50 protein-coding genes, 1 tRNA gene and 2 pseudogenes (1 of these 53 only partly in view) are annotated in these 57,671 nt (G+C 63.8%); 17 read left to right on the top strand and 36 right to left on the bottom strand.

The features are described from left to right. A protein-coding gene (locus ABD742_RS06730) for an AI-2E family transporter (protein ID WP_234748624.1) crosses the window boundary here: on the top strand, nucleotides 1-131 show its 3' end. 1,060 nt of this gene lie to the left of the window's left edge; the window shows 131 of its 1,191 coding nt (coding positions 1,061-1,191); the start codon falls outside the window, past its left edge; it ends in the stop codon at nucleotides 129-131. Between the two features lie 10 nt (nucleotides 132-141). On the opposite strand, the gene ABD742_RS06725 is transcribed toward ABD742_RS06730, so the two are convergent. Both ABD742_RS06725 and ABD742_RS06720 read right to left on the bottom strand, forming a co-directional pair. Then, a complete protein-coding gene (locus tag ABD742_RS06725; RefSeq protein ID WP_234747838.1) occupies nucleotides 142-936 on the bottom strand; it encodes an alpha/beta hydrolase in 795 nt (264 codons plus the stop codon). A 157-nt stretch (nucleotides 937-1,093) separates the two neighbouring features. Then, nucleotides 1,094-1,426, bottom strand: coding sequence for an ATP/GTP-binding protein (locus tag ABD742_RS06720; protein WP_234747840.1), 333 nt, complete (start codon nucleotides 1,424-1,426; stop codon nucleotides 1,094-1,096). Between the two features lie 69 nt (nucleotides 1,427-1,495). Here ABD742_RS06720 and nucS point away from each other — a divergent pair, with 69 nt between their 5' ends. From nucS to ABD742_RS06705, 3 genes are all read left to right on the top strand, one after another. Further along, nucleotides 1,496-2,191: an endonuclease NucS gene (nucS, locus tag ABD742_RS06715; protein ID WP_234747843.1), complete on the top strand. Its 696-nt coding sequence runs from the start codon at nucleotides 1,496-1,498 to the stop codon at nucleotides 2,189-2,191. Nucleotides 2,192-2,264: 73 nt separating this feature from the next. Next, nucleotides 2,265-3,512 carry an N-acetylglucosamine-6-phosphate deacetylase gene (nagA, locus tag ABD742_RS06710; RefSeq protein ID WP_234747846.1) on the top strand — a complete coding sequence of 416 codons (1,248 nt, stop codon included), beginning with the start codon at nucleotides 2,265-2,267 and terminating at the stop codon, nucleotides 3,510-3,512. A gap of 320 nt (nucleotides 3,513-3,832) precedes the next feature. Beyond that, entirely contained in the window at nucleotides 3,833-4,036 is a 204-nt protein-coding gene (locus tag ABD742_RS06705; RefSeq protein ID WP_028264741.1) for a cold-shock protein, read from the top strand. Nucleotides 4,037-4,108: 72 nt separating this feature from the next. Here ABD742_RS06705 and ABD742_RS06700 read toward each other — a convergent pair whose 3' ends face one another. The 14 genes and pseudogenes from ABD742_RS06700 to ABD742_RS06635 all read right to left on the bottom strand — a co-directional run bounded on the left by ABD742_RS06700 (nucleotide 4,109) and on the right by ABD742_RS06635 (nucleotide 17,595). Next, complete coding sequence (locus tag ABD742_RS06700) at nucleotides 4,109-6,601, bottom strand: bifunctional lysylphosphatidylglycerol flippase/synthetase MprF (RefSeq protein ID WP_234748625.1); 2,493 nt, start codon at nucleotides 6,599-6,601, stop codon at nucleotides 4,109-4,111. Nucleotides 6,602-6,669: 68 nt separating this feature from the next. Then, the gene (locus tag ABD742_RS06695; protein WP_234747849.1) at nucleotides 6,670-7,941 is read right to left on the bottom strand and encodes an alpha/beta hydrolase; all 1,272 of its coding nucleotides are present in this window, start codon (nucleotides 7,939-7,941) and stop codon (nucleotides 6,670-6,672) included. A 5-nt stretch (nucleotides 7,942-7,946) separates the two neighbouring features. Next, complete coding sequence (locus tag ABD742_RS06690) at nucleotides 7,947-8,378, bottom strand: DUF2550 domain-containing protein (RefSeq protein ID WP_234747851.1); 432 nt, start codon at nucleotides 8,376-8,378, stop codon at nucleotides 7,947-7,949. 10 nt (nucleotides 8,379-8,388) lie between these two features. Then, nucleotides 8,389-8,673, bottom strand: coding sequence for a F0F1 ATP synthase subunit epsilon (locus ABD742_RS06685; RefSeq protein WP_059387616.1), 285 nt, complete (start codon nucleotides 8,671-8,673; stop codon nucleotides 8,389-8,391). A gap of 1 nt (nucleotide 8,674) precedes the next feature. Next, nucleotides 8,675-10,129, bottom strand: coding sequence for a F0F1 ATP synthase subunit beta (gene atpD, locus ABD742_RS06680; protein ID WP_234747854.1), 1,455 nt, complete (start codon nucleotides 10,127-10,129; stop codon nucleotides 8,675-8,677). Nucleotides 10,130-10,215: 86 nt separating this feature from the next. Further along, nucleotides 10,216-11,103, bottom strand: coding sequence for a F0F1 ATP synthase subunit gamma (locus ABD742_RS06675; protein WP_234747857.1), 888 nt, complete (start codon nucleotides 11,101-11,103; stop codon nucleotides 10,216-10,218). A 94-nt stretch (nucleotides 11,104-11,197) separates the two neighbouring features. Beyond that, nucleotides 11,198-12,835: a F0F1 ATP synthase subunit alpha gene (gene atpA, locus ABD742_RS06670; protein ID WP_234748626.1), complete on the bottom strand. Its 1,638-nt coding sequence runs from the start codon at nucleotides 12,833-12,835 to the stop codon at nucleotides 11,198-11,200. Nucleotides 12,836-12,918: 83 nt separating this feature from the next. Continuing rightward, nucleotides 12,919-13,746, bottom strand: a complete 828-nt coding sequence (locus ABD742_RS06665) for a F0F1 ATP synthase subunit delta (RefSeq protein ID WP_234747860.1) — start codon at nucleotides 13,744-13,746, stop codon at nucleotides 12,919-12,921. Continuing rightward, complete coding sequence (locus ABD742_RS06660; protein ID WP_234747862.1) at nucleotides 13,746-14,306, bottom strand: F0F1 ATP synthase subunit B; 561 nt, start codon at nucleotides 14,304-14,306, stop codon at nucleotides 13,746-13,748. Before ABD742_RS06660 ends, ABD742_RS06665 begins: the two co-directional genes overlap by 1 nt. 54 nt (nucleotides 14,307-14,360) lie before the next feature. Beyond that, the gene (gene atpE / locus ABD742_RS06655) at nucleotides 14,361-14,579 is read right to left on the bottom strand and encodes an ATP synthase F0 subunit C (protein ID WP_028264751.1); all 219 of its coding nucleotides are present in this window, start codon (nucleotides 14,577-14,579) and stop codon (nucleotides 14,361-14,363) included. 82 nt (nucleotides 14,580-14,661) lie between these two features. Continuing rightward, nucleotides 14,662-15,462, bottom strand: a complete 801-nt coding sequence (gene atpB, locus ABD742_RS06650) for a F0F1 ATP synthase subunit A (protein ID WP_234747864.1) — start codon at nucleotides 15,460-15,462, stop codon at nucleotides 14,662-14,664. Nucleotides 15,463-15,543: 81 nt separating this feature from the next. Next, nucleotides 15,544-15,804 (bottom strand): annotated as a pseudogene (locus tag ABD742_RS06645) (hypothetical protein); the annotation flags it as partial. 64 nt (nucleotides 15,805-15,868) lie between these two features. Continuing rightward, on the bottom strand, nucleotides 15,869-16,357 hold the full coding sequence (locus ABD742_RS06640; RefSeq protein ID WP_234747866.1) for a Cg1360 family ATP-synthase-associated protein: 489 nt from the start codon (nucleotides 16,355-16,357) through the stop codon (nucleotides 15,869-15,871). Between the two features lie 128 nt (nucleotides 16,358-16,485). Beyond that, on the bottom strand, nucleotides 16,486-17,595 hold the full coding sequence (locus ABD742_RS06635) for an MraY family glycosyltransferase (RefSeq protein WP_234747868.1): 1,110 nt from the start codon (nucleotides 17,593-17,595) through the stop codon (nucleotides 16,486-16,488). A gap of 213 nt (nucleotides 17,596-17,808) precedes the next feature. Here ABD742_RS06635 and ABD742_RS06630 point away from each other — a divergent pair, with 213 nt between their 5' ends. Beyond that, nucleotides 17,809-18,705 (top strand): glycosyltransferase, encoded by an 897-nt coding sequence (locus ABD742_RS06630; protein WP_234747870.1) that lies wholly within the window; start codon nucleotides 17,809-17,811, stop codon nucleotides 18,703-18,705. Between the two features lie 4 nt (nucleotides 18,706-18,709). On the opposite strand, the gene ABD742_RS06625 is transcribed toward ABD742_RS06630, so the two are convergent. The 10 genes from ABD742_RS06625 to argS all read right to left on the bottom strand — a co-directional run bounded on the left by ABD742_RS06625 (nucleotide 18,710) and on the right by argS (nucleotide 31,428). Next, on the bottom strand, nucleotides 18,710-19,513 hold the full coding sequence (locus tag ABD742_RS06625) for a WecB/TagA/CpsF family glycosyltransferase (RefSeq protein WP_234747873.1): 804 nt from the start codon (nucleotides 19,511-19,513) through the stop codon (nucleotides 18,710-18,712). After that, a complete protein-coding gene (locus tag ABD742_RS06620; RefSeq protein WP_234747879.1) occupies nucleotides 19,510-20,322 on the bottom strand; it encodes an L-threonylcarbamoyladenylate synthase in 813 nt (270 codons plus the stop codon). The genes ABD742_RS06625 and ABD742_RS06620 overlap by 4 nt, the downstream gene beginning before the upstream one ends. A 12-nt stretch (nucleotides 20,323-20,334) precedes the next feature. Next, complete coding sequence (gene prmC / locus ABD742_RS06615; RefSeq protein ID WP_234747881.1) at nucleotides 20,335-21,207, bottom strand: peptide chain release factor N(5)-glutamine methyltransferase; 873 nt, start codon at nucleotides 21,205-21,207, stop codon at nucleotides 20,335-20,337. Between the two features lie 18 nt (nucleotides 21,208-21,225). Continuing rightward, on the bottom strand, nucleotides 21,226-22,299 hold the full coding sequence (gene prfA, locus ABD742_RS06610) for a peptide chain release factor 1 (RefSeq protein WP_234747883.1): 1,074 nt from the start codon (nucleotides 22,297-22,299) through the stop codon (nucleotides 21,226-21,228). 177 nt (nucleotides 22,300-22,476) lie between these two features. Beyond that, entirely contained in the window at nucleotides 22,477-24,600 is a 2,124-nt protein-coding gene (gene rho / locus ABD742_RS06605) for a transcription termination factor Rho (RefSeq protein ID WP_234747885.1), read from the bottom strand. Between the two features lie 301 nt (nucleotides 24,601-24,901). Then, entirely contained in the window at nucleotides 24,902-25,876 is a 975-nt protein-coding gene (gene thrB, locus ABD742_RS06600; protein WP_234747887.1) for a homoserine kinase, read from the bottom strand. A 2-nt stretch (nucleotides 25,877-25,878) separates the two neighbouring features. Then, nucleotides 25,879-26,985 carry a threonine synthase gene (gene thrC / locus ABD742_RS06595; RefSeq protein WP_234747889.1) on the bottom strand — a complete coding sequence of 369 codons (1,107 nt, stop codon included), beginning with the start codon at nucleotides 26,983-26,985 and terminating at the stop codon, nucleotides 25,879-25,881. Then, a complete protein-coding gene (locus ABD742_RS06590) occupies nucleotides 26,986-28,302 on the bottom strand; it encodes a homoserine dehydrogenase (protein WP_234747891.1) in 1,317 nt (438 codons plus the stop codon). Then, nucleotides 28,295-29,773, bottom strand: a complete 1,479-nt coding sequence (lysA, locus tag ABD742_RS06585) for a diaminopimelate decarboxylase (protein ID WP_234747893.1) — start codon at nucleotides 29,771-29,773, stop codon at nucleotides 28,295-28,297. The genes ABD742_RS06590 and lysA overlap by 8 nt, the downstream gene beginning before the upstream one ends. Nucleotides 29,774-29,778: 5 nt before the next feature. Next, nucleotides 29,779-31,428: an arginine--tRNA ligase gene (gene argS, locus ABD742_RS06580; protein WP_234747894.1), complete on the bottom strand. Its 1,650-nt coding sequence runs from the start codon at nucleotides 31,426-31,428 to the stop codon at nucleotides 29,779-29,781. A gap of 220 nt (nucleotides 31,429-31,648) precedes the next feature. Here argS and ABD742_RS06575 point away from each other — a divergent pair, with 220 nt between their 5' ends. The 6 genes and pseudogenes from ABD742_RS06575 to ABD742_RS06550 all read left to right on the top strand — a co-directional run bounded on the left by ABD742_RS06575 (nucleotide 31,649) and on the right by ABD742_RS06550 (nucleotide 36,304). Continuing rightward, on the top strand, nucleotides 31,649-32,068 hold the full coding sequence (locus ABD742_RS06575; protein ID WP_234747896.1) for an FMN-binding protein: 420 nt from the start codon (nucleotides 31,649-31,651) through the stop codon (nucleotides 32,066-32,068). Between the two features lie 4 nt (nucleotides 32,069-32,072). Further along, nucleotides 32,073-32,945, top strand: a complete 873-nt coding sequence (locus tag ABD742_RS06570) for an FAD:protein FMN transferase (RefSeq protein ID WP_234747898.1) — start codon at nucleotides 32,073-32,075, stop codon at nucleotides 32,943-32,945. Further along, a pseudogene (locus ABD742_RS06565) lies at nucleotides 32,942-34,464 on the top strand (FAD-dependent oxidoreductase). The gene ABD742_RS06570 and the pseudogene ABD742_RS06565 overlap by 4 nt, the downstream one beginning before the upstream one ends. A gap of 87 nt (nucleotides 34,465-34,551) precedes the next feature. Continuing rightward, a tRNA-Arg gene (locus ABD742_RS06560) sits at nucleotides 34,552-34,624 on the top strand. Between the two features lie 306 nt (nucleotides 34,625-34,930). Next, nucleotides 34,931-35,947: a M4 family metallopeptidase gene (locus tag ABD742_RS06555; protein WP_234747900.1), complete on the top strand. Its 1,017-nt coding sequence runs from the start codon at nucleotides 34,931-34,933 to the stop codon at nucleotides 35,945-35,947. A gap of 33 nt (nucleotides 35,948-35,980) precedes the next feature. Beyond that, on the top strand, nucleotides 35,981-36,304 hold the full coding sequence (locus ABD742_RS06550) for a protealysin inhibitor emfourin (protein ID WP_234747902.1): 324 nt from the start codon (nucleotides 35,981-35,983) through the stop codon (nucleotides 36,302-36,304). Here the strand turns inward: ABD742_RS06550 and ABD742_RS06545 are convergent. Further along, nucleotides 36,301-37,269: a GlxA family transcriptional regulator gene (locus tag ABD742_RS06545; protein ID WP_234747904.1), complete on the bottom strand. Its 969-nt coding sequence runs from the start codon at nucleotides 37,267-37,269 to the stop codon at nucleotides 36,301-36,303. The two genes, ABD742_RS06550 and ABD742_RS06545, sit on opposite strands and share 4 nt — an antisense overlap. 81 nt (nucleotides 37,270-37,350) lie before the next feature. Between ABD742_RS06545 and ABD742_RS06540 the strand changes: the two genes are divergently transcribed. The 3 genes from ABD742_RS06540 (at nucleotide 37,351) to hrpA (ending at nucleotide 42,569) form a co-directional block, all read left to right on the top strand. After that, the gene (locus ABD742_RS06540; RefSeq protein WP_234747906.1) at nucleotides 37,351-37,518 is read left to right on the top strand and encodes a hypothetical protein; all 168 of its coding nucleotides are present in this window, start codon (nucleotides 37,351-37,353) and stop codon (nucleotides 37,516-37,518) included. 61 nt (nucleotides 37,519-37,579) lie between these two features. After that, complete coding sequence (locus tag ABD742_RS06535; RefSeq protein WP_234747908.1) at nucleotides 37,580-38,566, top strand: helix-turn-helix transcriptional regulator; 987 nt, start codon at nucleotides 37,580-37,582, stop codon at nucleotides 38,564-38,566. Nucleotides 38,567-38,579: 13 nt separating this feature from the next. Next, a complete protein-coding gene (hrpA, locus tag ABD742_RS06530; RefSeq protein WP_234747910.1) occupies nucleotides 38,580-42,569 on the top strand; it encodes an ATP-dependent RNA helicase HrpA in 3,990 nt (1,329 codons plus the stop codon). Between the two features lie 108 nt (nucleotides 42,570-42,677). Here hrpA and ABD742_RS06525 read toward each other — a convergent pair whose 3' ends face one another. The 3 genes from ABD742_RS06525 to ABD742_RS06515 form a co-directional block, all read right to left on the bottom strand. Next, entirely contained in the window at nucleotides 42,678-43,106 is a 429-nt protein-coding gene (locus ABD742_RS06525; RefSeq protein ID WP_234747911.1) for an HIT family protein, read from the bottom strand. Then, a complete protein-coding gene (locus tag ABD742_RS06520) occupies nucleotides 43,103-44,302 on the bottom strand; it encodes an NAD(P)-dependent alcohol dehydrogenase (RefSeq protein WP_234747912.1) in 1,200 nt (399 codons plus the stop codon). The genes ABD742_RS06525 and ABD742_RS06520 overlap by 4 nt, the downstream gene beginning before the upstream one ends. A 77-nt stretch (nucleotides 44,303-44,379) precedes the next feature. Then, entirely contained in the window at nucleotides 44,380-45,234 is an 855-nt protein-coding gene (locus tag ABD742_RS06515; protein ID WP_234747913.1) for a sulfurtransferase, read from the bottom strand. A gap of 115 nt (nucleotides 45,235-45,349) precedes the next feature. Between ABD742_RS06515 and cds1 the strand changes: the two genes are divergently transcribed. Further along, nucleotides 45,350-46,438: an L-cysteine desulfhydrase Cds1 gene (gene cds1, locus ABD742_RS06510; RefSeq protein WP_234747914.1), complete on the top strand. Its 1,089-nt coding sequence runs from the start codon at nucleotides 45,350-45,352 to the stop codon at nucleotides 46,436-46,438. Nucleotides 46,439-46,456: 18 nt separating this feature from the next. Here the strand turns inward: cds1 and ABD742_RS06505 are convergent, their stop codons facing one another. Continuing rightward, nucleotides 46,457-47,113, bottom strand: coding sequence for an MBL fold metallo-hydrolase (locus ABD742_RS06505; protein ID WP_234747916.1), 657 nt, complete (start codon nucleotides 47,111-47,113; stop codon nucleotides 46,457-46,459). Nucleotides 47,114-47,222: 109 nt separating this feature from the next. Between ABD742_RS06505 and ABD742_RS06500 the strand changes: the two genes are divergently transcribed. After that, a complete protein-coding gene (locus ABD742_RS06500; protein WP_234747918.1) occupies nucleotides 47,223-47,705 on the top strand; it encodes a Fur family transcriptional regulator in 483 nt (160 codons plus the stop codon). Here the strand turns inward: ABD742_RS06500 and ABD742_RS06495 are convergent. The 5 genes from ABD742_RS06495 to ABD742_RS06475 form a co-directional block, all read right to left on the bottom strand. Next, a complete protein-coding gene (locus ABD742_RS06495) occupies nucleotides 47,702-48,616 on the bottom strand; it encodes a metal ABC transporter permease (protein ID WP_234747919.1) in 915 nt (304 codons plus the stop codon). The genes ABD742_RS06500 and ABD742_RS06495 overlap by 4 nt on opposite strands. Continuing rightward, entirely contained in the window at nucleotides 48,617-49,450 is an 834-nt protein-coding gene (locus tag ABD742_RS06490; protein ID WP_372460871.1) for a metal ABC transporter ATP-binding protein, read from the bottom strand. Between the two features lie 118 nt (nucleotides 49,451-49,568). Continuing rightward, nucleotides 49,569-50,531, bottom strand: coding sequence for a metal ABC transporter solute-binding protein, Zn/Mn family (locus tag ABD742_RS06485; protein WP_234747925.1), 963 nt, complete (start codon nucleotides 50,529-50,531; stop codon nucleotides 49,569-49,571). Nucleotides 50,532-50,654: 123 nt separating this feature from the next. Further along, nucleotides 50,655-51,725, bottom strand: coding sequence for a hemolysin family protein (locus ABD742_RS06480; RefSeq protein WP_234747927.1), 1,071 nt, complete (start codon nucleotides 51,723-51,725; stop codon nucleotides 50,655-50,657). After that, nucleotides 51,722-53,188, bottom strand: a complete 1,467-nt coding sequence (locus ABD742_RS06475; protein ID WP_234747929.1) for a hemolysin family protein — start codon at nucleotides 53,186-53,188, stop codon at nucleotides 51,722-51,724. Before ABD742_RS06475 ends, ABD742_RS06480 begins: the two co-directional genes overlap by 4 nt. Nucleotides 53,189-53,730: 542 nt before the next feature. Between ABD742_RS06475 and ABD742_RS06470 the strand changes: the two genes are divergently transcribed. After that, entirely contained in the window at nucleotides 53,731-57,543 is a 3,813-nt protein-coding gene (locus tag ABD742_RS06470) for a multifunctional oxoglutarate decarboxylase/oxoglutarate dehydrogenase thiamine pyrophosphate-binding subunit/dihydrolipoyllysine-residue succinyltransferase subunit (protein WP_234747931.1), read from the top strand. The last annotated feature ends 128 nt before the right edge of the window (nucleotides 57,544-57,671 follow it).

Genomic DNA, 57,671 nt, shown 5'->3' with positions numbered 1-57,671 from the left:
TTGCCGTGATCTCGGTGATCGCGGGCGGCAGCCTACTGGGCGTGCTCGGCGCCTTGATCGCCATCCCGACGGCGGCAGCCATCATGCTGCTGATCAAGGAAGTCTTCATCGTCCGCCAGGACCGCCACTAGGCCGCGACCGTTAGGCCGTCGCCACTGGGCCTGTCCAGTGGCGCGGCAGGCCATCCGGTCCTGCACCGGTTTCCGTCACGTCGTCCACGATCTCGTCCAAGACCCGGGCCGCGTACTTCTCGCCGACCCACAGGTGCTTGGCTCCGTCGATCCCCAAGACCCGGGCCTGAGGCACCAAGCTGAATCGTTGGGCGGCCTCGGCGGGCTGAAGATAGTCGTCGTGTTCCGGAACCAGGACTGTCAGCGGCTTTCCCGAAGCTGCCCATTCCTTCAAGTGCACGTCCGTGGCACGGTGCAGCGGCGGAGACAGCAGGACGGCACCCTCCACTTGGGAAGCCACCGGCTCAACGGCACCGTACATCAAGGCCAGTTCTGTGCCGAACGACCAGCCCACCAGCCAGCGGTTCGGAAGCCCGCGTTCCACCGCGAAGCGAACAGCAGCCTCAACGTCGTACCGCTCACCGATTCCTTCGTCGAACTGCCCCTGGCTGGTACCCCTGGGCGAATGCGTTCCCCGCGTGTTGAAGCGCAGAACCGCGACGCCGGCGAGTGCCGGAAGCCGATAGGACGCCTTCCGGTAGACGTGCGAATCCATGAAGCCGCCGTGCGTCGGCAAGGGATGCAGGGTAATAAGCGTCGCCGAGATCTCGCCGGATTCCGGCAGCGCCAGCTCACCCACAAGCACCTTGCCGTCTTCGGTGAGGAACTCCACGTTTTCGCGGTGGGCCGGCAATACCGTGGATGCCCTGATGTCCGTGGCAGACTCCGGCTGGCTGAAAACGAGGGAAGCGGGATCGAAACTCATGTTTCCAAGCTTAAGTGCTTAGCGGTGGCGTCGTCGTCGTGGTTTCCCCGCTTTTGGCCGCTACCGCAGTCCGGAATTCCCGCCTTTACAGGTATTCAGGGCGGCACTCCGGCCAAAGGTGGGGAGATTCAGCGGGCCAGCCGTATTGCTTAAGTGCTCAGCGGTACCTGTAGGTTCGGCCTGTCCAGCAGTTGTTGTGCCAATGGCGGCGTTCCGCCAATCCCGCGGCATCGCCGAAGAGGTGCGTCTCGGACCACACCACCAGGTGGGCGATTCCGGGCACGATGGCCATCGAACAACCGGGACATATGTAGGTCTTCTCGGCCTTCCGTGCGGTCATGGTCCGGACCATCCAGTCGCCGTCGGGGGCGCTTTCCCTGCGGGCAATGCCCGAACGGGCACGTTCCAGATCCAGTTCCGGCGACTCGCCTGTCCGTTTCCAGCTTGCCTTGGCTGATCCGGTGCGTCGGGGGCGGTTGGAGCGGGGCATGACTCCATTCTGCCCCAGTCGCTAGTTGCGCGCGGCAGGCGTAGTGGCAGAGGAAGTAAAGTGGAGCGGGTGCGACTCGTCATAGCCCGTTGTTCCGTAGATTACGTTGGCCGCCTCAAGGCCCACCTCCCGCTTGCCACCCGGCTTTTGCTCGTCAAATCCGATGGTTCCGTGCTGGTCCACTCCGACGGCGGCTCCTACAAGCCGCTGAACTGGATGAGCCCGCCCGCTACCCTGCGGGTGACGACGCCGGAGGAGACCGAGGTCGAAGAAGGCGTGATGGAGCAGTGGACCGTGCAGTCGGCCAAGACCGATGACCGGCTCATCATCAACATCTACGAGCAACTCCATGACACGTCCCACGACCTCGGAACGGACCCCGGGCTCATCAAGGACGGCGTCGAAGCCGATCTGCAGCGACTGCTCGCCGAGCAGATCGAAACCCTTGGTGCCGGCTATTCGCTCATCCGGCGCGAGTACTTCACTGCCATCGGTCCCGTGGACATCCTCGCCCGGGACGGCGACGGCAGGACAGTCGCCGTCGAACTCAAGCGGCGCGGCGACATCGACGGCGTCGAGCAGCTCACGCGCTACCTTGAGCTGCTCAACCGCGATCCGCTGCTGGCCCCGGTGCGGGGCATTTTCGCCGCCCAGCAGATCAAGCCGCAGGCGAAAGTCCTTGCCAACGACCGCGGAATCGACTGCATCACCCTGGACTATGACGCGATGCGCGGCGTAGACGACAGCGAGTCGCGCTTGTTCTAGGTGTCCTGGCCGTCATCCCGGGTAAACCGGGTAAATCGGGTCAGGCGCGGGCCCCGGCAACTAGAATCAAAGCATGACTGTCCCAGACCGGCCTGTATCTTCGTCTGCGCCTGTGCGCCACCTAATTACCGGAACCATCGTCAGCGACGGTGTGGTGATCGAAGACGGCCTGGTGGCGGTGGAGGACGACCGCATCGCCTTCGCCGGGCCGGCCGCCGAATTCCACGAAGCAGCCTTCGAAGGGTTCGAGGAAACTCCCCGGACCGATTTCCCTGCTGAGCGGTACATCGTTCCCGGGTTCGTGGATGTGCACTGCCATGGCGGCAACGGAGGCGACTTTCCCGGAGCCGATGAATCCTCGGCACGCAAAGCCATCGATTTCCTGCACCGCTCCGGGACCACCACGCTCCTCGCCAGCATGGTCACAGCGCCCCGGGAGGACCTGCTCCGCGGCATCGAGCTTTTCGTTCGCTTGGCCGATGAAGGACTCGTAGCGGGAATCCACCTGGAGGGGCCTTTCCTCTCCCGTGCCCGCTGCGGTGCGCAGAACCCCGCCTATCTGCTGGAGCCGGACCTGGACCTCATGACCGAGCTGGTTGAAGCCGCTGCCGGCAAGCTCGCCACCATGACCTACGCCCCCGAGCTTCCCGGCGCCGCGGCGCTCGTGGACCTGATGACGTTCCACGGAGTGACGCCGTCTCTCGGCCACACGGATTGCGACGACGCGACGGCGGCCGCCTCCCTGACTGCGGCGCGCGAGGGCTTGGAATCCGCTGGTTTCGACGGCGTCAGCTCCTTGCCGACTGTCACGCACTTGTTCAATGGCATGCCTCCCATGCACCACCGCTCCCCCGGCCCCGTCGCTGCCTCCCTGCGCACGGCCCAGGAGGGCAAGGCCGTGGTGGAACTGATAGCGGACGGCACCCACCTTGACCCGAGCACCGTCGCAACCGTTTTTCAGCTGGTAGGCGCCGCAAACGTTGTCCTCGTGACCGATTCAATGGCGGCGGCGGGACTCTCCGACGGAAACTACATGCTGGGCCCCTCTCCGGTAACCGTGACGGACGGCGTCGCTACCTTGGATGCCACCGGGTCCATCGCCGGTGGCACTGCCACCATGCTCGACGTCGTCAGGCGCACCGTTGCGGCCGGCGTCGGGCTCGCCGACGCGGTTGCCTCGGCGACTGCGGTTCCCGCCGCGGTCCTGGGGCTCTCCGATGAACTCGGCGGCCTTCGCCGGGGCCTGCGGGCCGATCTCGTCGTCGTGGACAGGGAGCTTCAACTCGCGGGTGTATTGCGCAATGGTGATTGGCTGGCTTAGGGGGATTGGCTCATCCAGGCCGAATTTGCAGGCTCCCAATGGCGCATCCAGTGACGGGCGCGCTTTCTTCCGTTACCTTCTTTTTACTTAAAATTTGTCCGAATTCCCCAGCAGACCGTTGACCTCCAGTATTCGCCATGAAAGTGTTGTAGCAGTCTTTGTGTAGGTGTGATTCATGCTCGCAAGACGTGTTGCGAGCGTGAAGCTCCTGCGAAGCCAACCAAGCCTTGCTTGGACGGAAAACCAGGTCTTCTCGCGGAGTAACCAAGGCCGGCACGCGGTGTGCCGGACTTAAAAGTTCCACAATGAGGAGAAACAAAATGGCACTGGGCACCGTCAAGTGGTTCAACGCTGAAAAGGGCTTCGGCTTCATTACCCCGGACGACGCAGAAGGCGACGTCTTTGTCCACTACTCCGAGATCCAGACCGGCGGATTCCGCACCCTCGACGAGAACCAGCGTGTTCAGTTCGAGATCGGTCAGGGCGCAAAGGGCCCGCAGGCCACCGGCGTCACCGCCGTCTAGTTTGACTGCTTGAATTCTGCCTGGCAGGTTCAGGGAAGGGGTTCCGCACAGGACGCGGGACCCCTTTCCCTTTCAGGTAACGAGGGTGCGGAGAAGCCTGGCAGTTTGCCGGACGGACAGCCCCGGCAAATATGCCCGGCTTAGCGCAGCGCCGATCGCGGGAATCTCCAGGCTGTCTTGGTAGTACATATACAAAGTCCTGTACTCCGGCTGGAACTTCGATTTGAAGCGGGCCAAAGAACGGAATCCGTAAACAGGCTCCAAGGTCCTGCCAACGAGGTCGAGAATGCCCGCCAAGCCGGCTTCCCCGCTGGAGAATTCCTCGGTCTCCCCGGCCAAAGGCGAGCCCGAGAGAGAAATGACTTCCACTCCCTGTCGCAACTGGTGGACTGCCGAGGCAATCATGAATTCCATGAGCCCAGGGAAGGCGTCGCTGCGCCGGCGCATGAAGTCCAATGTCCAGCTAATCACTTGGCCGTCACGAAACACCGGAAGCCAACTGGTGACACCATAGACAAACCCTTTGCCGTCGACCGCTATGCAGCAAAGCACTTCATGGTCCATCAGCTCGTCGAGGGAACCCAAGGTAAAGCCCATTTCAGGCATCTTTTTCCTGGCGGCCCACTCTTCCGACACTTCGCCGAGCTGGGAACGTATGTGTTGCGGGAACTCCGAATAGCGCCCCCACCGGGCTTCGACCCCGGCCTTCAGAGCACGGTTCCTGGCCGTGCGGACGTTTTGCCACGCTTTGCCCGTGAACTCAAGGTCGCGGATGGAGAGCCGGGTTTCCTGGGCCACCGCAATTCGGCGAAATCCCGTGGATTGCAGCATCGGCCACAATTCCTCAGTGCAGGAATAGAGGCACGGCACCAATGCATGGTGGGCACAGTAGTCCAGGAATCCCTCGGTCGTGGCAGTGGCCTGTGCGGGATCACCGAACGGACCGGCCAAGGTCAGTGCGACGTTTCCGTGCTGCTGGTAGGCAATTCCGGCGTCCATTCCGGGAGTGAACCAGAACTTGTTCGGCTCCCAGAGCGCCATCCACGACAGGGACTCCCCGCCGCGCTTGACCAGATTCCTGGCCGCCAAGCGGGCCGGATCCTCACCGCCGGGGCCGTGCTGCCGTTTGAGAAGCAGGGTCCACACCGCGGCCATGGCCACAAGCCAGAAAATGATCCCCGACCACGCGAACAATATCGACTCGGCGGCGCTTCGCTCTGCGAACACGCGGCCGAAAGCCGTGGGTATGGGCAAGGGAAGATACTGTCGGGCGAGTTCCGCAATGAGGCCCAGGATGCCGCCGTCGTGCGCCAAACCGCCCGAGCCGAGCCACGCCCCGGTGTAGCCACTCGCCAATATGAGCCACGTACCGCCAACCAGCCACGCCATCTTCCGGCGGAGCGGCGCCCTCGAGCCCACCACAAAGTTGCCCCTGAACACGAAAAGGAGAACCGCCAGGATCAGCGGAACCAGGGCGAGGGTCAGAATGTGGAACACCGCGGAGCCCATGACGACGGTACGGCCCCGTCCTGGAAAATGCGGAATGCTGGCAAACAGCACCAGGTAGGCAAAGGACAGCGCCACCACGCCAAGTTGCACGCTGATGGCGATTTTCAGGGCCAAGCGCCTTCCTTGGCGCATGCCCACCGCACAGATCAGGAGAAGCAACGCGGGTACCACCGCGAGGGCGACGCCGGCGGGCCCGGGATAGCCCTGGCGTCCAAGTTGAAGGCAGCTGATGTCCACGGTTCCACCGCAGTTTGCCTGCAATTGGTTAAGCGTCGGAACAGGGTTCAGGACCATTTCGCGGATCAACGCCAGCGGCCCCGCGGGGCTCCTCACCGCGCCCGCCACTAGTGGCCCGACGCCGAAAATCGCCACCATGAGGGACAGCAGGTTTCGCGTTTCACGCCTGGTCGCCCGGTGGCTCGGTTGAATGCCGTGGTCGAGCTGAAGCCACAGACCGGTCCCCAGTCCGAGCACGGCACCGGTCAAGGCCATGACAGCCGAGGGGTCGCCAACGTACAGGACCAGGAGAAGCGCCAGGGACACAACCGTCGCCCTGAGGCGCCGACGCCACAAAGTCGGGAGAAGGCCACTGGCCGCCATCGCGACGAAGAGGGTTGCCGGGAGGGGCCCGGAGGTCCTGGCATCCATCATCCGTCCCAGCCAGCCGTCGTCGGCGTAGGCTGCCAACTGGACCACCAACAAAAAGGCGGTGACCGTGGCAAACTGCCCGCCAAAGAAGCCCGCCGCTGTGCGGAACCACCCCAGCTTGCGCTCTGAAGAGCCCAGCAGCACGACGAACAACAACGAGGTCATCACATAGTCGAAGGGGTTGGCGGCAAAAAACATCGAAGTCCAGATGGACCACCAGTCCCCCGACTTCAACCCTCCACCGCTCACGCTCGAAAGATGCCGCAACACGTCAGGGCCGTACCCGAGATCGGAGTCGAAGATCGCCGGAGTGAGCAGGTACAGCGCGAGCACAATCACGGTGAAGGGGATCGCGCCGATATGGGCAGCCACGTTGCCCAGGACGGCCCGGGCAAGGGTCGCCGCCATCTTCCGGGCGGGCCTGGCATCTTCGGGGGCATCCGCCTGGTCCTTGGACAATTGGGCTTCCTGGGTACTCATTGGACGAGTCCCCACCGAGGGGCCAGGAATTCCATCGCGGAAGGAAGCTCTTGCACGGCCACGGCCCACGAATGGCCGGCTCCGGAAACCGAAGCGTGCCTGATATCGAACCCGGAAGTGCGGGCGGTTGCCGCCAGCTCGCTGGCGTAACGGACGAATTCGCCGTCTGCGGCCCCGACGGCGAAGAAGCCTGCATGGCCATCATAGTTTCGCTGTCTCATCAGGTTCAACGGCGTGAGGGCGTCGAAAGCGGCAGAGTCCCCGCCAAATGCGGTCTGGATGGTCCGCTGGCGATCGGGGCCAAGCGAAGGCTCCCGCTCTCCCGAGAAGGCGATAAAGGAAGGGTAGATTTCGGGGTGCAGCGTCGTCATCTGCACGGCACAGGTTGCACCGAAGGAGAACCCGCCGACCGCCCACTTCCTTGGGTCGGCGGAAACCTCGAGCGTCGAGTTGATCCAGCGCGGAACATCGATCGCGAGGTAGGTGTCGGCACGTGCGATCCGGCTATCCATGCACATGGTGTTTGCGGTATCGGACCCGTTTGGATCGACCACCACAACGACGGGCGCCATGCCTCCGTGCCGGGCGGCGAAGGTGTTCATGGCCGGTTCAAGGCGGCCGCCGGTCAGCCAATCGGCGGGACGTCCGGGCTGGCCGGCAAACAGGACCAGCACGGGTAGTTGGCTGCGATCAGCGGCTTGATAGGCCGGCGGCAGGTAAACGAAAGCGTCCTGGGCCTTGAAGCCGGATTCGATTCCGGGAATCGATGCCCTGCGGACGAATCCCCCGTCAGGCAGTGACACCGGCAGGGTCCGTGAAAAACCCCTTTTGAACCCTTCCTCAAGCTGGGGGATCCGTCCCACGTTGTGGCCGAAGAGATCAGCCGCCGTGTGGTTGAGCCCGAAGTAGCTGTTGATCTGAAGAGCGGAGAGGAGCAGCACGGCGACGAACGAGACCCCTGCGGCGCTCCTGCCGCGCCACGAGGATCCGGGGAGCCGAAAAGAGAAGAGGGCCAAAGCGAAGAAGGCAAGCGTCGACCAAACAAGGACATCGAAGGGGAGATCCTCCGGGAACACGGTAAGGACGTTGACAAGCAGCCAATGGATGAACGAGACAACTCCACTTGCGACGACAAGCGACAAAACTATGGAAAGCAGCCAGCGCCTGTCTCGTCGCAGGAGGAGGAATGCGCTCCCGGCAATTCCAGCGCCAAGGATGGTCCAATAGAACGGACCATCAACAAGGCTCAGGTTGTACAGGAATTCCACTGTCCTCAGCGCCAGGTGCCGACGCCCACCACAGGGCCGGCTTCCAACCAGGACGACAACCCGGCGTAGGCATCAAATCTCATTGCCAGCATGAACGACTGGCCTTCATGCAGGAGTTCCACTACCACGACGTCGGGCTGAAGCCTCGTCAGTTCTTCCTCCGTTGGCTTCCGTCGACCCAGGAGCTCCAAGGAGCTGCGGCGGAAGCTGTGTTTCGGACGGAAGCTGAGGGAGAGCAGGCGGAACCACTCAAGCTCCGAGTCCTGATAACGACAAACCCCCATCCGCCAGCTGTTTCCAGCCGTGCAAATGGAGGCGTCGACTGTGCCCAGGGCGCGCCGCAAATTGAAGCGGCGCACCCCGACGAGGCACAGTGTAAAAATCAGCAACGCAAACGCCGCTGCCAAGGCGATGAACGGAATAGCAGAATCGTCCATCAAGGTCTTGCTATCGGATCCCCGCAGTAGCTGAATCGCCCAGCTGGGCGTTGTCAGCGACGATCACCACGCGGTTGTTGTCGACGGAGAAGAACCCGCCGTCCACAACTACTGCAAGGCGGTCTCCGGTAACCGGCTCGATGGCCAACTCGCCCGCGGCCAGAATGGCGAGGAGCGGCGAGTGGCCCGGCAGGATCCCGATTTCACCATCGCTGGTGCGGGCCTTGACCATCTTGGCCGCACCGGACCACACGAAGTGGTCCGCTGCGACAATCTCAACCTCGAGCTCAGCCATACTACTTGGTCTGTTCCTGGATCTTGGCCCACTGGCGCTCGACGTCATCCAGGCCGCCGACGTTGAAGAACGCCTGCTCTGCGATGTGGTCCAGCTCGCCGTCGCAAATCGCCGTGAAGCCTTCCACGGTGTCCTTGATGGACACGGTGGAGCCCTCGACGCCGGTGAACTGCTTGGCGGTGTAGGTGTTCTGGGACAGGAACTGCTGGATGCGGCGTGCACGCGACACGACGATCTTGTCCTCTTCGGACAGTTCGTCAACGCCGAGGATGGCGATGATGTCCTGGAGTTCCTTGTTCTTCTGCAGGATCTGCTTCACGCGGACAGCCGTGTTGTAGTGGTCCTTGCCGATGTACTGCGGGTCCAGGATGCGGGACGTCGACGTCAGCGGGTCAACGGCCGGGTACAGACCACGGGAGGCGATTTCACGGGAAAGTTCCGTGGTCGCGTCGAGGTGTGCGAAGGTCGTTGCCGGAGCCGGGTCGGTGTAGTCATCAGCAGGCACGTAGATAGCCTGCATCGACGTGATCGAGTGGCCCTTGGTCGAGGTGATGCGCTCCTGCAGGAGGCCCATCTCGTCGGCGAGGTTCGGCTGGTAACCAACTGCGGACGGCATGCGGCCGAGCAGCGTGGAGACCTCGGAACCGGCCTGGGTGAAGCGGAAGATGTTGTCGATGAAGAGCAGCACGTCCTGGTTCTGCACATCGCGGAAGTACTCCGCCATAGTCAGGGCGGACAGTGCCACGCGCAGACGCGTTCCCGGCGGTTCATCCATCTGGCCGAACACTAGGGCGGTGTCCTTCAGGACGCCGGCCTCTTCCATTTCAACCCAGAGGTCGTTGCCTTCACGGGTACGCTCGCCAACACCGGCGAATACCGAAGTACCACCGAAGTTACGGGCAACACGGGTGATCATTTCCTGGATCAGAACGGTCTTGCCAACACCGGCGCCACCGAACAAGCCGATCTTTCCACCCTTGATGTAGGGGGTGAGAAGGTCGATGACCTTGATACCGGTCTCGAGCATCTCCGTAGAGCCCTCAAGGGACGCGAAGGCCGGAGCCTTGCGGTGGATCGGCCAGTAAGCGTCAGCGTGGATCTCGGACTCGTCAACGTCCAGCGGCTTGCCGAGAACGTTGAAGATGTGGCCCTTCACACCGTCGCCGACAGGCACGGAGATCGGGGCACCGGTGTCCTGCACCGACGTGCCGCGGACGAGTCCGTCGGTGGCCTGCAGGGCGATGGCGCGGACGAGGTTGTCACCCAGGTGCTGGGAGGTCTCGAACGTGATGGTCTTGGTCTCACCGTTGAGAGTGATCTCAGTGGTAAGCGCATGGTAGATCGACGGGATTGCGTCAGCCGGGAATTCGACGTCGACAACCGGGCCAATGACACGGGCAATGCGGCCGGTGGCGCCGGCCGTTGCAGCTACGTGCTCGGTAGCGGTGGCAGTCATCTCTCTCACTTCACTCAGTAGATGGCGTGGGGTTAAGTTTATCTATTTGGTGCAGGTGCAGCTTGCGCCGAACCAGACACCGGCGGCTACGCGCTCAGGGCGTCGGCGCCGGCCACGATTTCGGAAAGCTCCTGCGTGATCTCAGCCTGGCGGGCCGTGTTGCGCAGACGCGTGTACTTCTTGATCAGATCGGTCGCGTTGTCGCCTGCCGACTTCATGGCACGCTGGCGGGCGGCGAGCTCGGAAGCTGCTGCCTGCAGCATTGCTGCGAAGATGCGGGACTCGATGTAACGCGGCAACAGTGCGTCAAGCACCTGTTCCGATTCAGGTTCAAACTCGTACAGCGGCAGAAGCTCGGACTCACTGACTGTCTGCTCTTCAACTTCGAGCGGCAGCAGACGAACAACTGTGGGCTCCTGCGTCACCATCGACTTGAAGCGGGTGTAAACGACGTGGATTTCGTCCACGCCACCCTCAGCGAAGTCGTTGGCGAACTCTTCGAGAAGAGCGGCGCCGATTTCCCTTGCAGTCTTGAATTCCGGTGCGTCCGTTCCGCCGGTCCATACGCGGGAGTACGGACGGCTGCGGAAGTCGAAGTATGCCTGGGCCTTACGGCCAAGCAAGTAGGTCTTGACTTCCTTGCCCTCTGCCCGGAGAAGTTCGTTGAGTCCTTCGGCCTGCTTGAGCACGCTCGCCGAGTAAGAACCAGCCAGGCCACGGTCCGAGGTGATAACCAGGACGGCGGCACGGCGGATCTGCTCCGGCTCGGTGACGAGCGGGTGATCGATTTCGCTCTGGCTTGCGACAGCAGAAACGGCACGGGTGATCGCGTTTGCGTAGGGCAGTGAAGCTGCCAAGCGGGCGCGGGCCTTACCGATGCGCGAGGTAGCGATCAGTTCCATCGCCTTGAAGATCTTGCGCATCGACGTCGTCGAGCTGATCTTCTGGCGGTAGACCCGGATCTGGGCTCCCATACATTTCCTTTCCTAAGATCCCGATGGATCAGCGGCTAAGGCTTTGGCGAAGGCCCCGGGCCTGCGTGCGTCCGCAGGCCCGGGAACCAATGCTCTAGCGCTTCTGCTTGACGATCTTTTCCTGGTCGACTTCGCCGCCGGAGATCGCTTCGTGCTCTTCGTGTCCGGCACCAACCAAGCGGTTGTCGCCTTCGCCGAAGAAGCCCTTCTTGAAGTCGATGATCGAGGACTTCAGCGCTTCAGCGGTGTCGTCGTCCAGAACGTTGGTCTGCGCCAGCGTGGTCAGGATGGAGGACTTGTGCTTGAGGTGCTCAAGGAACTCGGACTCGAAACGGCTGACATCTTCAACCGGGACATCGTCCAGGTAGCCCTTTGTACCGGCCCAGATGGACACAACCTGGTCCTCGACCGGGAACGGCGAGTACTGGCCCTGCTTGAGCAGTTCCATCAGGCGGGCGCCACGGGTCAGCTGCTGGCGTGAAGCAGCGTCAAGGTCGGACGCGAACATCGCGAACGCCTGCATGTCGCGGTACTGTGCCAGGTCCAGCTTCAAGGTACCGGAGACCTTCTTCATGGACTTCACCTGTGCCGCACCACCAACACGGGACACGGACACACCGACGTCAACAGCGGGGCGCTGGTTGGCGTTGAAGAGGTCCGACTGCAGGAAGATCTGGCCATCGGTGATGGAGATGACGTTGGTCGGGATGTAGGCCGAGACGTCGTTCGCCTTGGTTTCGACGATCGGAAGACCGGTCATCGAGCCTGCGCCCAGCTCGTCGGAGAGCTTGGCACAACGCTCCAGCAGACGGGAGTGCAAGTAGAAAACGTCACCCGGGTACGCTTCGCGTCCCGGCGGGCGGCGGAGCAGCAGTGACACTGCACGGTACGCTTCGGCCTGCTTCGACAGGTCATCGAAGATCACCAGTACGTGCTTGCCGCCGTACATCCAGTGCTGGCCGATGGCCGAGCCGGCGTACGGAGCCAAGTACTTGAAGCCGGCGGGGTCGGATGCCGGGGAAGCCACGATGGTGGTGTACTCCAGCGCGCCGTGGTCTTCCAGGGTCTGGCGGACAGCGGCAATGGTGGAAGCCTTCTGGCCGACACCGACGTAAACGCAGCGCACCTGCTTGGTGACATCGCCCGAAGCCCAGTTGGCCTTCTGGTTGATGATGGTGTCCACGGCGATAGCGGTCTTGCCGGTCTGGCGGTCACCGATGATCAGCTGGCGCTGGCCACGGCCGATCGGAATCATGGCGTCGATAGCCTTGAGACCGGTCTGCATGGGCTCGTGCACCGACTTACGCTGGGTCACGCCCGGAGCCTGGAGTTCCAGTGCACGGGTGGTCTCGGCCTTGATCTCGCCGAGGTCATCGATCGGCATGCCCAGCGGGTCAACTACGCGGCCCAGGAAGGCGTCGCCTACCGGGACGGACAGGATTTCACCGGTGCGGTGGACTTCCTGGCCCTCTTCGATACCGGTGAAGTCACCGAGGATGATGACGCCGATTTCGCGGACGTCGAGGTTCTGGGCCAAGCCCAGGGTGCCGTCTTCGAAGCGAAGCAGCTCGTTCGCCATGACCGAGGGAAGGCCCTCAACACGGGCGATGCCGTCACTTGCGGCGGTCACGCGGCCGACCTCTACGCGCTCTGCGTTTCCGGGTTCGTAGGACGCCGCGAACTCGTTCAACGCATTACGGACGTCGTCGGCGTTGATGGTCAATTCGGCCATCTGCAGTCCCTGCTCTCCTGTTTTCGTGATCATCGTTGCTCACGATGACCGGTGTTTGTATCAGTTAAGTTGTGCTTGTCTGGCTAGCCAGCGAGTTGCCGGCGGAGCTCGGACAGACGGGCTACGACGGAAGCGTCAAGCACTTCGTCTCCCACCTGGACCCGGATTCCACCGATCAAAGTCGGATCAACGCTGATGTTGACCTTCAGCTCGCGGCCGTAGAGGGCATCAAGCCCGGCCTGCAGACGGCTGGCCTGCGCATCCGTCAACGGACGGGTAACGCGGACAGTTGCGATCCAACGCTGCTGGCGCTTGGCTGCAAGCTTGGCGAAATTGTCGATGAGCTTGCTCGGCTTGACGCCGCGCGGCTGCGACACGGCCTGGCCAATGAGGAGCTGGGCTTCCGGGCTTGCACCAGGAAGCAGCTTCTCCGCCAGGCTGATCTTGGCCGCAGCACTTGCCTGCGACTCTCCCAGAGCACGTTGTACCTCGTGGCTGGAAGCAACGGTCTGGTTGAAAGCAAACAGATCGTTTTCCAGCTCTTCCAGCCCCGTGATTCCGGAGGCAGAAACGGCCGACTTGTTTTCAGCCACGGCAATGACAACCGTGGCGGCAAGAGTCTCGAGTGCATCGCCGATATCGCGTGCCGATGCCCAGCGCAAGCTGGCCAATCCACTCGCGATTTCCGCAGCATCAGCGGAGACTTTCCCGCCAACCAGCTGCTTGACCAGCGCCGACTTTTCTTCTCCGCTGCGGGAGGGGTCAGTCAGGGCGCGGCGCAAGCCAGCCGAGCTGTCCACCGTTCCCAGGATTCCGAAGAGGTCCTTAGCCAACTGCAGCGAGGCCGTCGGAAGCGTGGCTTCCAACTGCTCCAGCGCCTTGGTCAGCGATTCGCTCGATACACCTGCCATTACTTAGCTGCACCTGCGCTCTGGGTCTCCAGATCTGCGAGGAAGCGGTCCACCACGCGGGCGGCACGCTCGTCATCGCTGAGCGATTCGCCAACGATGCGCTCCGCCAAAGTCGTGGCCAGGGTGCCCACCTCGGAACGCAGGGAGACAACAGCTGCCTGGCGCTCCGATTCGATCTGGGCGTACGCCTGCTCGGTGATGCGTGCCGACTCCGCTGCTGCCTTGGTCTTCAGCTCCGCGAGGATCTGGGCACCTTCGGCTCGAGCTTCTTCGCGGATGCGGTTGGCCTCGGCGCGGGCATCGTGGAGCTGCTGCTTGTACTCTTCGAGAGCTGCAGAAGCTTCAGCCTGGGCCTTTTCAGCCTTGGCAATGCCGCCCTCAATCGCCTCTGCGCGCTCGGCAAAAGTCTTCTCGAACATCGGGACAACAAACTTGACCACGATGTAATAGAGGACCCCGAAGCCGACGAGCACGACGCCCATTTCCCAGAAGTTGGGAACGAGCGGATTAGCCGACTCGGCGGCGCCTTGAGCGGCGGCTGAGATGATCTGCTGATTCATGTTTCACCCGTCCTTATCTACTCGGTTCTGAATGTTCGCTTGGTTCTTAGCGGTTTACTTGAGAACGAAAGCGAAGACCAGGCCGAGGATGGCGAGGGCTTCCGTCAGAGCCAGACCAAGGAACGCGATCGGCTGGAGCACGCGCTGGGCTTCCGGCTGACGTGCAACACCGTTGATGTAAGCAGCAAATACGAGACCCACACCGATACCACCGCCGATTGCGGAGAGACCGTAGCCAATGAGGTTAAGGGAGCCGTTGATATCGCCGTTCATTGTTTTCCTTTCAAGATGCCGCAGTCGCGGCAGGTTGTTTGGTTTGCTTCAACCCCCGAAGGGGAAGATTGAGGGGTTGTGCCTAGTGGCTGTCGGCGTGGAGCGCGCCTTCGATGTAGATCGCAGTCAGAAGGGTGAAGACATAAGCCTGCAGCACCATGATCAGGGCTTCGAGCATGTACATGGCGACGGCGCCAACGAGTACCAGAGCGGATGCGCCCTTGAGAAGGACGTTTTCCTGCATGACGAGGAACTCAATGCCTGAGCCTGCGATCATCACGATGAGGTGCCCCGCCATCATGGTGGCGAAAAGACGGAGGCTGTGGGTGACCGGGCGGACCAAGAAGTTGGAGATGATCTCGATCGGTACGACGATAATCAGGATGGGCCACGGAATACCTGAGGGAACGGTGGCGAGTTTGAAGTACTTCAAACCGTTCTTCTTGATGCCGATGCCGATCCAGGTGACGTACACAACGACTGCGAGCACATAGGCTCCGCCGACGTGCGAGAAGCTCGGAAGCTGGATCACGGGAATGGCGCCGTAGATGTTGTTCACCAGGATGAAGAAGAACAGCGAGAACAAGAGAGGCACGAACTTCATGAAGTCGCGTCCGCCGATGATGTCCTTGGCGATGCTGTTGCGGACGAAGCCGTAGGCCATCTCGCCTGCGAACTGCAGCTTGCCGGGAACCAGCTGCTGCTTGCGTGCAGCGCGAATAAAGAATGTAGCGATAAGGACCACCGACAGGATCACCAGCAACATCTGCTTGGAGAAGCCATCGCTCGCACCCCATGGCAGGATAGCCGGCAGGTGCATTTGGTCGATTCCGGGAGGAGTAAAGGTCCCTGAATCCTGGGCCGGGAGCGCAAGCGCGATCAACGCGTTTCCTCTCTGCAGTGTCCATCATTGGGCGTTGTTGAGGATCCGGCCGCGTTTCTTGCAGCCATTTCCCGTGTGAAATTATTTGGCATTACTGTTCCCGTCCTGGGACGGACCACTGTCTGCTTTGCTTCCACCGGAAGACGAGCGATGACTTGTGAGGCCGTGCATATGGGAAAGATAGAACCCTCCTGCGGCTCCAAGCAGAGCGCCAAGGAGCACAATCCAGCGAGTCCCCCACAGATTATCCAGACCCCAGCCTATCAAACTCCAGACTATGATTCCGCCAACAATGTAGCTGAAGACGGCAATGCCGGCGTTGTATCCGCCGTCGTTTCCGTCGTTCGCTTGCTCAGTGGAATCGCCGGATTTTGCCGCATTGGGTGTGGTGGAGCGTCGCTTGTTCCTAGGAGTGAACATCGTCGCCCCCTTTGTCCGCTGCGGGGTCGTTGTAGATCTGGAGCCGGGCTTTGCTGAAGCCGTAGATTTCGGCGGCTTGCCACGAAACAACCGTGACGACGGCGCCAATCACGAACCAGCGCCCGTGCAGCCATGCGGGGGCGCCCAAGACGAACAGCACCACCGCGAAGCCGACGACCTTGACAAAGTAGCTGGCGACAAAAAGGCCGACCGCGCCGGAGGGGTTATCCCGGCCGACAAAATGGCCGATCAGGAGGCTGATGGCAAAAAATGCCATCACGATCGCCCCGCCGAGTGCGGCAGAAAGCACTCCTACGCCACCGTTCATGACCGCCGCAACAGCCGACGTTGCCGCAAGAGCCGCCAGCGCCGTCGTCGAGCTGAGGAAAAGAAGCCGCAGCCACAGCGAAGGCGTGGAGCGGGGGGCAGCAACGCCGCTCGAGTCGGACTGATGTCCGCCGGCGTTGGAGGTCATGGGGATGCCAATCGTCGTGGCAAAAATGCCAAAGTCTCAAAAAGGGTGGGTGCGCGGGCGAGTGACTGTCCGCCCTAGAATTCTACATGAGATAGAACTGTGATGTTAACGCCCTTGTCACACACCGTCTACTGGGCAGCGCGCCCTTTTCGGACAAAGTACGGCCAGGCCGTCACTCCGGCCATGATCAGCGCGGCCACGATGTCAACGGTGAGGACCATCTGCCAAGGGAAGATGGCAAACGCCAGGCCTCCAAACGCCAGAATGCACGTCCACACGTACATCATGAGCACCGCTGTGCGGTGGGTGTGGCCGAGCTCGATGAGCTTGTGGTGCAAGTGTCCGCGGTCAGCCGACCAGGGCGATTGGCCGCGCGCTGTCCGCCGCAACACCGCCAGGCCGAGGTCCAGCAACGGTAGCGACAGAATCGCGAACGGCAGCAGGATGGGCACGATGGTCGGAATACCGTTGGCGCGGTCATACAGACCTGAGCTGATCTGGCCCGTGGACACCACACCGGCCGAGGCCATCACGAGGCCCAAAAGCATGGCGCCGGAGTCGCCCATGAAGATTTTGGCCGGGAACCAGTTATGCGGCAGGAATCCGATGCAACAACCCACGGTGATGGCCATCAGCAGCGCTGCCAGGTCCGAGCGGTCCGTGAGCGTTGCATTGCGGTGGACCCAATACGCCGTCAGGAAGAATGCGGCCCCGCCAATGGCTGCTACGCCCGCAGCGAGGCCGTCGAGTCCGTCGATGAAGTTGACTGCGTTCATGGTGGTCACAATGGCAAGGGCGGTCAAGACGATCCGCAGCGGTTCCGCCTCAATCCGTATGGGCTCCGGAACAAAGGGAATCACGGACATCTGCACGCCCCAGACCGCAACGATCGTAGCGGCCGTGCATTGGCCGATCAGCTTGACCCACCAGCGGATGTCCATCACGTCGTCGGCAACACCGACCGCGACGATCACAAGGGCACCTGCCAGGATTCCCCATGGCGCACCGTTCCCGTGGAAGATGTCCTTCACGAAGAACGAATTGCTGGCTACCACGAGGGCCACGGCGAAGCCGGCGAAAAGTCCCAGGCCTCCGAGTCGGGAAATTGGCACCGAGTGCATATCCCGGCTGCGGATGGGGGCAAAAAGCCGAAGTTTGTTACCCATCTGGCGGGCTACCCACGTAGCGAGGTACGACACGACGGCAGCCGTGAGCATCATGAGCGAATACATGATCACGTGGCGGCTCCTGTTGGCGGTGGTGGTGGATTCTGTCCCTGGCGACTAGCTGCCGGCACAACACCTGCAACACCTCTGCGCACCGCCGAATATTGCTGTACTACAGTTGGACTCTGTCAAGATACTAGCGGCAACGGCGGCTTTGCTCCGTTTCACGCGCCCCTAGGGCGAGCCGGGAGGACCCTCCCCGCAACTGCCCGGAAGGAACCCTACATGCCTGTCTCCGTTGCCGTAGCGGCCGTCACCTTTGACCGCCCCGGAGAGCTAGCAGTCCTGCTCGACGCCATCAACAAGCAGTCCATGCCCGTGGACACCATTTGCCTCGTGGACAGCGGAACCACCCCTTCGCGGGAGCTTGCGTTAAGCCATCCAAAGGTGGACTACGTCCGCTCGGAGGCGAACCTGGGCGGCGCGGGCGGCTTCGCCCTTGCGATCCTCAAGGCAGTGGCCAGCGGCGCCGATTGGGTATGGATCATGGACGATGACGCCGAACCCGGCGATCCGGCCTGTCTCGAAACCCTGGTCCGGGAAGCGGAGGCCCGCGGACTGGATGCCGTCGTCCCGCTCGTCGTGGCCCCAGGCCACCCGGACAAGCTCTCCTTCTTCTTCCGGATTGACGGCAAGGTGACCCACGAGCGCACCGAAGTCGAGAAGGCGGGGTTCCTGCCCGACGTCGGGCACTTCTTCAACGGTGCGCTCATCCGTTCCAATGTCTTCTTCAAAGTGGGAGTGCCGGATATCCGGCTGTTCATCCGGGGCGATGAGGTCGACTTCATGATCCGCCTCAGGAAAGCGGGGATCCGCTTCGGTACGGTCGCGACGGCGTGGATCACCCACCCGCATGCGTTTTCCGAGACAAAGCACGTCTTCGGCGCGCGCTGGCACGTAATCGTGCCGGATTCAGCGTTCAAGCGCTACTTCTACTACCGCAACCGGGGCTATTTGATCCGCCGCTACCGCCGCGGCAAGTCGATGGTGGCCGACGTCGGAGGCTACTTGGGCTACTTCCTCCCCCGCGGTGACTTCCGCGGGCTCGCGGAATGGTTCCGGGCGTTCTCCGCCGGTTTGCGGGACAAGGGCTTCGGCCCGCTGGAAGACCAGAAGTTCTAACGGCCTACCGGGCGCGGCGTGTTGTTCCTGCCTTGCGGTCCTTGAAGGAGAGCCGACGGCGGACCAGCAGGCCGAGGAGCACCCACGGCTCACCGAAGACCCGGTATGCGACGCGTCCCGGATGCAGGACGAGCCGCCAGGCCCATTCGAGCCCGAGGCGGCCCAGCCAGCGTGGAGCGAGCTTCTGGAGCCCCGCCAGTTGCTCGATGGCGCCGCCGACTGCGCAGTAGACGGCAGGCGGAAGCTCGTCGAGGCGGCGGTGCAGGACCGATTCCTGCAACGGCATTCCAAGGCCAAGAAGCACTAGCTGCGGGCGGAATTCCGCGAGCCAGGCGACGACGGCCTCTTCGCTGGCATCGTCCCAATTCTCACCGGGGCGCCCGGAGACCTCGGCGCCAGGCACGATCTTGCGGAGGAGATCCACCGTCTTGCTGTTGGCCTCGGGGCCGGCGCCGACGACGGCGATCCGGCGGAGTCCTTCGACGCCGCCGAGTGCCGGCACCCAGTCAGTGGATCCCAAACGGTATTCCATCAACCCCGCGGCTTCGCCGCGTGAACCTCCGCGGCGACCAAGTCCCCAGAGCATGGCGACAGGCGCACCGTCCATCAGCACCACATCGCTGCGTTCATAGAGACGGCGGAAGTCCGGGCTCGAATGAAACAACGTGACGCTGTGCAGGTTGTGCCCGAGGACAACCTTGGTGGTGCCATCCGAAACGTACCCGCTGATGGCCTCGATAAGTTCGTCGGTGCATAGTGCCGTGACGTCTACGTCCAGAAGGGGAACACGATCCCGGACCAGGCTCATTCGGTCCTGGTCTCCGTGCGAACCGGGGTCTCCGTGCGAACCGGGGTCTCGGCCTGATCGTCCGGGGCCGTCTCCGGTTCCGCGGCCGCTTCAGGCGCGGTTTCAGTCACAGCCGCGGTTTCAATCTCCGACGCCGGTTCTGGCGCGGTTTCTCCCAAGGCAAGCACCCCTGGAACAACCCCGCGGAGGCGTTCCAGGGAAATGGCACCATCGCGGACCACGCGGAGCGGCAAGGTGGTGGCGTCGACAATCGTGGACGCTACGGACTCGGTTCCCTCGACGGGCCGGAAACCGCCTTCAAGGTAAACTTCGACCGATTCAGCAAGCTGGGTCCGCGCCTCGGCGGCTGTCTGCGCGGCCGCTTGACCGGTGCGATTGGCCGAGGACACCGCCAGCGGGCCGGTGCGGTTGAGCAGTTCGAGCGCAATTTCGTCGTCGGGCATCCGCAGGGCCACGGTTCCGCGGGTCTCCCCCAGGTCCCAATCCAGAGACGGCTGGGCGTGGAAGATCAGCGTCAGGCCGCCGGGCCAGAAGGCTTCTGCCAGTTTGCGGGCTTCTTCCGATACATCGGTTGCCAGCCCGTCCAGCGCATTGAGCCGCGGGATCAGCACGGGGGGCGGCATATGGCGGCCACGGCCCTTCGAGACAAGCAGCATGGTCACGGCCTGCGGCGAGAACGCGTCGGCGGCAATGCCGTAGACGGTGTCCGTCGGCATGACGACACACTTTTTCTCGCTGATGGCGCGCTGCGCATGCTCCAGGCCTTCGGCGCGTTGTTCCTCTGACGTGCAGTTGTAGCTTGTGGTCACAGCGCTATTCTTTCATTTCCCGGAGGCAGCGATTGCCAACACTGCGCTCGTGGCACGTTCCTTGCCGTTGAGATCGAGGTGGGTGGTGACCTGCGTCCAGCAGCCGGCAGTCTTTAGATGTGCGGAAATCCACCTTGCCTGCACCTCGGCGTGCTCCATCACGAAGAAGCCGCCGCCCTTGAGGAGCCGGGCAGCCGAGGCGGCGGCCGCCGTCGGCAGCTCCATGCCGTCTGCTCCCCCGCCGTATAGCGCCTCCGGCGGATCGTGCAGTGCCACTTCAGGTTCGTTCGGGATTGCTTCAGCGGGGATGTACGGCGGATTGGAAACGACGACGTCGAAAGTTCCGTCGTGTTCGGGCAAGGCATTGCGGAGGTCGCCCTGCACGAGCTTCACCCCGAGGGGCTTCAGGTTCTTGGTGGCCCAGGCATGGGCGAACGTGCTGAATTCGACGGCATGGACCTCGGCCCCGGGCACTTCGTGGGCGATCGAAGCAGCAATGGCGCCGGAGCCGGTGCCAAGATCAACCACTTTGGGGTGATTGAGTACCTGGAGGTGGTCGATAACGAGTTGGACCACGGATTCCGTTTCCGGCCGCGGAATGAACACGCCCGGGCCCACGGCGAGCGTGAGGTAGCGGAAGTGCGCGACGCCGGTGATGTGCTGGAGCGGAACGCGCTGTGCCCGCTCGGCCACCAGATCCGCGTAGCCATCCGGGGCGGCGGAATCACCAAGCAGCATGGCGCGCAGGCGGCCGAGGCCGACACCCAGGAGATGTTCCGCGAGGAGTTCCGCGTCCACGCGCGGAGTGGGGACTCCGGCGTCGGACAGGATGGCTGTTGCCTCGCGGACGGCGTCGGCGAGGCTTTGGCCCGGAAAGAGCGTCATGAAGATCCTTGCAGGCTGTTACTCGCCCAGGGCATCCAGGCGCGACTGTTCATCCATCTCGATGGCCGATTGGATGACCGGTTCCAGGTCACCGTTCATGACGGCGTCGAGGTTGTAGGCCTTGTAGCCGGTACGGTGGTCGGCAATCCGGTTTTCCGGGAAGTTGTACGTGCGGATGCGCTCGGAACGGTCCATGGTGCGGATCTGCGACTTGCGCTGGGCAGAGTTCTCGGCGTCGATCTGCTCCTGCTGGTGGGCCAGGATACGGGCACGGAGGACGCGCATGCCGGCTTCACGGTTCTGGAGCTGGGATTTTTCGTTCTGCATGGCCACCACGATGCCCGTCGGCAGGTGGGTGATGCGGACTGCCGAGTCCGTGGTGTTGACGGACTGGCCGCCAGGACCCGAGGACCGGTAGACGTCGATCTTGAGGTCGTTCTGGTTGATTTCGAGCTCTTCGGGCTCATCCACTTCCGGAAGGACGAGCACACCGGCCGCGGAAGTGTGGATGCGGCCCTGCGACTCGGTGACGGGAACACGCTGGACGCGGTGCACGCCGCCTTCGAACTTCAAGCGGGCATAGACGCCCTCCGCGGGATCGTTCGAGTTGCCCTTGACGGCCATCTGGACGTCCTTGTAGCCGCCCAGGTCCGATTCCGTGGCCGAGATGAGCTCGGTCTTCCAGCCGCGCGACTCCGCATAACGCATGTACATGCGCAGCAGGTCTCCGGCGAAGAGCGCAGCTTCGTCGCCGCCTTCGCCGCCTTTGACCTCAAGAATGACGTTGCGGGCGTCGTCGGGATCGCGCGGAATCAGCAACCGACGCAATTTCTCCTGGGCTGCCGGAAGCTTCGCCTCGATTTCGTCTACCTCGGCAGCAAATTCGGCGTCCTCGGAAGCCATTTCCTTGGCCGCTTCAAGATCGTCCATGAGCCCGTGCCAACGGTTGTACGCCTCCACGATGCCCTGCAACTGGGCAGACCGCCGCCCCAACTTGCGGGCCATGGCCTGGTCGGCATAAACAGCAGGATCACTCAACTGCGCCTGGATAGCAGCATGCTCATCAAGCAATCCCTGTACGGACTCAAACATTTCAAAACCTCTTTCGACTTCTACAAGTCTAATAACTGCAACGCGGGGTCACTTACGGCCCATTCCGAGGGTCCGGATGGGCCGTAAGTGACCCCGCGTTGCAACGAGAAGGGGCGGGGGCGGAACATCCGCGCGGCACAAACCGCACGAACGAACCAGCACCCGCCCCTAAAACAGCTATTTGTCGTTATCCGACTTGGCTCCAAGAGTCGTCTTCTGAACCTGCATGAGGAACTCGACGTTGCTCCCGGTCTCCCGGATCTTGTTGGTCAGGAGTTCAAGGCTCTGCTGGGTCTCGAGTCCGGAAAGGACGCGGCGCAGCTTCCACATGATCTTGACCTCTTCGGCCGAAAGCAGGTTCTCTTCGCGACGGGTACCCGAAGCGTTGACGTCCACGGCCGGGAAGATGCGCTTGTCCGCCAGCTGGCGGGACAGGCGGAGCTCCATGTTGCCCGTGCCCTTGAACTCTTCGAAGATGACTTCGTCCATCTTGGAACCGGTCTCCACGAGCGCGGTTGCCAGGATGGTCAGCGAGCCGCCGTTTTCGATGTTGCGCGCAGCACCGAAGAAGCGCTTCGGCGGGTAGAGCGCAGCGGAGTCGACGCCACCGGACAGGATGCGGCCGGAGGCCGGTGCTGCCAGGTTGTAGGCGCGGCCCAGGCGGGTCATGGAGTCCAGGAGGACCACCACGTCCATGCCCATTTCCACGAGGCGCTTGGCGCGCTCGATGGAAAGCTCGGCAACCGTGGTGTGGTCATCGGCGGGACGGTCGAAGGTGGAGGCAATGACCTCGCCCTTGACGGTGCGCTGCATGTCCGTGACTTCTTCGGGACGTTCGTCGACCAGCACCATCATGAGGTGGACCTCAGGATTGTTGGTGGTGATCGCGTTGGCGATGGACTGCAGGATGAGCGTCTTGCCGGCCTTGGGCGGGGAGACGATCAGGCCGCGCTGGCCCTTACCGATCGGGGCCACGAGGTCGATGACGCGCGGGCCGATCTTCTTGGGATCCGTTTCGAGGCGCAGGCGCTCGGACGGGTACAGCGGGACGAGCTTGGCGAATTCGACGCGGTCCTTGAGCTCTTCCGGCGTCTTGCCGTTGACCGACGTGACGCGGACGAGCGCGTTGAACTTCTGGCGCGCGGTCTGCTGGCTGCGGTCCTCGCCGTCACGCGGGGCGCGGATTGCGCCGACGACGGCGTCACCCTTGCGCAGGTTGTATTTCTTGACCTGGGCGAGGGACACGTACACGTCGTTGGCACCGGGCAGGTAGCCCGAGGTGCGGATGAACGCGTAGTTCTCGAGTACATCCAGGATGCCGGCAACCGGCAGCAGGACGTCGTCCTCAGTGACCTCGACGTCGTCGACGTCCGGGCCCTGGCCGCGGCCGCGACGGCGTTCGTTGCGGTCGCGGAAGCGGTCGCTGCGGGTGTTTCCATCGCGGTTGTCACGGTTGTCCTGCGGACCCTGGCGGTCGTTGCGGTCGCGGCGGTTGCGACGATTACGGCGGTTGCCGGTGTCATCGCCCTCGTTCGTGTCTTCGCGACGCGTACGGGTGTTGTCGCGGCGTTCGCGCTGACCGGGTTCGCCGGCCTCAACCGAGGCCTGCTCGCCCTGGCGCGGCTGGGTTTGACGCTGCTCGGCCTGGCGCTGCTCGGGCTGACGCTGCTCGGGCTGACGCTGCTCTACACGGGGCTGTTCGGCCTGGCGCTGTTCTACACGGGGCTGTTCTGCCTGGGGCTGCTCGGCAGCGCGGGTTTCACCGGCTTCACCGGCCTCCGCAGGAGCGGCCTCGCCACGACGACGGTTCCGCGTGCGCGGCTGGCGGCGTTCGCCGGCGGCCTCGCTTGCTTCGGCGACGGGAGCGGCAGGAGCCTCGACGACGACGGCGGGAGCCTCCGCGGTTTCCGCGGCGGCAACAACACCATCGCTCGTGGCGCGACGGCTTCGGCCACGGCCACGTGCCCGGGTGCCGTCCTGCGCGGGAGCTTCGGTGGATGCTGCGGCAGGTGCGGCAGCGGTCTCAGCTTCCGGCGCTGCAGGCGCGGCTTTTGCTGCCACGGCCTTGGCCGCGGTAGGAGCCTTGCTCGTGGTTGCACCAGCACGGTGGGCTGAGATAGCCGAGACCAAGTCCCCCTTGCGCATCCGGGATCCGCCCGAAATGCCCAGCTGACTGGCGAGAGCCTGGAGCTGCGCGAGCTTGAGGCCTGCAAGGCCGCTGCTCTTAGCGGTTGCGGCCGTTGATTCAGCTGCAGAAGATGTTGTGTCCACAGCTGAAGCCAGCTCAGTGGTTTCTGTCACGAAGGATCCTTCCCCCTCGACGGCGTCCAGACCTAGAGCTGGACGCGATGATTTGTTCTGGACTGCAGTTCAGATCTGCAGCCGTGATTTCGGTCTTGCCGGTTTAGTTTCAGCAGGGCCGGATACTAATACGTCTTCGATGCTCCGGCGGGCGGGGCGCGGGCTGACGGTTCGGGTAACAGAAAGGGTTCTGTGGCACCTGCGACAGGCCGATAAGGAGACGACACCGGCAGACTTCGACACAGTAGGAGACGGGAACGGCGTTAAGCCGGGATCCAATGTCAGGGAACTGCCCGCGGTTCTACCGCCGGTGCAAGTCCACTCTAGCACCTTCAACGTCCACTGCCAGTGTCATCACGCGCCAGGCAACGTCCGGAGTGTTGTCCGCGGTGAACGTGGTGATCATTTCGGCAATCGCCCCGGCTTCGTCCGCGCCGTTGGCCAATGCCAGAACCGTGGGTCCCGCTCCCGAAACGACAGCTGCATGGCCCGAAGACCGCAATGCCTTGATCAGCGCCGCACTTGGCCGCATTGCCTCTGCACGGTAGCTCTGGTGCAGGTAGTCCTCAGTTCCGGGAAGCAGGAAACGCGGGTCGGCCGTCAATGCGTGGATCAGGAGCGCAGCGCGTCCTGAGTTCATGGCTGCTGCATGGTGGCCGATGGAAGCAGGCAGCAAACCGCGGGCAGTCTCGGTGGACAGTTCGTAGTCAGGCACGGCCACGATCGGGATGACGGACGGGACCACCTCTGCACGGGTGCTGCTGTACTGCTCGCTGTCCTGCCATGACAGGGCCAGTCCGCCGAAAATCGCGGGTGCGACGTTGTCCGGGTGCCCTTCCATCTCGCTGGTGAGTTGCAGGATCCATTCGCGGTCACGCCGGGCGGATTCGGGCACCAAGGCGTTGGCCGCGGTAACGGCGGCGACCACTGCCGAGGCCGAGGAGCCAAGTCCGCGGCCGTGCGGGTTGACGTTGTCCGCGGTGATCTTGAGACCGCTGTGCCGGAAACCGAGTCGTTCCAAGGCCGTGTTGAGGGCGCGCACGACGAGGTGGCTGGCATCGCGCGGGAGGGTGTCGGCTCCCTCACCGGAGAGCTCGAACTCGAGCTCTCCGGTGGTGAGTGTTTCGACAGTCAGGGTGTCGTAGATCGACAATGCCAGGCCGAGGCTGTCATAGCCGGGGCCCAGGTTGGCGCTGGTACCCGGGACCCTGACGGTCAGCTGCTGGCCTGCCGCGACAAGCTTTAGGCCCGTCGCGGTGGGCTGCGTGGTTTCCACTCTTAGTTTTCTTCCAGTCCCAGTTCGGATGCCACGGTCACGACGTCGTTCGGTACCTTGACCGGCTGGACCTCGCTGCCGTCTTCGGTGCGGAGGGCCCACTGCGGGTCTTTGAGTCCGTGTCCGGTGACGGTGATGACAATCGTCTTGCCGGTGGGAACCTCGCCCGCAGCGTGCTTCTTGATGAGGCCGGCAACGCCTGCCGCGGAACCGGGTTCCACGAAGACGCCTTCTTTGGCGGAGAGCCAGCGGTGGGCGTCGAGGATCTCCTCGTCGGTCACCGCGTCAATGAAGCCGCCGGATTCATCGCGTGCAGCGATGGCCGTGTCCCAAGATGCAGGGTTGCCGATGCGGATAGCCGTGGCGATCGTGTCCGGTTCGGTGATGGGGTGGCCCGCCACGAACGGTGCCGCGCCTGCTGCCTGGAATCCCCACATGGCCGGCGTCTTGGTGGAGACGGCGGGAAGGGTGCCGGCGGTTGCGGACTCGAAGGGCGCGGAGTACTCCTTGTAGCCCTTCCAGTACGCGCTGATGTTGCCCGCGTTGCCCACCGGAAGGACGTGGATGTCCGGAGCGTCTCCGAGGGCGTCGACGATTTCGAAGGCACCGGTCTTCTGGCCCTGGATGCGCGCCGGGTTGACGGAGTTCACGAGGAACACCGGGTAGGACTCGCCGAGTTTGCGGGCGATGTCCAGGCAGTTGTCGAAGTTGCCGTCCACCTGCAGGAGCGTAGCGCCGTGCGCGATCGCCTGGCTGAGCTTGCCCATGGAGATCTTGCCTTCGGGGACCAGCACGGCGCACTTCAGCCCGGCGGCCGTGGCGTAGGCGGCGGCGGAGGCCGAGGTGTTGCCGGTGGAAGCGCAGACAACCGCCTTGGCGCCTGCTTCGACTGCCGCAGTCATGGCCATCGTCATGCCGCGGTCCTTGAAGGACCCGGTGGGGTTCATGCCCTCCACCTTCAGGTACACAGTGGATCCAGTGAGTTCGGAGAGCTTCTGCGCGAGGACGAGCGGGGTTCCGCCCTCGCCGAGGGTAATGACCTTCGTGGCTTCCGTTACAGGCAAACGATCAGCGTATTCGCGGATTACTCCGCGCCATTGGTGAGCCACTTAGACCCCTTCTACCCGCAGGACGGATGTCACAGAATTGATGACGTCCAGGCCCTTGACGGCCTCGACGGTTGCCGCGAGTGCGGCTTCGGATGCGCGGTGGGTGACGATCTTCAGCTCGGCAGACTCGACCTTGGAGGCAGCGTCGCGGTGGATCGTCTGGCGCATGATTTCAATCGATACGCCGTGCTCGGCAAAGATGTGGGTGATCCGGGCCAACACGCCGGCCTGGTCGGCAACGTCGAGGCCGATGTAGTAGCTCGTGGTCGAGGCATCGATAGACAGCGCGGGCACGTAGCCCGTTGTGGTCTCGGTACGACCGGGACCGCCAAGCACCACCCGGCGGGCCGCCGAGACGAGGTCGCCCAGGACAGCCGACGCCGTCGGGGTTCCGCCGGCGCCCTGGCCGTAGAACATGAGCTGCCCGGCATTTTCGGCTTCGATGAAGACTGCATTGAACGCACCGCGAACGGCTGCAAGAGGGTGTTCGCGAGGCAGGAGGGTGGGATGGACGCGGACTGAAATGCCGCCCTCGCCGTTCGGGTTGTCTATCTTCTCAGCGATCGCCAGCAGCTTGATGACGAAGCCTGCTTCTTTCGCGGCAGCGATGTCCGCTGCGCTCACCTTGGTGATGCCTTCGCAGTAGACGTCTTCGAGGGCGAAGCGCGTGTGGAAGGACAACGACGCGAGGATGGCGGCCTTGGCCGCGGCGTCATGGCCTTCGACGTCGGCCGTCGGGTCGGCCTCCGCGTATCCGAGCCTTTGGGCTTCGGCCAGCGCGTCGGCGAACTGTGCACCAGTGCTGTCCATTTGGTCGAGGATGAAGTTGGTGGTGCCGTTGACGATGCCCAGGACCCGGGTGATGCGGTCGCCGGAGAGGCTGTCGCGGATGGGGCGCAGGATCGGAATGGCTCCGGCGACGGCAGCCTCATAGGAGAGCTGGACGCCGGCCTTGTCGGCCTCTTCGTAGAGCGTTGGGCCATCCTGTGCCAGGAGTGCCTTGTTGCCGGTCACGACGCAAGCGCCGTTCTGCATGGCGGTCAGGATGAGCGAACGGGCGGGCTCGATGCCGCCCATAAGTTCGATCACCAGGTCGGCGTCCTTGACCAAGGTATCGGCGTCGGTGGTGAACAGTTCGCGCGGCAGTTCGACGTCGCGCTCTGAATCAATGTTCCGCACGGCGATGCCGGACAGCTGCAAGCGTGCGCCGGTGCGGGCCGCAAGTGCGTCGGCGTCGTCAAGGAGAATCCGCGCTACCTGGGCTCCCACGTTGCCACAGCCCAGCAGGGCCACCTTCAGGGTTCGCACTTCAGACATTCGCCACTCCCATGTCGCGGTTCAAGAGATCTTCTTCGGTTTCCCCGCGGACGATCAGCCGGGCGGATCCATTGCGCACAGCGACAACGCCAGGCCTGGCCAGATAGTTGTAGTTGCTTGAGAGGGCCCAGCAGTAAGCGCCGGTTCCCGGTACAGCGAGCAGATCACCGGCTGCCACGTCGTCGGGCAGATATACATCTCTAACAACTATGTCGCCGCTCTCGCAATGTTTGCCCACTACTCGGGACAGTTGCGGGGCAGCGTCCGACGTCCGCGAGGCGAGAATGGCCGAATAATCCGCGTCGTACAGCACCGGACGGGCGTTGTCGCTCATGCCGCCGTCCACCGACACATAGCGGCGGGGGAACGTAACGTTTTCCTTGCCCTCGGCATCTACAGGCGCATCCACGCGAACGGTTTTCAGCGTGCCGACCTCGTACAAGGTGAAGGTGCTGGTGCCCACGATTGCGCGGCCCGGTTCAATCGAAATGCGCGGCGGGGTGATGCCCAGCTCAGCGCACTTGGAGCGTACGACGGCGGCCATCGCCTGCGCGATTTCGGCCGGCGGGCGGGGGGTGTCCACGGGCGTGTAGGCAATGCCGTAGCCGCCTCCCAGGTCCAGTTCGGGCAAGACGATGGAGTACTTCGCCTGCATCGCGGCGAGGAATCCCAACAGCTTCTCGGCTGCCAGGGCGAAGCCGTCGGGCTCGAAGATCTGGGAACCGATGTGGCAGTGCAGGCCCAGGAGTTCCACATTGGGGTACGAGGTGGCCGCAGCGACGGCTTCTTCGGCGGCCGAGAGACCGGCTGACTCAGTGGTATCCCCAGCCATGGAGAGACCGAATTTTTGGTCCTCGTGGGCCGTGGCGATGAATTCGTGGGTGTGGGCGTGGACGCCGGGGGTCAGCCGCAGCATGACCTTCGCCGTCTCGCCGCGGCCGGAGGCAATCTTGGCAAGCCGCTCAAGCTCATCGAGGCTATCCACCACGATGCGTCCAAGCTTCATGTCCAGCGCCCGGTTGATCTCGGCGTCGGACTTGTTGTTGCCGTGCAGCCCCAAATTGGCGCCGTCGATGCCGGCGCGGGCCGCGACGGCGAGCTCGCCTCCTGAGCACGTGTCCAGGCGCAGGCCTTCCTCGGCCACCCAGCTGGCCACGGCAGTGCACAAGAAGGACTTTCCGGCGTAGTAGACGTCCACTCCCCCGCAGATGTCGTCGAAGGCTGTATCAAAGGCATCCTTGAAGGAGCGGGCCCGGGCACGGAAGTCGCCCTCGCTCATGACGAAGAGCGGGGTGCCGAACTGCGCCTTGAGCTCACTGACGGGAACCCCGTCGATGGCGAGTTCGCCGTCGTCGTTCCTCTGGACGCCTTCGGCCCACATCGGCGAGTGAAGCGCGTTCGCGTCCTCCGGCACGGCGAGCCATTCGGGGGCAAGGGGTGAAGCTGCGGCGTTGTTGGGGCTTTGCTGCACGCCGATCACATCCGTTCCGGAGCTGAAACGCCGAGGAGTTCAAGGCCGTTGGCCAGCACCTGGCTGGTGGCGTCGTTGAGCCACAGCCGCGTGCGGTTGACGTCCTGGACGGCTTCGTCGCCGAGCGGCGAAACGCGGCAGGCGTCGTACCAGCGGTGGTAGGCGCCGGCGATGACCTCAAGGTGGCGGGCCACCCGGTGCGGCTCGCGGAGCTCCGCGGCCTTGGCCACGATGGACGGGTAGCTGCCGAGGTAGGACAGCAGCTCGTTCTCGGTGGCGTGGTCCAGCAGGGACGCGTCGAAGGCGCTGTGGTCCACGCCGGCCTCGATCGCATTGCGTGCCGTTCCCCGGGAGCGGGCGTGCGCGTACTGCACGTAGAACACAGGGTTTTCGTTGCTGTTCTTCTTCAGCAGTTCCGGATCCAGTGTCAGCGGCGAATCAGCGGGGAAGCGCGCGAGCGAGTAACGCACGGCGTCCTTCCCGAGCCACTCGATAAGGTCCTTGAGTTCGATGATGTTGCCGGCACGCTTGGACAGCTTGGCGCCGTTGACGGACACAAGCTGTCCGATCAGGACCTCGATGTTGACCTCGGGGTCGTCGCCCGCACAGGCGGCGATGGCCTTGAGTCGGTTGATGTAGCCGTGGTGGTCCGCCCCGAGCAGGTAGATCTTCTCCGTGAAACCGCGGTCCTTCTTCGACAGGTAGTAGGCGGCGTCGGCGGCGAAATACGTGGGTTCGCCGTTCGCACGGATCATCACGCGGTCCTTGTCATCGCCGAAGTCCGTGGTGCGCAGCCAGACTGCCCCGCCGTCGTCGAACACGTGGCCCTGCTCCCGGAGGCGGGCAACGGCGGACTCGATCGCACCGCCGTCGTGCAGTTCCTGCTCGGAGAAGAAGACATCGAAAGCCACACCGAACCCGGCCAGGGTGTCCTTGATGTCCTTCATCTGGGCCTTGTAGGCCGCGGAACGGATCACAGGCAGCGCTGCCTCGTCGGTCAGCTCGCGGATTGCCGGATGGGCCTTGAGGACCTCGTCGCCGAGTTCCCGGATGTACTCACCCGGGTAGCCGCCCTCAGGAACGCCCCGTCCGTGCAGGCGGGACAGTACCGAGTTCGCAAAAACATTCATCTGCGATCCGGCGTCGTTGATGTAGTACTCAGCGGTGACGTCCGCACCGGAGGCGCGAAGGACGCGGGCAATGGAGTCGCCCAGGGCGGCCCAACGCGTGTGGCCGATGTGCAGCGGTCCCGTGGGGTTGGCCGAGACGAATTCCATGTTGACAACATGGCCGGCGAGCGCCTGGTTGGTGCCGTAAGCGCTTCCCGCCTCGACGATGACCTTGGCCAGTGCACCGGCGGCGGCTGCATCCACGGTGATGTTGAGGAAGCCCGGGCCCGCGATCTCTACGGCGGTGACGCCGTCGATCGCTTCCAGCCGCTTGCTCAGGATCGTGGCGAATTCACGCGGGTTGGTCCCGGCATGTTTGGCAAGCTGCAAGGCAATGTTTGTGGCCCAGTCGCCGTGCTCCCGGTTCTTGGGTCGCTCCACGCGCACGTCCTCGGGGAGCGCAGATTCGGAAAGCGCAAGCTCGCCGGCGGCGACAGCGTCTTTCAGGCAGGCGGATATGGCGGCTGAGAGTTCTTCGGGAGTCACCCGTCCAGCCTACCGGTGGGGCTTGCAACTGGTGGAATTCTTATGCTTAGCAATGCGCACATGCGGGCACCAGCGCGCACCCAGCCGGCGTTCAGCTTCGGCCAGTGGAGCTCCCAGATTGAACGGATAGGCTGAAATCAACGTCAAAGGTGTGATCGGCCCACGGCCCGGTAGCAATTTGCATTGACCCTTTTCGAGTCCAGTTGAAACGAGCAGAACCATGACTACGCCGCTCCGCAAGGGCCTTCTGGTGGGCGCCGCCGGCCTCTCCCTGGCCAGTTCGGTGGCAGCTTGCGCCCCCTCGGCCCAAGGCAGCACCCCGCAAAAGACCTCCGCGATTTCCGGCCCGTACAAGGACGGTACCTACAGCGCGGACGGTGACTACATTTCACCCAACGGCGGTGAGACCGTGGGCGTCCAGCTGACCTTGGCCGGTGGCACTATTTCCGCGGTGGACATCACCGTCCATGCCAACAACCCCAACACCAAGGAATTCCAGGGGCAGTTCAAGAACGGCATCGCCGCGCAGGTGGTCGGCAAGAAACTGGACGAGATCAACGTCTCAAAAGTAGCCGGCTCCTCGCTGACCAGCGAAGGATTCAACAAGGCCGTGGAAACCATCAAGTCCGAGGCCAACTAGCCGCATGACTCACACGGGCTGGAGCGTTTTCAGCTTCGACGGTATCGGGACCAGATGGGAAATCTCGACGCCGGAGGAACTCCCCGAGGGGGTGCGCGCCAGCTTGCTCGGCGTCGTGGAGGACTACGACCGAAGCTACTCGCGTTTCCGGGGCGACTCCCTGCTTGCCACGCTTGCTCGTGAAGCCGGCACCGTCACTCTCCCGGCCGGGGCCAACGAACTGGGAGTGCTGTTCAGGAAGCTCTACCGCCTCAGCGACGGTGCCATGACGCCGCTCATCGGCGGCAGCCTCGAGCGCCTGGGCTACGGGGCGGACTATTCCCTGACGCCGCTCGGAAATCCAATACCGGCGCCGCGCTGGGAAGACGTCCTGGAGTGGAACGGCACAGAGATCTCCGCTTCCGCTCCGGTGGTCCTGGACATCGGTGCCGCCGGGAAGGGCCAATTGGTGGACCTTGCGGCGGCGGTCCTGCACTCAGCGGGAATCACCGAGTTCCTTGTCGATGCCAGCGGCGACATGCTCCATTCCGGGGCGGAACCATTGGGCGTGGCCCTCGAACACCCATACGACCCCACCCAGGCGATCGGCGTCGTCGAACTCCACGACGGCGCGCTGTGCGCTTCCGCGGCCAACCGCCGAGCGTGGGGCGACGGACTGCACCATGTCCTCGACGGCGCGACCGGTTGCCCGATAGAGACGGTCGTGGCCACGTGGACCATGGCCGCCACCGCAATGGAAGCCGACGCCCTGGCCACGGCACTCTTCATGGTGGACCCGACGGTGCTTGAGGGAGAATTCGATTTCTCCTGGCTCAAGGTTTATTCGGACGGACACGCCGCCTATTCGGCCGGCTTCGAAGGGACACTGTTCTCATGATTGCCATCAAAGCGCGTGTGGATGCCTGGCTCGGCCATTTCACGATGTACCGGCTGATCCTCTGGGTGCTTGCCGTGCTCGCGGCGTACAGCATGGTGTTGAACGCCTTGGGCTGGCTAAGCTTCGGGCTGCCTGAAATGCTGGTCCACCTCGTGCTGTGCCTGGGTCTGACGTACGCATCCAACCGCCTCGTGGCCATGCTCTTCAAGGTCCAACCGCATTCGGAGTCCTCGCTCATTACGGGCCTTCTGTTGTACTTCCTGTTCTGGCCCACTGAGCTGATTCCCTCGGTCCGGATCCTCGATCTCGCCGGAGTCGCCGTGGCATGTGTCCTCGCCTCGGTATCCAAATACGTCTTGGCCTTCCGCGGCCGGCATATTTTCAATCCCGCCGCCGCGGGCGCCTTCATCGCCGGGCTTACGGGCTTGAATATCGCCACGTGGTGGGCGGCAACTCCGGCCATGCTGTGGCTTCTGGTTCCCGGCGTGCTGCTGGTGTTGTACCGGACGCTGAAGGTGCTCATGGCCTGCGCTTTCCTCGTGGTGGCGGTGTCGGTGGTGTGCGCCGTGCTCCTGCGGGGCGGCATGACCTTCGGCCCGGCCTTGTGGCAGCCGATCTCGCAGCAGCCGCTGCTGTTTTTCGTCGGCTTCATGCTCACCGAGCCCCTCACCCTGCCTCCCCGCCGTTGGCAGCAAGTGGCGCTGGCCGTCGTCGTGGCCTTGTTGTTTGCGGTTCCTTACAACCTGGCGGGCGTCGTCGCCAATTCGCCGGAGCTCGCGCTGCTCATCGGGAACTTCCTCGCATTCCTGGCCGGACAGCGGGGCGGAATCATGCTGACGTTCAAGGGTTCGCGTCCCCTGACGCCCTTCACCACCGAATTCCGTTTTGAGCCACGACGGCCCGTCCGTTTTCTGCCGGGCAGTTCATGGAACTCAACCTTCCACACTCGCGCTCGGACGGGAAAGGACGGCGCCGGGTCTTCAGCATCACCAGCCCGCCGGACTCGCCCGAGATGACATTCGGCGTCGGCACGGCGGAACCCGTCTCGGCCGCGAAGCGCGCGTTGCTCGCACTTGAGCCTGGAGAGTGCGTCCGTGGAACCGCGGTGGGCGGCGACTTTGTCTTACCGCCCGACGCCGGCAAACCCGTGCTGCTCATCGCGGCGGGAATCGGGATCGCCCCTTTCCTCTCCCACCTCGCGTCCGGCGACTCCGAGCAAAGGGACATTGTCGTGTTGTATCTCGCCCCCAGCGCCGCCGAACTAGCCGGGAGCGATGTCCTGGCGGCCTCCGGCGCACGGGTCATCGCCCGCCTTTCGGACGGTTCGTCACCGCCGTCGTTCATGCACGACGCCGGGCGGAGCCGTATCGACGGCGACTCCCTGCGGGAGCTCGTCCCCGATGTCGCCGAGCGGGACGTGTACGTCTCCGGGTCCCCGGCAAACGTGGACACCCTTCGCTCCGCCGCCCGCCATGCCGGAGCCCGACGAATCCATGTCGACGCTTTCGCCGGCTACTGACGGCCCGCCCCCACCCGTTTTCCATTGCGGCGCGGTGACCTGCTAAGCTCGTGGACGTCCCTCCGGCAACGGACGGGAGCCCCGGATGCCCTCGTAGCTCAGGGGATAGAGCGTCTGCCTCCGGAGCAGAAGGCCGTAGGTTCGAATCCTATCGAGGGCACAAAAGAAAACCCCGCCAGTTCAAGGAACCGGCGGGGTTTTTCTTTGGCTCGCCGCGTTGCCGGGATGTCGGATTCTGCTCAATCATTCGAATGGATAAATTCCGGGCCCGCGGAATCACGGGACCGGCAACTTCGGCGAAGCGAATGATCCGGCAGAATCCGACGGCGTCCAGGCCTCGCGGTGGTAGTTCGCGGACATGCCGCACAGGGCCGGCGATAAAGTCGGTGGCCGCTCCTAAGCTGTTCGTACCCGTCCAACAGGTACGAAAGGGTTCGCCGTGATTTGTTCCATCATTCCTCCCTATATGCTGCGAAGGCTGGCGGCCCAGCACGAGCCCCGCCTGCGGGTGATTGCACGCGCGGCCAAGGAATCCCTGCTGCACATCAAGAACCTCCAGGCGGTCCGGGCGCTTCCGGTGCCGGTCCCTGTGCCCACGGCGCGCCAGGCGAAACCCGGTCCGCCCAAGCGGACTATCTACGACGCAGGCTCCACCGAGGCCTTGCCCGGCAAGCTCGTCCGCAAGGAGAAAGGTCCGGCGACGGGCGACGCAGCCGCCGATGAAGCCTACGAGGGACTGGGCGAAACCCACGCGCTTTATGCAGGGGCGTTCAGCCGGAATTCGATCGACGGCGCCGGGCTGAAACTCGATGCCACTGTCCACTACGGCGAGCTGTACGACAATGCATTCTGGAACGGCAGCCAAATGGTCTTCGGTGACGGCGACGGCGAGATCTTCCAAAGGTTCACGAAGTCGCTCAGCGTGATAGGGCACGAGCTCGCCCATGGCGTCACCCAGTACACGGCAGCCCTCGCCTACCGGAACCAGGCCGGAGCCCTCAACGAGTCCATGTCGGACGTTTTCGGTGCGCTTGTGGAGCAGTATGCCAAAAAGCAATCTGCTGCCGAGGCCAGCTGGCTGATCGGTGAGGGCTTGTTCACCGACGCCGTCCAAGGCACCGCGCTCCGTTCCATGAAAGCACCAGGGACTGCCTACGACGACGACGTGCTCGGCAAGGATCCGCAACCGGACTCCATGGACAAGTACGTCCGCACCACCGCCGACAACGGTGGTGTCCACATCAACTCAGGCATCCCCAACCGGGCGTTCTCCCTTGTTGCCCTGGAGCTGGGCGGCACTGCCTGGGAGGCGCCGGGACAGATCTGGTACAACACGCTGACCAGCGGCTCACTGCCTGCCACGTGCACCTTCGGACGCTTCGCGAAGGCCACAGTGGCGTCGGCAGAAGAGCTCTTCGGCGCCGGTTCAAACGAGCATGACGCAGTCCATAAGGCGTGGGAAACTGTGAAGGTAAAGCTCTAGCAGCACCCTCCGGAGCAGTGGAAGCCGCAGAACATGAAAATCACTGTCCAGCGCAGCGGTGGCGTTGCCGCGATCACACGCGTCTGGACCGTGGATGCCGCCACTTCCGAAGACAAGCGACGATGGTTGCCGATCGTGGAGGCCTGCCCTTGGGACCAGGTGCCATCCCGCGGTCAAGCCCGCGCACAAACGGCCGCGCGGACAGCCGGGAAAGCTGCGGGGCAAGCCGACCGGTTCATGTATTCGATCCGCGCCGGTCAACACCGGGCCACGCTTCCGGAGACCGATGTCACCGGGCCATGGCACACCCTCGTGGAGAACGCCAAGGTAGAGGGCCGGGAGACCCTCCGCCGCTAGCCAACCTCCGCCAACTGGCCACGGAAAGCCCTGCGGTACGACTGCGGGCTCGTGGCCAGGACCTTGGCGAAGTGGTGCCGCAGCAGCACGGAATGCCCGAACCCGGCTTCGCGCGCAACCTCGTCGATGTTCAGCTCCGTGGTTTCCAGGAGTTCCTGCGCCCGGAGCACCCGTTGCGAGTTGAGCCAGGCCGCCGGTGTGGCACCCGTTTCGGCCCGGAACCGGCGTGCGAAGGTCCGGGCGGACATGTGCAGCCGGGCCGCCAGTTCGTTGACGCTGTGGTCCCGATCGAGGTTCTCCACCATCCAGCGCAGCAATGCCTCCATGGGCGCGGAGCCGCACGGGGGCATGGGCCGGTCGATGAACTGGGCCTGGCCGCCGTCGCGGTGCGGCGGAACCACCATGTCGCGGGCAATGGCTGCTGCGACATTGGCGCCCAACTCCACCCGGACCAAATGCAGGCAGGCGTCAATACCGGCGGCAGTGCCGGCACTTGAGATGATCGTTCCGTCCTGGACGTAGAGCACATTTTCGTCCACGTGAATCTTCGGGTACCTGCCGGCCAGGTCCTGTGAATAGTGCCAGTGCGTGGTGCAGCGGCGCCCGTCAAGGAGGCCAGCACGCGCAAGCGCGTACGCCCCGGAGCAAATCGACATGACCCAGGCCCCGCGCGCGTGCGCCGCCCGCAGCGCATCCAATACGGACTCCGGGACGTCCTCATCCCGTCCGTACGGGGCCATGATGACCAGGTCGGCATCGGCCGTAGCTTCCAGGCCCAGGCCGACATGCATCGACAGGCCGGACTTCATCTTCACGTCTCCAGGGACGGGAGTGCAGACCCTGAAGTCAAAACCGGGAACGCCACTCCCCCGGTCCGCGCGGTCAATGCCAAAGACTTCGCAGGCGGTCCCGAATTCGAAGATCGAGAAGTTGGGAACAACAATGATTGCCACCGTTTTCAACATAGATCCAGTGTGGCAGAAAATTGCCTAAATGGGTCGTTTCTGCCACTGTTTCTTGAAGTGCATCAGGAACACGATGGAGTCATGGAGTTCATCGGAGTTTTGCTATTCATCGTCTTCATCATCACCGCCGCCGCTTCCATCTCAGCGGTCCTTCGGGACGGCCGCGGCCACCTTCCCCCCGACCGTTCCGAGCCTTGGACCTCGCGGGATCTGCCTAACAACTCGTGCTGGACACTGCGCGCCTTCTAAACACAGTCTGTCCCCCCAACACGGACGACTTTTGTCCGCATGGTGGGCTAGATTCAATGCCATGATCCAGACGTCCGCCAGGCTGCTGCAATTGCTGTCCTTGCTGCAGGTCCGGCGCGAATGGACCGGCCCGGCATTGGCCAAGCGGATGGGTGTCACGGAGCGCACCGTCCGCCGCGATATCGACAAGCTCCGGAACCTTGGCTACCCCATCCATGCTTCGCCGGGCATTGCCGGCGGCTACCAGCTGGGCGCCGGGGCCCAGCTCCCGCCGTTGCTGCTCGACGACAATGAAGCACTCGCCGTCGCCTTGGGGCTCAACTCCGTGGCGGCGGGTCCCGTGGCCGGCATCGGCGAAGCATCGGTGCGCGCCCTGGCCAAGCTCGAGCAGGTGCTGCCCGCACGTCTCCGCCCGAAGTTCGCGATGCTCAAGGCCGCGGTGACCACGCTGCCCAGCAACGCGGCGTCGGTAGACCCGCAGCAGCTCACGGTGGTGTCTGCTGCGATTGCGGACAAGCGACAACTCAGTTTCGACTACGTCAAGGCCGACGGCGACTCCGGCCGGCGCTTGGTGGAGCCATACCGGCTGGTGGACACCGGGCGGCGCTGGTACCTGGTCGCTTGGGATGTGGACCGGGAAGACTGGCGCACGTTCCGTGCCGACCGCATCGCCTCACTTCCGGCTGAACGGAAAAAGTATGTACCGCGCCCCTTGCCGGCCAAGGACCTCGCGGACTACGTCCAACGCTCCGTGACCCGCTCGCCGTACCGCTACGACGTCGTCGTGCGCCTCCATGCCCCCATCGGCGAGGTGGCCGCCGTCGTCGGCCCGCAGCTCGCGAGCTTGAGCGACGACGGCGGGAACGCCACCCTGCTACGCGCCGGCTGGGACAGCCTGGCGCAACCGGCGGCGCACCTCGCGGCGCTGGACATGGACTTTGAGATCATCTCTCCGGAGGAATTCAAGGAGTATGCCCGCACCATGGCCGGGCGATTGGAAAAGGCCGCAGGGAACCACGCAATGCAAGGCGACGCGCCGCCACAGTAGACTGTCAGCAGCCATGACACTTCATATTTCCTACCCCGCAGAGCTGCCCGTCTCCGAGCGCCGCGAGGACTTGATGGCGGCCATTGCCGCAAACCAGGTGACCATCATCGCCGGCGAAACCGGTTCCGGCAAGACCACCCAGATCCCCAAAATGTGCCTGGAACTCGGCCTCGGGGACAAGGGCCTGATCGGCCACACCCAGCCGCGCCGCCTTGCCGCGCGTACCGTTGCCGAACGCATCGCCTTCGAGATGGGCGTGGAGATCGGGCAGGAAGTGGGCTTCCAGGTCCGTTTCACCGGCGAAGTGAGCAGGGCTACCAAAATCAAGCTGATGACCGACGGCATCCTGCTGGCAGAGATCCAGCGGGACAAGCTGCTGCGCAAGTACAGCGCCATCATCATCGACGAGGCACACGAGCGCAGCCTCAACATCGACTTCATCCTGGGCTACCTCAAGCGGATCCTCCCACAAAGGCCGGACCTGAGGGTCATTATCACCTCCGCGACCATCGACCCCCAGCGTTTCGCGAAGCATTTCGGCAGCGAAGAAGAACCTGCGCCGATCATGGAAGTCTCGGGCCGGACCTACCCGGTGGAAATCCGCTATCGTCCGCTGTCCCAGCCGGCCGGCGGCAGTGCCTCCGGTGAAGATGAGGACGCGTCCGACGACGAGCTTGAGGAGGACCGCGACCCCCTCGACGCAGTGTGCGACGCCGTCGACGAGCTCGCGCTTGAGGCTCCGGGAGACATCCTGGTGTTCTTCTCCGGCGAGCGCGAAATCCGCGACGCCGCGGAAGCCCTGAACGGCCGGATCCAAGCCAACCGCAGGTTGGCGGGCACGGAAGTCCTGCCATTGTTTGCCCGTTTGAGCCTGCAGGAGCAGCACAGGGTTTTCAACCCGGGCGGCAAGCGGCGGATCATCCTCGCCACGAACGTCGCGGAAACTTCGCTGACGGTGCCCGGCATCAAGTACGTCATCGACACCGGCACGGCCCGCATCTCGCGCTACTCGCACCGCACCAAGGTGCAACGGCTGCCGATTGAACGTGTTTCGCAGGCATCGGCAAGCCAGCGTTCCGGCCGCTGCGGGCGTGTCTCCGAAGGTATCGCCATCCGGCTCTATTCCGAGGAAGACTTCGAGTCCCGCCCCCCGTTCACTGATCCGGAGATCCTGAGGACCAACCTTGCCGCGGTCATCCTGCAGATGACGGCCATGGGTGTTGCCCGCGGCCCCAAAGACGTCGAGAACTTCCCCTTTGTTGAGCCGCCGGACTCCCGTGCCATCAACGACGGCGTCACGCTGCTGCGCGAACTCGGCGCCCTAAGCGCGGCGCGCATGGGCGACGGCGGCGCTCCCCCAGCCATCGACGGCGGCAACGCGCGTACCAGCGGCGGCCTGACCGCCGTCGGGCAGAAGTTGGCCCAGCTCCCGGTCGACCCCCGGCTTGGCAGAATGATTGTGGAGGCCGGAAAGCGCGGCTGCGTCAAGGAAGTCATGATCCTGGCGGCTGCTTTGACTATCCAGGATCCGCGAGAGCGCCCGAGCGACAAGCAGCAGCTTGCGGCGGAGAAGCACGCACGCTTCCGGGACGAGAACTCGGACTTCACCGGATTCCTTAACCTGTGGAACTACATCCAGGAAAAGCAGCAGGAGCTCTCCTCCACGCAGTTCCGCCGGCTGTGCAGGAACGAGTTCATCAACTACCTGCGCGTCCGCGAATGGCAGGACCTCTTCCAGCAATTGCGCCAGCTCGCCAAGCCGCTGGGCATCACTATCGACAACAAGCGCGAGGCCGACCCCGTTGGCAACAACGAGGGAATCCACATCAGCCTGCTCTCGGGACTGCTGAGCCACATCGGCATGCTGGATGAACGCAAGCGCGAATACGCCGGAGCACGCGGCAGCCGTTTCGCCATCTTCCCGGGTTCGGCACTGTTCAAGAAGTCGCCCGCTTTTGTGATGGCCGCGGAGTTGGTTGAAACAAGCCGGCTCTGGGCCCGGGTCGCGGCGAAGTTCGATCCCTTGTGGGCCGAGCAAGTTGCACCGGATCTCGTGAAGCGCTCCTACAGCGAGCCCCACTGGTCCACCCGGACGGGCTCGGTCATGGCGCACGAGAAGGTCATGCTCTACGGAGTTCCCATCATCCCGAACCGCCGCATCAACTACGGCAGGATCGACCCCGAGCTCTGCCGCGAACTCTTCATCCGGCATGCCCTCGTAGAAGGCGACTGGAAGACCCACCACAAATTCTTCCACCGCAACCGCGCCTTGCTCCTCGAGATCGAGGAACTCGAGACGCGGATGCGCCGGAGGGACATCCTGGTGGACGACCACACGCTTTTCGAGTTCTACGACGCCAGGATCGGCAAGGACGTTGTCTCCGAACGCCACTTCGACAAATGGTGGAAGGAAGCCCGCCAGCAGGACCCCACCCTGCTCGACTTCGACCAATCGCTGCTCATCAGCGAGGACGCCGAAGCCCTGGACGATTCCGCCTACCCGAAAACCTGGCTGCACAAGGGCTTTGAGCTGCCCCTGAGCTACGAGTTCCATCCCGTGGCTCCCGGCTCCCCGCCCAACCCCTCGGACGGTGTCACAGCCGAGGTCCCCGTGCTTTTCCTCAACCAGCTCGACGACGCCGCCTTCCGATGGCAGATACCCGGCCAGCGGGTGGAGCTCGTGGCGGCGCTGATCAAGTCGCTGCCCAAACACATCCGTAAGAACTTCGTGCCGGCGCCGGATGTGGCCCGGCAAGCCGCTGCTGCCTTGGAAACCGACTTCGATCCCGCCTCGGACGCTCTTGAGGCCTCCCTTGAGCTGGTGCTGCGCCGTATCCGGGGACACATCATTCCTCCGGGATCGTGGAATTGGGACGCCGTTCCGGCGCACCTGCGCGTCAGCTTCAAGATAGTGGACAGCCGCGGCAAGGTGCTCGACGAAGGCAAGGACCTGGCGGCGCTCCAGGAGCAGCTGGCCCCGGCTACCCGCCGGGCGATCGCCGAATCCCTCGGAGCAACACCCGCGACGACGGCACGCGCCAACGGTCCCAAGGGCGCCCCGGGGCCCGGAGGTGCCGGATCCCCGGGCGGAAACGGCGGCGGCGGGGCAACCCCGCAGGCCGCTGGTTTCCTGTCCGAGCAAACCGGGCTCACCGAGTGGACTTTCGGAGCTATCGAACGCCAAGTGACGCGCACTGTGAAGGGGCACGATGTCACGGGTTTTCCCGCCCTCGTGGATGAGGGCAAATCCGTTGCGTTCCGCGTGTTCCAGACCCGGGCGGAGCAGGAGTCGGCAATGCGCGGCGGCGTGATCCGGCTGCTCGCCCTGCGGGTTCCCGCCCCGGACCGTTACGTCCTGGAACATTTGAACAACACGGAGAAGTTGACGTTCAGCCAGAACCCCCATGGTTCGGTGAGCGCCTTGATCGCGGACTGCGTCCTGGCGGCCATCGACAAGCTGACTCCGGCCGAACTTCCTTGGGACAAGGCGGCGTTCGATGCCCTGTACGAGCTGGTCCGTGCGGAACTGATCGACACCGTCTTCACGGTGACGGCCGTCGTCGAACGCATTTTGGGGAGCACCCGGCGCATCGAGAAGCAACTCAAGGGCAGCACGAGCCTCGCCTTGATCAGTGCGCTCAACGACATGAAGAGCCAACTGGAGCAGCTCGTGTTCCCCGGTTTTGTAGCACGGACGGGCTACGCCCAATTGAGCCAGTTGCCTCGGTATCTGGCCGGAATCGAGAAGCGCCTCGAAAAGCTTCCGAACAATGTCCAGCGTGACGGCCTGAACATGTCGGTCGTCCAGGCGTTGGAGGACGACTACGACGACGCCGTCTCCGCCCTGTTGCCCGGCCGACGGGCAGGAGCTGAGTTAACACGGGTGCGCTGGATGATCGAGGAGCTGCGCGTGAGCCTTTTCGCCGTCGAGCTTGGCACAGCCTACTCGGTCTCGGAAAAGCGCATCCGGACGGTACTCAACCAGGCGCTGGCGCCCGCGTAAGGGGTGCCAGCGGCTTCGCCGGGGCGTCCCGGCACAAAACAGGAGCTTGTTTCCAGCTCCGGGCCAACAGGCTGCGGAACCGGAAACAAGCCCTCGTATCCGTAGACCTCAGTCCGCCGGAACAGAGTCGCCGTGTCCGGCGGCGACGAGGCCGGCGCGGAGTTTCGCCGCATTCGCGTCGAGCCGGGCAGGGTCCGGGTTGTGCTCTACGGTTCCGAAGTCGAAATCGGCCAGGGACGTTGCCGGGAAGACGTGCACGTGGAAGTGCTCCACTTCGAAGCCCACCACGGACAGTCCTGCCCGTGGTGCGCCAAACGCCTTCACTTGTACCTTGCCGATTGTCTGCGCGACAGACATGACCTTGTTGAGGAGCTCAGGGGGGACGTCGGTCCAGCGGTCCACCTCTTTGCGCGGCACCACGAGCGTGTGGCCGTCGGTGAGCGGGGCGATGGTCAGGAAGGCCACCACGTCGTCGTCCTTCCAGACAAAGCGTCCGGGAATATCGCCGTTGATGATTTTGGTGAACAGGGTGCTCATACGTCTGCCTTTTCCGAAGCGGGCTGAAGGGTCTTGGTATCGAGGACGAAACGGTATTTGACGTCGCCTGCAACCATGCGGTCGTAGGCTTCATTGAGTTGCCGGGCAGTGACGACTTCGACATCGCTGACCACGCCGTGCCCGGCACAGAAGTCCAGCATTTCCTGGGTCTCGGCAATGCCGCCGATCAACGAGCCTGCGTAGGAGAGGCGGCGCCGGATCAGCGCGCCGGGACTGACCGGAGGCATGTCGGTGGGCGGGAGCCCCAATTGGAAGAGGGCACCGTTCAGCCGCAAGGTGCGGAAGTACGGGTTCAGGTCATGCGGCGCCGCAACGGTGTCGATAATGACGTCGATGGTGCGGTTGGCGCCTTCCATGGCTTCGGGATCCTTCGAGAGGATCACGTCGTCGGCACCAAGTTCAATTGCCGCCTCGAACTTGGCCTCCGAGGTGGTGAAGACCACTACGTGCGCCCCCATGGCCTTCGCAATCTTGACCGCCATGTGGCCCAGTCCGCCGAGACCGACGACGCCCACCACGTCCCCCTCCTCGACGTCGAAGTAGCGCAGCGGCGAGTAGGTGGTGATGCCCGCGCACAGCAACGGCGCCGCCGCGGCCGGGTCAAGGCCCTCCGGCACGCGCAGCACGAAGCGGCGGTCAACCACCACCGAGGTCGAGTAACCGCCCTGGGTGACGGAGTTGCCGTTCCGCGCGTCCTTCACCCCATAAGTGCCAACGTTTCCGCGTTCGCAATACTGCTCCAGGCCTTCGAGGCAGCTATCGCACTCGCGGCAGGAATCCACGAGACAGCCGACGCCCACCAGGTCTCCCGGCGCGAAGTCGTCGACGGCGGAGCCCACGCTGCGGACCCGGCCCACGATTTCGTGGCCTGGGACCAGCGGATAGCTCTGTGCCCCCCATTCGCCCCGTGTCGCATGGACATCGGAGTGGCAGAGGCCGCAGAAATCGATCTCGATCTCGACGTCGTCTTCCTTGGGAACGCGGCGGGCCACTGTCAGCGGGACAAGACCGCTGTCAGCAGAAGTGGCGCCGTATGCAGCCGCGAGGGTCGGCGTGCCCTGCGCGCCGGGTGTTGATGGGGCGGCCGCGGGCGTTGATGGGGCGGCCTCCGCTGTCTCGTCAGCCACGACGAGCGGCTTGCCAAGGGGCGGAGGAACGGGGCGTCCGGGAGTCATGCCTCGACGCTACCCCTGCGGGCTGATTCTTTGCCACTCTGGGCTGCCACGCCCTCCGGCTTCGCTGCGGCCAAGGCTCACTGACCCGGAGATCCCAACGGCGCTGCTCCAGTGAGCACCTGGTTCGAGTCGAGCGAGGACCACTGTGAAAAGGAGCCCGGGAAGAGCGCCGCCCTGAATCCTGCGAGTTCAAGGGCAGCGATCTCGTGCGCCGCCGTTACCCCGGAGCCGCAGTAAACCGCTACCTTGCTGCCCTCGTCGATGCCGAGGGACGCAAATCTATTGCGGAGCTGGGCTGCGCGGAGGAACGTACCGTCCGGTCCGAGGTTTCCGGCTGTGGGGGCGCTCAGCGCGCCGGGAATGTGTCCCGCGCGGGGATCAATGGGTTCGATTTCGCCGCGGTAGCGCTCCCCGGCCCGGGCATCGAGAAGAATTCCGTGGTTGTGCCACTCCGCTGCCTCGTCCATGGTGATCACATCCATGTGGCCGTGTCCCAGCACCACATCGCCCGGGACCGGCGGTTGCTCGTCCTGCGCCAACGGGTAGCCGGCCGCGCGCCAGGCACCCAATCCGCCGTCGAGCAGGAAGACGGAATGGAAACCGGCGTCCCGGAGCAGCCACCACAACCGCGCCGCGGCGGTGCTGCCGCTGTCGTCGTACGCAACCACGGTGTCGCCGTCGTTAATGCCCCAGGCACGGGCGCTCCGCTGCAGCGCAGCGGTGGTCGGCAACGGGTGCCTGCCCTGGCCCTCGGCCGAGGGATCGGCGAGCTCGTTATGCAAATCCACATAGACTGCGCCGGGAATGTGGGCCTGGCGGAAGTGCGAATGGCCGTGCGGATCGCCCAACACCCACCGAACGTCGAGCAATACAGTCCGCTGGCCCGCATCCATGCGGTCCTTGAGTGCGGTGACGTTCATGATCGTGGCCATCAAATCTCCTTCGTTTTGCTGTGTCTACCAAACGACGTCGAAGCTGCCGCCGTGCAGCTGCCGACCGGCTACCAGCCTATCCTTGGGCGGCCGCCGCCGCCGGTAGGCTGGATCGGTGAGCACTCTACGCAACCAGGACCGGGCATGGGCCAGCGAGGCAATCCGACGCATCGAAGCCGAGAACAACCGCTCGGCGGATACGCACCTCTACGCGGTGCCGCTCCCCGAACACTGGGGTGTCCAGCTCTACCTCAAGGACGAGTCCACGCACCGTTCGGGCAGCCTCAAGCATCGCTTGGCCCGATCGCTCTTCCTTTACGGCCTGGTCAACGGATGGATCGCGGAAGGGACCACCATCGTGGAGGCTTCCAGCGGGAGCACCGCGGTGTCCGAGGCCTACTTCGCCAGGCTGATCGGGCTTCCGTTCATCGCCGTGATGACCCGGACCACCAGCCCGGAAAAGATCGCCCTCATCGAAGAGTTCGGTGGCGCATGCCTCCTCGTGGACCACGCCTCGGAGGTCTATGCAATGGCCGAGGAAGTCGCCCGGACGTCCGGGGGCTACTACATGGACCAATTCACTTTTGCTGAGCGCGCCACGGACTGGCGGGGCAATAACAACATCGCGGAATCGATCTTCGGGCAGCTCGCCCTCGAAGAACATCCGGTGCCCGAGTGGATCGTAGTAGGAGCCGGCACCGGCGGAACCAGCGCCACCATCGGCCGGTACCTGCGGTACCACTGCCACTCGACCCGGTTGGCCGTGGTCGATCCCGAAAACTCCGCGTTCTATCCCGGCTGGCGCGACGGCATCCCGGACTACTCCACGGGCATGCCGTCAAGGATCGAAGGCATCGGACGGCCGCGCATGGAGCCCAGCTTTGTCCCGGCCGTCATCGACACCATGATCCAGGTTCCCGATGCGGCCTCGGTAGCCGCCATGCGGCACCTCCGCCGGCTTGCCGGGCTGCACGCCGGGCCTTCCACGGGAACCAACCTTTGGGGTGTTTGCCAACTGATTGCCGAGATGGTGGCCCAGGGAAAGCGCGGCAGCATTGTGTCACTCATGTGCGACGCCGGCGATCGCTACGCGGGGAGCTACTACAACCCGGACTGGATCGCCGGGCGAGGCCTGGATCCGGCCCCGTACGAGGCCGTGCTGGCTGACTTCTTCGAGACAGGCAGGTGGCCACGCAGTATTTAGACGGCGCGGCCGGCTGAGCTAGACCTCCACCGATTCCCGCGGCGACAACCTCGCATAGCTGGTACCGTACTTTGCTCCGATCCGGGTCACGTGGCCTTCCACCAATCCGCGTCCTAGTTCGTTGAGCAGGCCATCGTGAACCGGGTAGGCCTTGGGTGCGCGGACCGCGATCACGAAGTCGACCACCTCGCCCACCTTTGACCACGGCGCGTGGATGGGCACCAGCAGGGTTTGCACGGCAATGCCATCCGGGACAACGAACGAGTCCCCCGGGTGGAAGACGTTTTCGTCCACGAGGTAGCCGATGTTGGCCACTACCGGAATCTGCGGGTGGATGAGGGCATGCTGCCCTCCGAAGGAACGTATCGCGAAGCCCGCGGCTTCAAAGGACGTCCCGGGCTCGACGACGTGTACCCGATCGCCGTCGTCGCCCGCCTTGGCGGCCAGCTGGGAAGCGATCCCCGAGGGTGCGTGCACCTGCAGTCCGGGGTTTCCCTTCAGGGCCCCGACGACGGCGTCCGCGTCCACGTGGTCGGCGTGCTCATGCGTGATCAGCACCGCGTGGGCGCCTGCGAGGGCTTCCTCGGACTCGGAAAAAGTCCCCGGGTCGATCACGAGGACCTGGTTATCCTTTTGCAGGCGGACACAAGCGTGGGTGAACTTGGTGAGCTTCATGCAGCCAGCCTAGGGGCGGGCCTCCAATGGTGTCCACGAAACGGCGTCCAAGGGTGGCCGGCTGGTAACCTTGGTACTTGCGAACATCCACATCGAAATGAGTCCACGAATGTCACAGGGCGCCCATGCCGCCACGTCCGGGCCCGCAGCCCAGTCGCTTCCGGATGCGAAGGATCCCGCCGTCAAGGAGCAGCGCGTCACCAAGCAGCGCCTGGCCGTCAGCGCCGCCCTGGACGAACTCGACGATTTCGTGAGCACCCAGGAACTGTACCGGCTGCTCCAGAACCAGGGCGTCTCGGTGTCCCTGGCCACGGCGTACCGCATTCTGCAGTCGCTTGCCGACGACGGCCTTATCGATGTGCTGAGAAATGCCGATGGCGAAGCCGTCTACCGCCGCTGTGCGGTCACGGGCCACCATCACCATTTGCTGTGCCGCAATTGCGGCAAGGCCGTCGAAGTGGAAGCTCCGGCCGTAGAGACGTGGGCAGCCCGGGTGGCTGCCGAAAACGGCTACACCGAAGTGGCGCACACAGTAGAGATTTTCGGGCTCTGCCCCGAGTGCACCGCAAAGAAGGCTGAGGGCCGGCTCTAGCCGGCTACCGTCTGGTCTTCCACTGATTGGCCCACAGCGTGGGGACGGACTATCCTGCCGTTGATACCCCGTTTGGCGCGTACGTTGCCGATGATCCGGCACACCACATAGATCAAGAACGACAACGTGGTGACATACGGGCTGATGGGAATCCTGCTGCCGAGCGCCAGGAGGATGCCGCCCACGGTGGCAGTGATCGCAAAGACCACGCTCAACAAGACCACGAGGCGCGGCGAAGTGGTCACGCGGAGTGCCGCGGCCGCGGGTGTGATCAGCAAGGCCAGCACCAGAAGCGCTCCGACTATCTGGATGGACAAGGCAACGCTGACGCCGAGCAACACCATGAAGGCAATCGCCAAGCCACGGACAGGAACTCCCCTGGCTTCCGCCATCTCGGGGTCCACGCTGGCGAAGCTGAGCGGGCGCCAAATTGCGGCCAGCGCGAGCATCACCACCACGGCCGTGCCGGCCAGGACCTGGAGCTGGACAGTGTCCACCGAAACGATCTGGCCGGTCAGTAGCCCGAACTTGTTGGCCGCCCGGCCTTGGTAGAGGGCCAGGAACAAGATGCCAAGGCCCAGCCCGAACGGCATGATGACGCCAATGATCGAATTCTTGTCCCGCGCCCGGACGCCCATGAGTCCCAGAAGCAGCGCAGCCGCGACGGATCCCGCGAGCGAACCGAAAATGATGTCCGCCCCGATGAGCAGGGCGAAAGAGGCACCGGCGAAGGACAACTCCGAAATGCCGTGCACGGCGAAAGCGAGGTCCCGCTTCATGACAAAGGTGCCAATGAGTCCGCCGAGCAGGCCGAGGACTGCACCGGCCCAGATGGAATTCTGGACCAGCGCCAACAGTTCGCCATAGTTTTCAAAGTTGAAGATGGTGTGCAGGATGCTGCCGAGATCCATTTAGTGACCTTCCTCCACACCCACGTGGGCGTCATCGTGGTAGTGGGTAGTCGCGTCCGGAAGGCCGACGACGACGATCCTGCCGTTCGCGCGGATGACATCAACGCGGCTGTTGTACAGCTCGGACAGGACCTCGGTGGTCATGACCTCCTCCGGTGTTCCCACCCGGAACCTGCCGCCGGCAAGGTAGAGGACGCGGTCTACGTAGTCGATGACCGGGTTGATCTCGTGGGTCACGAACACCACGGCGCTCTTCCGCTCGTGGCATTGCCGGTTGATGAGGGAACTCACGGCCTGCTGGTGGCGCAGGTCCAAGGACAGCAGCGGTTCGTCACAGAGCAGGAGTTCAGGCTCCGCGGCAAGGGCTTGCGCAACACGGAGCCGCTGTTGCTCACCGCCGGACAATTGACCAAGCGGTACGCGGGCGTAGTCACTCGCCCCCACCAAGTCCAGCAGGGCGTCGACGCGCTCATTGACGGCTTTGGCCTTGATCCGCAGGCCCCAGCGGTGGCCGTCGACGCCGAGGGCAACCAAGTCCCTGGCTCGCAAGGGCGTATCCGGCGCAAAGGACTTCTGCTGCGGGATGTAGCCAATCTTCCGGCTGCCACGTAGCACGGGGTTTCCAGCCACAGCCACCGTCCCCGAGTGAAGCTGCTGCAAACCGAGGAGGACTTTGAGGAAGCTGGTCTTGCCGCTGCCGTTGGGGCCGAGCACAGCGAAGAACTCACCCGCCTGGACGTCCAGGTCGAGGTCCTTCCAGAGGGCCCGTTGGCCAAACTGGAGGCCCGCGCCGCGAAGGCTCACTACCGGTGTCAAAAAGATTCCTCGATCCATGGGGTTCGCGAAGCGACGTCGCTGGTGGCCTGCTCTTGGATGAACAGAGAGGGCCCCGCAGCCGCCCTGTACATCTTAGGACGATTGCGGGGCCCGTCTGTTCTACTGCCGGCGCCGTTTACTTGTTCAGGGCAGCAGCAACGTTGCCCACATTGTCCGTCATCCAGGCGACGTAGTCCTTGCCCTCGGGAAGTGTCTCGGTGAAGCCGATAACCGGAACACCGGCAGCGGTTGCCTCGGCCTTCAGCTTTTCCGTCTCGGCGCTGGCGGTCTGCTCGTTGTACGCCAGGAAGCGAACGGACTTCGAGCTAATCAGATCGCTCGTTTCCTTGACAGCTGCCGGCGGAACGTCCGAGCCGACCTCAATGGCGTGGCTGAATTCCTCGGGCGTCTTGTTCTCCAAGCCTGCAGCTTCAAGCAAGTAGCCCGGGACGGGCTCGGTGATGGCGACCGGAGCGGAACCCTTGGATGACTTGATTTCAGCGACTTTGGCGCTGAGTCCGGTCAGCGAGGACTTGAACTTGTCGGCGTTGGCGGTAAAGGTCTTGGCATCGGCCGGGTCCAGGCTTCCGAGCTTCGCAGCGACAGCATCGGCCACTTTCGCCATGGCGTCGAAGTTGTACCAGACGTGCTCGTTGAACCCTTCCGGCACCGCTGCGGGAGATGCGCTGCTCGTCGCCGCGGGGAGGAGCCCCGAAACGTTGACGGCGGTGATCGTCTTGTCCGCAGCCACCTTGCTGTCATCGGCGAGCTTGCTGAAGAAGTCGTCGTAGCCCGCGCCATTGTCGATCACCAGTTGGGCCTTGGAGACGACCAGCTTGTCCTGGGTGCTTGCCTCGTAGGAGTGCGGATCCTGGCTGGTCTTGCTGATGATGGACGTGACGGACACCTTGTCACCGCCGACGCTCTTGGCGATGTCGCCGTACACGCTGGTGGAAGCGACCACGTCGATCACTCCGGAGGACGACGACGGCGCCGTCGCGGCGGGTGCCGCGCATGCGGCAAGCAGGACGGCAAGGCCGACGGAGGCGGCAAGGGCCGGCACTGCGGCAAGGGAAGGACGGGCGGCGGTACGGCGCACGGGAAACCTCGGATCTACCGAATCAAACACAACAGGGGACTCAACGAGTGTACCCACAAATGGGAATGATTCCTATTTAGAATTCCGGGCGGCTCCTGCCGGCCCCTTGGGGCCAGCAGGAGGTTACGCTGACTCGGGTCCGCCCAGCCGCCGGATTCCCCTGGCCTGGGTGGCGTCACGGATCTCGCCCACAAGCTGCTCGATAACGTCCTCCAGGAACAACACGCCCAGGGTCGCGCCGCCTGTCCCCACAACGCGGCCCAGGTGCGAGCCGGTCCGCTGCATCACGGCCATGGCATCTTCAACCTCGTCCTCGGGTGCGAGGTTCACGAGGGACCGGATCCGGCTTTCCGCGATCGGATAGCGGCGTCCTTCCTCGGGGATGGAAAGCACATCCTTGATGTGCAGGTAGCCGGTCAACTCGCCGTCGTCGTCCAACACGGGGAAGCGGGAGAAACCGGTCCGGCTCACCGCTTTCTCGAGTTGCCGCGGCGTGGAGCCGGGCTTGAGCGTTACGAGTTTGTCCAGCGGCACCATGATGTGCGCCGCGGTGTGCTCGGAAAACTCCAAAGCGCCGCTCAACAGGCCGGCGTCGTCGTCCACGAGCCCGTGGCGGGTCGATTCCTGCACGATGGACTGCACTTCTTCGAGCGTGAAGGAGGAGGTCACCTCGTCCTTGGGCTCGATCTTCATCAGGCGAAGGATGCGGTTGGCCAGCCAGTTCAGGGTCCAGATAACAGGCTTCACGAAACGGGCGACGTGGACCAACGGCGGCGCCAGCAGCAAGGCCGCCTTGTCTGCGACCGAAACAGAGATGTTCTTGGGGACCATCTCACCAAAGGTCACATGCAGGAACGTTACGGCCAGCAAGGCAACCGCAAACGCGATAACGTCTGCCAATTCAACAGGGACACCTACGGACTCCAGCGGCGCCCCCAGCAAATGGTGGATGGCAGGCTCGGCCACGAGGAGAATCAGCAAGGAACACACGGTGATGCCAAGCTGGGCACACGCCAGCATCAGCGAGACGTGTTCCATCGCATACAGGGTGGTCTGCGCGCGCTTGGACCCGCGTTGGGCCAAAGGCTCAATCTGGCTGCGGCGCGCGGACATCACCGCAAACTCGGCGCCGACAAAGAAGGCGTTGCCGATCAACAGGACCACGAGCCACAGGATTCCTGCCCAGTCACTCATGCGGCACGTCCTTTGCGGCTGGTTTTGGCCACGGGGTTGCCAACGGCATCGCCTGCCGAACCGCCGGAGCCCTTATTCAACCGCTTGCTGGCCTGCTTCCTGCTTTGCCATCCGCTCGAATCGCTTTCCGCAGCGCCTTTATCGTCGTCGCCGTCATCGTGGGTGTCGGGCGCCGTGGGGCGGAAGCAAATGCGGTCGATCCGGCGGCCGTCCATTCGGGTGACGGCCAGAGTGCCGCCGCCGGCCTCGACGATGTCGCCGACCATCGCGATCCGTCCAAGTTGGCTCATGACGTAACCGCCCACCGTTTCGTACGCGGGGTCGTCGGGAACCGTCAGGCCCGGGATCTGTTCGCTGACCTCGTCCGGGCGCAACAGCCCGGGGAAATACCAGTCCCCCGAGGCGCTCTGCAGCAATCCGGGCCGGACCTTGTCGTGCTCATCCGCCACTTCGCCGACGATTTCCTCCACCAGGTCCTCAAGGGTCGCGATACCCGCGGTTCCGCCGTACTCATCAAGCACGACGGCGAGTTGCAGGTTGCCCTCGCGGAGTTCCAAAAGCAGGGCGTCGAGGTGGATGGTCTCGGGAACGCTCAGGACCTCGGACATAATGGCTCCGGCTTCCAGCCGGCTCCTGCGTTCCGATGGGACGGACACGGCTTTCTTGATGTGCACCACGCCCCGGATGTCATCGGCCGATTCGCCGATGACCGGGAAGCGCGAATATCCGGTCCGCCGGGCCGCTTCGATGATGTCCGATACCGGCTGATCGGCGTCGATGGTTTCCATGCGGATGCGCGGGGTCATGACGTCGGCCGCCGTGCGGGCCGAGAAGTTCAGGGTCCGGGCAACAAAGTTGGCCGTCCCGGCGTCGAGGGTTCCCAGCTCCGCCGAACGGCGCACCAGGGAGGCCAGCTCAGAAGGCGAGCGGGCACCCGAGATCTCTTCCTTGGCCTCGAGTCCCACAAGGTTGAGCACCTTGTTCGAGAAGCCATTGAGTACAACGATCGCGGGCTTGAACACGGCCGTGAACATCAGTTGCGGCCGGGCCAACGCCCGGCCCAACGGAAATGCCAAGGCCAGGGCCATGTTTTTCGGGACAAGTTCGCCGATCAGCATCGACAAGACGGTGGCGAAGGTCATGGCCAGGATGAGCGACAAGGACTGCGCAGCAGCCTCAGGCAGCCCTGCCCAGAGCAGCGGTCCGTGCAAGAGAGAGCCAACGGATGGCTCCATGACGAAGCCGGTCAGCAAGGTGGTGAGGGTGATCCCCAATTGGCAGCTTGAGAGCTGGGTGGAAAGGGACTTCAGGCATTTGAGCAAAGCCGCGGCAGCGTGGTCGCCGCCGTCGACCGCTCTTTGGACTGTTGACTGGTCGAGCGCGACGAGCGAGAACTCGACCGCGACAAAGAAGCCAGTGCCCAGAATCAGGAGTACGCCGGCGAGAAGGAAAAGCCACTCCATTAAAGGCCGCCGGATGGTGCGAACGGCTGGAAAAGGGCGCCAGGAAGACTAAGGGCTGATTGACCCGGCGGGGGTTGGTCGGACGCAGCGGATGAAGAATCCGCCGACCGGCCGGCCTGGAGCTCCGGGGTTCGATGGGCATGTGTACGGGCATTGCCGGCTCTGCGGGTGCGTTGCGCGGAGATTGCCGAACGGCTTCCCCCGCAGCTCCCAGGCCGGCACCTAGAATTACTGTCCATAAGAATTCAAGTCTACAGTCCGGCCGCCGGGCGGCTTCACGCGACTTCACCGGCCGGGGTCGAGGTCTGCGACGCTAAAAACGGCAGGAAAATCCCGGGAAAGAATAGCCCCTCAGTGCGCGGAAGCCGAGGCATATAGCGATTGGCATGATTTAGATCACCACTATTGGCAGATAGCCGCCGCTCGTCACTAGACTGGCTAGGGTCTGAGTTCGCGGGACCCAGACCCTGGCTCGCCTTTGCACCCCCTGCAGTTCCCCGGGCCAGCTGGAAATCAACACTCATGGAAGAGGCGTATTTCAAGTGCCAGAGCAGCCAAGCCACCGTCTACCCGAGGAATTTGGCGGAAACGAGTGGCTCGTTGACGAACTGTACGAGCGGTACCAGCAGGACAAGAATTCGGTCGACGCCAAGTGGTGGCCGCTTTTCGAGTCCTTCGACACCGCTGACGGCACTTCTTCCAACGGAACATCCGCAGCCCCTGCAAACCCTCCCACTCGAGAAATTCCTGTCGTGGCACCGGCCGCAGCAACGGCAATGACGCCGGTCGCGCCCGTGGTTGCCCCGGCCGCTACCCCTGCCGCCCCCGCACCTGCTCCGGCTGCTCCTGCAGCACCGGTCAAGAAGGCTCCGGCCACTGTCGCCAAGGACGGCGCGCAGAAGCCATCCGACGGCAGCCAGTCCCAGCCGATCCCGGCCCAGCTTCCCAAGAGCACCAAGGCTCCCACTCCCCCGGAAGAGGACGTCGTCTCCGTCCTCCGTGGTCCGGCCAAGGCCATTGCGTCCAACATGGTCTTGAGCCTTGAGGTTCCTACCGCCACGAGCGTCAGGGCCGTTCCCGCCAAACTCCTGATCGACAACCGGGTTGTCATCAATTCCAACCTTGCCCGCGCCCGTGGCGGCAAGGTCTCCTTCACCCACCTCATCGGCTACGCGGTGGTCCGCGCCCTGTCCCAGTTCCCGTCGATGAACGTGTACTACGACGAAGTAGATGGCAAGCCCGTTGCCGTGCAGCCCGCACACGTCAACTTCGGCATCGCCATTGACATGCCCAAGCCCGATGGCACGCGCCTCCTGATGGTTCCCAACATCAAGAAGGCCGAGACCATGAACTTCGCGGAGTTCTGGCACACCTACGAAGACCTCATCAAGCGTGCGCGCAACGGCAAGCTCACGGCGGACGACCACGCGGGCACCACCGTGTCCCTGACAAACCCGGGTGGCATCGGTACTGTGCACTCCGTGCCCCGGCTCTCCAAGGGCCAGGCCGCCATCATCGGCGTCGGAGCCCTCGATTACCCGGCCGAGTGGCAGGGCGCCAGCGAGAAGATCATCGCCCAGAACGCCATCAGCAAGATCCTCACACTGACGTCCACGTACGACCACCGCGTCATCCAAGGCGCAGGAAGCGGCGAGTTCCTCAAGCTCGTCCACCAGCTCCTCCTCGGTGCCCAGAACTTCTACGACGAGATCTTCGAAGCGCTCCGCATTCCCTACGAGCCCGTCCGTTGGAGCCCCGACCTCCAGGTCGACCCCGCTGACGAGATCAACAAGGTTGCCCGCATCCAGCAGTTGATCCACTCCTACCGGGTCCGCGGCCACCTCATGGCAGACACGAACCCCCTCGAATATGTCCAGCGCAAGCACCCGGACCTCGACGTGCTGACGTATGGCCTCACCCTGTGGGACCTGGACCGCGAGTGGCCCACCGGCGGATTCGGCGGCAAGCCGATGCTCAAGTTCCGCGACATCCTGGGCGTCCTCCGCGACGCTTACTGCCGCACCACGGGCATTGAGTACATGCACATCCAGGAGCCTGAAGAACGCAAGTGGTTCCAGGACCAGGTGGAGCACCCGTACTCCAAGCCGAGCCGCGAAGAGCAGCTGCGCATCGTTTCCAAGCTCAACGCAGCAGAGGCCTTCGAGACCTTCCTGCAGACCAAGTTCGTGGGCCAGAAGCGCTTCTCCCTCGAAGGCGGGGAATCCCTGATTCCGCTGCTGGACACCATCATTTCCGACGCCGCCGACGACGGACTCGACGAAGTCGCGATCGGTATGGCCCACCGCGGCCGCCTCAACGTGCTCACCAACATCGCGGGCAAGACGTACGCACAGGTGTTCCGCGAGTTCGAAGGCACGCAGGACCCCCGCTCCGTGCAGGGCTCGGGGGACGTCAAGTACCACCTCGGCACTGAAGGCACGTTCACCTCGGACAACGGCAATGAGACCAAGGTCTACCTCGCTGCCAACCCGTCCCACCTTGAAGCGGTTGACTCCGTGCTTGAAGGCATTGTCCGGGCCAAGCAGGACCGGCTGGACCAGGGCGAGGCGTTCCCCGTGTTGCCCATCATGGTCCACGGCGACGCCGCCTTTGCCGGCCAGGGCGTTGTGGCGGAAACGCTCAACCTGTCCCAGCTGCGTGGTTACCGTACCGGTGGAACCATCCACATCATCGTGAACAACCAGGTCGGTTTCACCACCGCACCGTCGTCGTCGCGTTCCTCGACCTACTCCACCGACGTGGCCAAGATGATCCAGGCCCCGGTCTTCCACGTGAACGGTGACGACCCCGAGGCCGTGGTGCGCATCGCACAGTTGGCCTACGAGTTCCGTCAGCGCTTCCACAAGGACGTCATCGTGGACATGGTGTGCTACCGCCGCCGTGGACACAATGAGGGCGACGACCCCTCGATGACGCAGCCGCTCATGTACAACCTGATCGAAGCCAAGCGCTCCGTCCGCAAGCTCTACACGGAATCCCTCATCGGCCGTGGCGACATCACCGAGGACGAAGCCGAACAGTTGCTGCGCGACTACCAGGAACGCCTCGAGCGCGTCTTCGCGGAGACCCACGCCGCACAGACTTCGCCTATCCCGATCATCACGGCGGACTCCGCCGCGGTTTCGGACATCGAGCGTCCCATCGCCCAGCAGGCGGACTCCGGCACCAACGCGCCCGCCACCACCGCCATTTCAGCCGAAATGCTGCAGAGAATCGGCCAGGCGCACCTCGATATTCCGGAAGGCTTCACGGTCCACTCCAAGCTCAAGCAGCTCCTCGAGAAGCGCGAGCAGATGTCCCGCGAAGGCGGCATCGACTGGGGCTTCGGCGAGATCGCGGCCTTTGGTTCGCTCGTCATGGAAGGCGTCCCGGTCCGCCTCGCCGGCCAGGACTCCCGTCGTGGCACGTTCGTGCAGCGTCACGCCGTCTTCCACGACCGCGCGAACGGCAGCGAATGGATGCCGCTGGGCAACCTGAGCGACGAGCAGGCCAAGCTGTGGATCTACGACTCCTTGTTGTCCGAATACGCGGCAATGGGCTTCGAGTACGGCTACTCCGTGGAACGCCCTGACGCCCTGGTCTTGTGGGAAGCGCAGTTCGGTGACTTCGTCAACGGCGCACAGACCATCATCGACGAATTCATCTCCTCGGCTGAACAGAAGTGGGGCCAGCGTTCCTCGCTCGTGCTCATGCTGCCTCACGGCTACGAAGGCCAGGGACCGGACCACTCGTCCGCACGCATCGAGCGCTTCCTGCAGCTTTGTGCCGAAGACAACATGATCGTGGCGAACCCCACCACGGCTGCCTCGCACTTCCACTTGTTGCGCCGACAGGCCTACAGCCGTCCGCGCAAGCCGCTCATCGTCTTCACCCCGAAGCAGCTTTTGCGCCTCAAGGGTGCGGCTTCCGCGGTGGAGGACTTCACCACGGGCGGCTTCAAGCCGGTCATCGGCGAACACGAGCCCCTTCAGGCCCAGAGCGTTGACCGCGTGATCCTGGTTTCCGGCCGCCTCTACTACGATCTCCTGTCGAACCGCCAGAAGACCGGCGACACCTCGACGGCAATCATCCGCCTGGAGCAGCTGTACCCGCTGCCCCAGGCCCAGATCGAGGCGGAACTGGCCAAGTACCCGAACGCCGACATCGTCTGGGCGCAGGACGAACCCGCCAACCAGGGTCCGTGGCCGTTCATCGGCTTGAACCTGCCGCAGGCACTGGACCGCAAGGTCCGCCTCGTTTCGCGTCCGGCATCGGCTTCCACGGCAGCCGGTTCCATGAAGCGCCACAGCGCCGAACAGGCCACGTTGCTCAAGCAGGCATTCGAACGCAAGTAGGACGGCGGCTGCCCGGCTGGAGGTTCAATACCCGCTTCCAGCCGGGCAGTTCTGTTTAATGGAACACGTGCCCGGTGATCAGTCCGCCCGGCCGGGCACAATGCAAGGACCGCAACGTTTGGTGAAGA

The sequence above is a fragment of the Arthrobacter ramosus genome (genome assembly GCF_039535095.1).
GTDB classification, from domain to species: domain Bacteria; phylum Actinomycetota; class Actinomycetes; order Actinomycetales; family Micrococcaceae; genus Arthrobacter; species Arthrobacter ramosus.
This window is presented reverse-complemented; position numbering and strand designations above follow the sequence as displayed.

Coding starts and splice junctions, on each gene's coding strand:
- nagA (WP_234747846.1), top strand. CDS start 2,265: ATGACTGTCCCAGACCGGCCTGTATCTTCGTCTGCGCCTGTGCGCCAC.
- ABD742_RS06590 (WP_234747891.1), bottom strand. CDS start 28,302: ATGTCTGAAGTGCGAACCCTGAAGGTGGCCCTGCTGGGCTGTGGCAAC.
- ABD742_RS06555 (WP_234747900.1), top strand. CDS start 34,931: ATGCTGCGAAGGCTGGCGGCCCAGCACGAGCCCCGCCTGCGGGTGATT.
- ABD742_RS06500 (WP_234747918.1), top strand. CDS start 47,223: ATGTCACAGGGCGCCCATGCCGCCACGTCCGGGCCCGCAGCCCAGTCG.
- ABD742_RS06725 (WP_234747838.1), bottom strand. CDS start 936: ATGAGTTTCGATCCCGCTTCCCTCGTTTTCAGCCAGCCGGAGTCTGCC.
- ABD742_RS06545 (WP_234747904.1), bottom strand. CDS start 37,269: ATGTTGAAAACGGTGGCAATCATTGTTGTTCCCAACTTCTCGATCTTC.
- ABD742_RS06475 (WP_234747929.1), bottom strand. CDS start 53,188: ATGGAGTGGCTTTTCCTTCTCGCCGGCGTACTCCTGATTCTGGGCACT.
- ABD742_RS06630 (WP_234747870.1), top strand. CDS start 17,809: ATGCCTGTCTCCGTTGCCGTAGCGGCCGTCACCTTTGACCGCCCCGGA.
- ABD742_RS06535 (WP_234747908.1), top strand. CDS start 37,580: ATGATCCAGACGTCCGCCAGGCTGCTGCAATTGCTGTCCTTGCTGCAG.
- prmC (WP_234747881.1), bottom strand. CDS start 21,207: ATGACGCTCTTTCCGGGCCAAAGCCTCGCCGACGCCGTCCGCGAGGCA.
- ABD742_RS06685 (WP_059387616.1), bottom strand. CDS start 8,673: ATGGCTGAGCTCGAGGTTGAGATTGTCGCAGCGGACCACTTCGTGTGG.
- ABD742_RS06505 (WP_234747916.1), bottom strand. CDS start 47,113: ATGAAGCTCACCAAGTTCACCCACGCTTGTGTCCGCCTGCAAAAGGAT.
- ABD742_RS06520 (WP_234747912.1), bottom strand. CDS start 44,302: ATGACTCCCGGACGCCCCGTTCCTCCGCCCCTTGGCAAGCCGCTCGTC.
- ABD742_RS06700 (WP_234748625.1), bottom strand. CDS start 6,601: ATGGCGGCGACCCTTGCCCGGGCCGTCCTGGGCAACGTGGCTGCCCAT.
- ABD742_RS06675 (WP_234747857.1), bottom strand. CDS start 11,103: ATGGGAGCCCAGATCCGGGTCTACCGCCAGAAGATCAGCTCGACGACG.
- ABD742_RS06690 (WP_234747851.1), bottom strand. CDS start 8,378: ATGGACGATTCTGCTATTCCGTTCATCGCCTTGGCAGCGGCGTTTGCG.
- ABD742_RS06640 (WP_234747866.1), bottom strand. CDS start 16,357: ATGACCTCCAACGCCGGCGGACATCAGTCCGACTCGAGCGGCGTTGCT.
- ABD742_RS06490 (WP_372460871.1), bottom strand. CDS start 49,450: ATGGATCGAGGAATCTTTTTGACACCGGTAGTGAGCCTTCGCGGCGCG.
- atpE (WP_028264751.1), bottom strand. CDS start 14,579: ATGAACGGCGATATCAACGGCTCCCTTAACCTCATTGGCTACGGTCTC.
- ABD742_RS06495 (WP_234747919.1), bottom strand. CDS start 48,616: ATGGATCTCGGCAGCATCCTGCACACCATCTTCAACTTTGAAAACTAT.
- ABD742_RS06720 (WP_234747840.1), bottom strand. CDS start 1,426: ATGCCCCGCTCCAACCGCCCCCGACGCACCGGATCAGCCAAGGCAAGC.
- atpA (WP_234748626.1), bottom strand. CDS start 12,835: ATGGCCGAATTGACCATCAACGCCGACGACGTCCGTAATGCGTTGAAC.
- ABD742_RS06550 (WP_234747902.1), top strand. CDS start 35,981: ATGAAAATCACTGTCCAGCGCAGCGGTGGCGTTGCCGCGATCACACGC.
- atpD (WP_234747854.1), bottom strand. CDS start 10,129: ATGACTGCCACCGCTACCGAGCACGTAGCTGCAACGGCCGGCGCCACC.
- ABD742_RS06660 (WP_234747862.1), bottom strand. CDS start 14,306: ATGAATCAGCAGATCATCTCAGCCGCCGCTCAAGGCGCCGCCGAGTCG.
- prfA (WP_234747883.1), bottom strand. CDS start 22,299: ATGTTTGAGTCCGTACAGGGATTGCTTGATGAGCATGCTGCTATCCAG.
- ABD742_RS06625 (WP_234747873.1), bottom strand. CDS start 19,513: ATGAGCCTGGTCCGGGATCGTGTTCCCCTTCTGGACGTAGACGTCACG.
- ABD742_RS06480 (WP_234747927.1), bottom strand. CDS start 51,725: ATGAGTGACTGGGCAGGAATCCTGTGGCTCGTGGTCCTGTTGATCGGC.
- ABD742_RS06540 (WP_234747906.1), top strand. CDS start 37,351: ATGGAGTTCATCGGAGTTTTGCTATTCATCGTCTTCATCATCACCGCC.
- ABD742_RS06515 (WP_234747913.1), bottom strand. CDS start 45,234: ATGGCCACGATCATGAACGTCACCGCACTCAAGGACCGCATGGATGCG.
- ABD742_RS06575 (WP_234747896.1), top strand. CDS start 31,649: ATGACTACGCCGCTCCGCAAGGGCCTTCTGGTGGGCGCCGCCGGCCTC.
- ABD742_RS06665 (WP_234747860.1), bottom strand. CDS start 13,746: ATGGCAGGTGTATCGAGCGAATCGCTGACCAAGGCGCTGGAGCAGTTG.
- ABD742_RS06525 (WP_234747911.1), bottom strand. CDS start 43,106: ATGAGCACCCTGTTCACCAAAATCATCAACGGCGATATTCCCGGACGC.
- ABD742_RS06705 (WP_028264741.1), top strand. CDS start 3,833: ATGGCACTGGGCACCGTCAAGTGGTTCAACGCTGAAAAGGGCTTCGGC.
- ABD742_RS06570 (WP_234747898.1), top strand. CDS start 32,073: ATGACTCACACGGGCTGGAGCGTTTTCAGCTTCGACGGTATCGGGACC.
- hrpA (WP_234747910.1), top strand. CDS start 38,580: ATGACACTTCATATTTCCTACCCCGCAGAGCTGCCCGTCTCCGAGCGC.